This is a genomic window from Parafrankia sp. BMG5.11 (assembly GCF_004337455.1).
In genome coordinates, this window is the sequence record NZ_SJXI01000080.1 from 57,672 (window position 1) to 106,007 (window position 48,336).

The 48,336-nt window shown below is 68.7% G+C and carries 34 protein-coding genes and 1 tRNA gene (1 of these 35 cut by a window edge); 10 read left to right on the forward strand and 25 right to left on the reverse strand.

The features are described 5' to 3' along the window. On the forward strand, nt 1–3,466 hold the 3' end of the coding sequence (locus E0504_RS40140; RefSeq protein WP_131626944.1) for a type I polyketide synthase. 3,566 nt of this gene lie to the left of the window's left edge; only the last 3,466 of its 7,032 coding nucleotides appear in the window; its start codon lies off the left edge, out of view; its stop codon occupies nt 3,464–3,466. An 876-nt stretch (nt 3,467–4,342) separates the two neighbouring features. Here E0504_RS40140 and E0504_RS40150 read toward each other — a convergent pair. Genes E0504_RS40150 through E0504_RS40165 form a run of 4 tightly spaced genes read right to left on the reverse strand, consistent with a single transcriptional unit; the run spans nt 4,343 to nt 13,065 of the window. Further along, the gene (locus E0504_RS40150) at nt 4,343–7,054 is read right to left on the reverse strand and encodes a pPIWI_RE module domain-containing protein (protein ID WP_165938762.1); all 2,712 of its coding nucleotides are present in this window, start codon (nt 7,052–7,054) and stop codon (nt 4,343–4,345) included. Next, the gene (locus tag E0504_RS40155; RefSeq protein WP_131626946.1) at nt 7,042–10,509 is read right to left on the reverse strand and encodes a hypothetical protein; all 3,468 of its coding nucleotides are present in this window, start codon (nt 10,507–10,509) and stop codon (nt 7,042–7,044) included. The genes E0504_RS40150 and E0504_RS40155 overlap by 13 nt, the downstream gene beginning before the upstream one ends. Next, nucleotides 10,502–11,533 (reverse strand): hypothetical protein, encoded by a 1,032-nt coding sequence (locus tag E0504_RS40160; protein WP_306769316.1) that lies wholly within the window; start codon nt 11,531–11,533, stop codon nt 10,502–10,504. The genes E0504_RS40155 and E0504_RS40160 overlap by 8 nt, the downstream gene beginning before the upstream one ends. Before the next feature lie 44 nt (nt 11,534–11,577). After that, nucleotides 11,578–13,065 carry a PD-(D/E)XK nuclease family protein gene (locus tag E0504_RS40165; RefSeq protein ID WP_207974663.1) on the reverse strand — a complete coding sequence of 496 codons (1,488 nt, stop codon included), beginning with the start codon at nt 13,063–13,065 and terminating at the stop codon, nt 11,578–11,580. Nucleotides 13,066–13,240: 175 nt separating this feature from the next. On the opposite strand from E0504_RS40165, the gene E0504_RS40170 reads away from it, so the two are divergent. After that, nucleotides 13,241–14,128: a serine/threonine-protein kinase gene (locus E0504_RS40170; RefSeq protein WP_165938763.1), complete on the forward strand. Its 888-nt coding sequence runs from the start codon at nt 13,241–13,243 to the stop codon at nt 14,126–14,128. A 65-nt stretch (nt 14,129–14,193) separates the two neighbouring features. Here the strand turns inward: E0504_RS40170 and E0504_RS40175 are convergent, their stop codons facing one another. From E0504_RS40175 to E0504_RS51555, 3 genes are all read right to left on the reverse strand, one after another. Beyond that, complete coding sequence (locus E0504_RS40175; protein ID WP_131626950.1) at nt 14,194–16,926, reverse strand: tetratricopeptide repeat protein; 2,733 nt, start codon at nt 16,924–16,926, stop codon at nt 14,194–14,196. Nucleotides 16,927–18,260: 1,334 nt separating this feature from the next. Beyond that, nucleotides 18,261–19,136, reverse strand: coding sequence for a hypothetical protein (locus E0504_RS40185; RefSeq protein WP_131626951.1), 876 nt, complete (start codon nt 19,134–19,136; stop codon nt 18,261–18,263). A 4-nt stretch (nt 19,137–19,140) separates the two neighbouring features. Next, nucleotides 19,141–19,407 (reverse strand): hypothetical protein, encoded by a 267-nt coding sequence (locus tag E0504_RS51555; protein WP_131626952.1) that lies wholly within the window; start codon nt 19,405–19,407, stop codon nt 19,141–19,143. 161 nt (nt 19,408–19,568) lie between these two features. Here E0504_RS51555 and E0504_RS40195 point away from each other — a divergent pair, with 161 nt between their 5' ends. Further along, on the forward strand, nt 19,569–19,820 hold the full coding sequence (locus E0504_RS40195; protein WP_131626953.1) for a hypothetical protein: 252 nt from the start codon (nt 19,569–19,571) through the stop codon (nt 19,818–19,820). A gap of 79 nt (nt 19,821–19,899) precedes the next feature. Further along, nucleotides 19,900–19,961: transfer RNA gene (locus E0504_RS50820), tRNA-Phe, on the forward strand. A 1,243-nt stretch (nt 19,962–21,204) separates the two neighbouring features. Here E0504_RS50820 and E0504_RS40215 read toward each other — a convergent pair. The 3 genes from E0504_RS40215 to E0504_RS40225 all read right to left on the reverse strand — a co-directional run bounded on the left by E0504_RS40215 (nt 21,205) and on the right by E0504_RS40225 (nt 23,563). Continuing rightward, the gene (locus E0504_RS40215) at nt 21,205–21,633 is read right to left on the reverse strand and encodes a cupin domain-containing protein (RefSeq protein WP_071084237.1); all 429 of its coding nucleotides are present in this window, start codon (nt 21,631–21,633) and stop codon (nt 21,205–21,207) included. Nucleotides 21,634–21,646: 13 nt separating this feature from the next. Beyond that, nucleotides 21,647–22,822, reverse strand: a complete 1,176-nt coding sequence (locus tag E0504_RS40220; protein ID WP_071084236.1) for an amidohydrolase family protein — start codon at nt 22,820–22,822, stop codon at nt 21,647–21,649. A 99-nt stretch (nt 22,823–22,921) separates the two neighbouring features. Further along, the gene (locus E0504_RS40225) at nt 22,922–23,563 is read right to left on the reverse strand and encodes a TetR family transcriptional regulator (RefSeq protein ID WP_071084235.1); all 642 of its coding nucleotides are present in this window, start codon (nt 23,561–23,563) and stop codon (nt 22,922–22,924) included. A gap of 256 nt (nt 23,564–23,819) precedes the next feature. Here E0504_RS40225 and E0504_RS40230 point away from each other — a divergent pair, with 256 nt between their 5' ends. The 3 genes from E0504_RS40230 (at nt 23,820) to E0504_RS40240 (ending at nt 26,973) form a co-directional block, all read left to right on the forward strand. Beyond that, nucleotides 23,820–24,881: a dihydrodipicolinate reductase gene (locus E0504_RS40230; protein ID WP_131626954.1), complete on the forward strand. Its 1,062-nt coding sequence runs from the start codon at nt 23,820–23,822 to the stop codon at nt 24,879–24,881. 68 nt (nt 24,882–24,949) lie between these two features. Next, nucleotides 24,950–26,224: a cytochrome P450 gene (locus E0504_RS40235; RefSeq protein ID WP_131626955.1), complete on the forward strand. Its 1,275-nt coding sequence runs from the start codon at nt 24,950–24,952 to the stop codon at nt 26,222–26,224. Beyond that, nucleotides 26,221–26,973 carry an SDR family NAD(P)-dependent oxidoreductase gene (locus tag E0504_RS40240; protein ID WP_071084232.1) on the forward strand — a complete coding sequence of 251 codons (753 nt, stop codon included), beginning with the start codon at nt 26,221–26,223 and terminating at the stop codon, nt 26,971–26,973. The genes E0504_RS40235 and E0504_RS40240 overlap by 4 nt, the downstream gene beginning before the upstream one ends. Before the next feature lie 79 nt (nt 26,974–27,052). Here E0504_RS40240 and E0504_RS40245 read toward each other — a convergent pair whose 3' ends face one another. The 8 genes from E0504_RS40245 to E0504_RS40280 all read right to left on the reverse strand — a co-directional run bounded on the left by E0504_RS40245 (nt 27,053) and on the right by E0504_RS40280 (nt 34,423). Continuing rightward, entirely contained in the window at nt 27,053–27,880 is an 828-nt protein-coding gene (locus E0504_RS40245; protein ID WP_306769314.1) for an alpha/beta hydrolase, read from the reverse strand. A gap of 625 nt (nt 27,881–28,505) precedes the next feature. Further along, the gene (locus tag E0504_RS40250) at nt 28,506–28,973 is read right to left on the reverse strand and encodes a nuclear transport factor 2 family protein (protein WP_071084230.1); all 468 of its coding nucleotides are present in this window, start codon (nt 28,971–28,973) and stop codon (nt 28,506–28,508) included. Between the two features lie 286 nt (nt 28,974–29,259). Beyond that, nucleotides 29,260–30,057, reverse strand: coding sequence for an SDR family oxidoreductase (locus tag E0504_RS40255; protein ID WP_084132059.1), 798 nt, complete (start codon nt 30,055–30,057; stop codon nt 29,260–29,262). Nucleotides 30,058–30,065: 8 nt separating this feature from the next. Continuing rightward, nucleotides 30,066–30,938, reverse strand: a complete 873-nt coding sequence (locus tag E0504_RS40260; protein ID WP_071084228.1) for a sugar phosphate isomerase/epimerase — start codon at nt 30,936–30,938, stop codon at nt 30,066–30,068. Beyond that, on the reverse strand, nt 30,939–31,748 hold the full coding sequence (locus E0504_RS40265) for an NAD(P)-dependent oxidoreductase (RefSeq protein WP_071084227.1): 810 nt from the start codon (nt 31,746–31,748) through the stop codon (nt 30,939–30,941). It lies immediately after the preceding gene. 124 nt (nt 31,749–31,872) lie between these two features. Next, on the reverse strand, nt 31,873–32,718 hold the full coding sequence (locus E0504_RS40270; RefSeq protein ID WP_131626958.1) for an NAD(P)-dependent oxidoreductase: 846 nt from the start codon (nt 32,716–32,718) through the stop codon (nt 31,873–31,875). 43 nt (nt 32,719–32,761) lie between these two features. Continuing rightward, nucleotides 32,762–33,280, reverse strand: a complete 519-nt coding sequence (locus E0504_RS40275; protein WP_131626960.1) for a nuclear transport factor 2 family protein — start codon at nt 33,278–33,280, stop codon at nt 32,762–32,764. An 87-nt stretch (nt 33,281–33,367) separates the two neighbouring features. Then, nucleotides 33,368–34,423 (reverse strand): zinc-binding dehydrogenase, encoded by a 1,056-nt coding sequence (locus E0504_RS40280; RefSeq protein WP_071084225.1) that lies wholly within the window; start codon nt 34,421–34,423, stop codon nt 33,368–33,370. Between the two features lie 163 nt (nt 34,424–34,586). Between E0504_RS40280 and E0504_RS40285 the strand changes: the two genes are divergently transcribed. Next, a complete protein-coding gene (locus E0504_RS40285; protein WP_071084224.1) occupies nt 34,587–35,195 on the forward strand; it encodes a TetR/AcrR family transcriptional regulator in 609 nt (202 codons plus the stop codon). Nucleotides 35,196–35,585: 390 nt separating this feature from the next. Here E0504_RS40285 and E0504_RS40290 read toward each other — a convergent pair whose 3' ends face one another. The 5 genes from E0504_RS40290 to E0504_RS40320 all read right to left on the reverse strand — a co-directional run bounded on the left by E0504_RS40290 (nt 35,586) and on the right by E0504_RS40320 (nt 43,287). After that, on the reverse strand, nt 35,586–36,413 hold the full coding sequence (locus tag E0504_RS40290; RefSeq protein WP_243657843.1) for a hypothetical protein: 828 nt from the start codon (nt 36,411–36,413) through the stop codon (nt 35,586–35,588). A 572-nt stretch (nt 36,414–36,985) separates the two neighbouring features. Further along, complete coding sequence (locus E0504_RS40295; RefSeq protein ID WP_112106803.1) at nt 36,986–37,471, reverse strand: hypothetical protein; 486 nt, start codon at nt 37,469–37,471, stop codon at nt 36,986–36,988. After that, a complete protein-coding gene (locus E0504_RS40300) occupies nt 37,468–37,779 on the reverse strand; it encodes a hypothetical protein (RefSeq protein ID WP_235014090.1) in 312 nt (103 codons plus the stop codon). Before E0504_RS40300 ends, E0504_RS40295 begins: the two co-directional genes overlap by 4 nt. Nucleotides 37,780–38,245: 466 nt before the next feature. Beyond that, the gene (locus tag E0504_RS40305; RefSeq protein WP_131626962.1) at nt 38,246–40,672 is read right to left on the reverse strand and encodes a helicase C-terminal domain-containing protein; all 2,427 of its coding nucleotides are present in this window, start codon (nt 40,670–40,672) and stop codon (nt 38,246–38,248) included. Nucleotides 40,673–41,856: 1,184 nt separating this feature from the next. Next, on the reverse strand, nt 41,857–43,287 hold the full coding sequence (locus tag E0504_RS40320; protein WP_235014091.1) for an ATP-binding protein: 1,431 nt from the start codon (nt 43,285–43,287) through the stop codon (nt 41,857–41,859). A gap of 828 nt (nt 43,288–44,115) precedes the next feature. Between E0504_RS40320 and E0504_RS40325 the strand changes: the two genes are divergently transcribed. Beyond that, nucleotides 44,116–44,382, forward strand: coding sequence for a hypothetical protein (locus E0504_RS40325; protein WP_131626964.1), 267 nt, complete (start codon nt 44,116–44,118; stop codon nt 44,380–44,382). Nucleotides 44,383–44,598: 216 nt separating this feature from the next. Beyond that, complete coding sequence (locus tag E0504_RS40330; RefSeq protein WP_112106809.1) at nt 44,599–44,952, forward strand: hypothetical protein; 354 nt, start codon at nt 44,599–44,601, stop codon at nt 44,950–44,952. Nucleotides 44,953–45,004: 52 nt separating this feature from the next. Here E0504_RS40330 and E0504_RS40335 read toward each other — a convergent pair whose 3' ends face one another. Together E0504_RS40335 and E0504_RS40345 are read right to left on the reverse strand one after the other, a co-directional pair. Further along, a complete protein-coding gene (locus E0504_RS40335) occupies nt 45,005–47,731 on the reverse strand; it encodes a pPIWI_RE module domain-containing protein (protein ID WP_165938765.1) in 2,727 nt (908 codons plus the stop codon). Then, complete coding sequence (locus E0504_RS40345) at nt 47,719–48,282, reverse strand: hypothetical protein (RefSeq protein ID WP_112105321.1); 564 nt, start codon at nt 48,280–48,282, stop codon at nt 47,719–47,721. The genes E0504_RS40335 and E0504_RS40345 overlap by 13 nt, the downstream gene beginning before the upstream one ends. Nucleotides 48,283–48,336: the final 54 nt, after the last annotated feature.

Below are 48,336 nucleotides of genomic sequence, written 5' to 3' on the forward strand. Positions count from 1 at the left end.
TCCGGTGCCGGCCTGGTCGGCCGATCCGGCCGAGCCGGCCCCGCTTCGGCTGGCCGCCGGGTGGCCGGGAGCGGTAGAGCAGACCCACCGGCAGACCGCCGCGGCCCACACCGCCTACCAGCAGCTCATGACCGAGGCGCACCTGGAGTTCCTGCGCATGACAGGCGCGGTGTGCTCCTGGCTCACCGGCGCACCCGCCGCTGACGGCCCCGGCAGCCGCCCGCGGGTCGTGGACGGCGTGAGCTTCGGACCAGCCGAGTCGTCCGCGCCGCACGCTGTCGCACCGGCCGCTGTCGCACCGCCCACTGCCGCACCGCGCGGCCCGGCCACGGCCGCCGCCTCCGCCGTCACGGCACCGCCCCCACCGCCAGCACCGGCCACGCCGCCGCCGGCGGCGACAGGGGCCTGGGCCACGGCCGCACCGCCGGTCCCGACCGCCGCCGGGTCGGCGCCTGCAGCGGAGCCGGTACCTGCCACCCCGCCCGCGCCGCCTACCGGGCCCGCGCCTGGACCGACCGCCGGGGCCGCGCCGGCCGGCGGGAGCGTGCCGGCTGGTGGATCCGAGCCGGAACCCGCGAGCGGGCCGGCGTCGGCCGGGATGACCCCGGAGGAGGTGACGGACCTCCTGTTCGACGTGGTCTCGGAGCGCACGGGCTACCCGAAGGAAGTCCTCAACATCGACATGGAGCTCGAGGGCGATCTCGGCATCGACTCGCTCAAGAAGGTCGAGATCCTCTCCGCGCTGCGTCAGCAGGTCGGCGACGTCGCGGTCGACGTCAGCGAGACCGACGCGATCGCCGAACTCGCCTCGCTGCGCACCCTCGGCGAGGTCGTGGAGCTGATCCGGCAGCGCCTGGGCTCACCGGGCGGCGGCGACACACCCGGCGCCGACCCGGAGTCACCCGGCACCGGCCCCGCCTCGCCGGGCGCCGATCCCGGCTCGCCCGGCGCGGGCCCGGACTCATCTGGCGCCGGCCCCAAGCTGGCCACCGCCGCCCCCGGGACGGCCGGTGGTGCCCCCTTTCGCCTGAGCAGGTTCGTCGCCGGCCTCGAGAAGACGTCGGCACCCGGCCTGGCCATGCGCGGGCTGCGCGGGCGTCCACTGACGGTCGTCGACGGCGGCAGCGGGGTCGGCGCGGCCCTGGTGGACGAGCTCACCCACGCGGGCGTCGCCGCGGAGCTCGCGGTCGGCAGGCGGCCCACGGCCGTTCTCACCCGCGACCGCGGCGGCGTGGTCCTGCTCGGCGGTCTGGCCGGCCCGGACACCGCCGCCACCGACGGATCTCCCACCGGCGCCATGCTTGAGGTCCAGCGGGACGCCTTCAACTGGGCCCGCGCCGTCGCGGGCTCCGGCCTCACCGAGGACGCCAACCCGGGCGGCCGGGGCGCGGCCGTGTTCGTCACAGTGCAGGACACCGGCGGTGATCTCGGGCTCGGCGGGGCGTGTGGCGAGCGGGCGTGGCTGGGCGGCCTGGCCGCGCTCGCCACCACCGCGGCCGCGGAGTGGCCCTCGGTCGCGGTGAAGGCCCTCGACTGCGAGCGTGCGGGGCGGTCGCCGGCGGCGGTCGCCGCCGTCGTCGTCGCCGAACTGCTCCGCGGCGGCGACACGCCCGTCGTGGCACTGCGCGGCGACGGGACGCGCCTGGTACCGGTCATGCTCCCCGCGGACGCGGACGCGGCCCGGCCGGCCGGCCGGGCCGGCCCGCGGACCGGATCGGCCACCGCGTCGCGGCCCGCGGACGTCGCGCACACGGAGCTGGAGATCGGCCCGGAGACGGTGATCGCCGTGACCGGTGGGGCCCGGGGGGTGACGGCTGCCGGCGTCGTCGAACTGGCGCGCCGGCACCGGCCCAGGTTCGTTCTGCTGGGCCGGACGGCGCTGGCCGACGAGCCGCCGGGGCTGGCGGGGGCGCGCGACGAACGGGCACTCGTCCGCGAGCTGGCCCGGGTGTCGGGCACCGCGGGCGGCCCGGCGCGGCTGCGGGCGCGGGCCCGCGAGATCCTCGCGGTCCGGGAGGTCCGGGCCACGCTCGCGGCGCTGGCCGAGATCGGCGCGCCCGTCCGCTACCACTGCCTGGATGTCCGCGACGAGCGTGCCGTCGCGGCCGCGTTCGACGAGGTGCGGCGCGAGTGGGGGCCCGTGCACGGGCTCGTCCATGGTGCCGGGGCGCTCGCGGACAGGCTGATCGCAGACAAGACGGACGACGACTTCGCCCGGGTCTTCGACACCAAGGTCGGTGGGCTGCGCGTCCTGCTCTCGGAGCTCGCCGGCGACCCGCTGCGGCTGCTCTGCCTGTTCACCTCGGTCGCCGGCTGGTTCGGCAACCCGGGCCAGAGCGACTACGCGATGGCCAACGCGACCCTCGACCACGTGGCCTCGGCGTACCAGGCGGCTTATCCCGACTGCCTGGTGCGGTCGATCGCCTGGGGACCGTGGGCCGGCGGCATGGTCGGCTCCCTGCTCGCCGAGGCGTTCACCCGGCGCGGCATCCCGCCGATCCCGTTGCCCCGCGGGGCACAGGCGTTCGCCGACGAGCTGACGGGCGCACCGGACGGCGCTCCCGCCACGGCCGCCGGGTCGACTCGCGTCATGATCGCCAGCTGTGACGCGAGCGTGATCGGCGGGGCCGGGCGGGGCCCGGCCGCAGGCGTCCTCGGCGAGCTCGCGGTGCACGCCGGCGCGCAGCCCTGGCTCGTCGACCACAGCCCGGCCGGCACGGCCGTCCTCCCGCTGGCGATGGCGCTCGACTGGCTGGCCCGCGGCGCGCTCGCGCTGAGTCCCGCCGCCGCCGGCGGCGTGACACTGCGGGACCTGCGGGTCCTGCGCAAGATCGCACTGCCCGAGCTGGCCCGCGGCGGCCACCGGTTCGCCGTCGTCGCGGCGCCCGGCCGCCAGCCGGGGGAAACCCTGCTCCGAGTGGACGGCGAGGGCGGCGTCCCGCACTACTCGGCGAGGTTCGGGCCCGACCGGTCGCCGCCGACGTCCGGCGAGCGGTGGCCGACGCCCGCCGGCCTGGTGGACCACCCCGAGGAGTCGGCGCGCCACCGCGACCGCATCTACGGCCAGGGCGCGCTCTTCCACGGCCCGCGTTTCCACGCGATCACCTGGCTGATGGGGATGTCGCCCGACGGCGCGGAGGGGACCGTGGTCGGCGTCGACGAGCTGGCATGGGGCGGCGACGGCTGGTACTTCGACGTCGCCGCGCTCGACGGCGGGATGCAGCTCGCCGGCCTCTGGGCGTGGCGGGCGCTCGGCGGCGCCATTCCCATCGCCGTGCGCGAGTGCCGGATCCACCGGCCCGGCCTGCTGTGCGAGCCGGCGCGCGGGGTGGTGCACGCCCGCGGGATCGATGGCGTCCACACCCACTGCGACGTCGCGGTCCTCGACGGCGACGGCGCCCCGCGCATCGAGCTGCTCGGCGTCGAGCTGGTCCTGCGCCCCGACCGCATGTCCCGCTCACGCTGACCCCCGACGCCGGCCCGGATCCCGCGCCAGCACAGGCCCCGGGCCGGCGTGCCCACCGAGCCGATGCGAGTGTCGCAGCCACTCCATGCGCTGGTGTCGCAACTTGCTTCGGCGTGGGCTTGAGCACGTAGTTGGTCCGTCGTTCCTTGGGAGGTGGCAAGGTCCGGCGGATCGGCGGCTGGCCGATGTTGCCGTCGTCGCCGTGAGCCGCTCGTGGCGGGCCTGTACTGGCTGTCCCGCTGCGGCGCGCGCCGGCCACCCGCACGACCGGCCGCCTGAAAAGCGGAAGGTCGGCGGTTCGACCCCGCCCCTGCCCACCGCCTCTGGCCTGGGGTTTTGTCTCTCCGTTGAGCACCTTGAAGATCGTTATGTAGCAACGGGTGTAGCAACGCGAGACGGTGGACCTTTACCGCGTAACCCCTCTGACCTGCATAAATGCTCAAACCTGACTGTCCGCCGCGATATTTCAGGTCGTTGCTACACCCGTCGCTACAGCGCAGGGCGCGGACTCGCGGTTGCGGAGCCAGCGCACGCATCTGACCTGGACCGATGAGCGGCACCGTGGCGGGCGACCATCCGTTGCAGCGGCGGACGGTCCCAATCCGCGCCATCGCTGATCTCGCGGGGTCCTGGCGACCGGGCGGGCACCGTAGTCGACTGAGGTGACCGCCGTCGGAGCGGATAACCAGGCAACTACTGGTGGCGGCGGCGTACGCCTTGCTGGCGGCGTCGACGATGCGCCTCTCGGCCAGCGCGGTACGCCGGCCGAGAGGCGCCACGACCGCCTGATGTCGAGCGGCCTACGAAACCAGGTAATGCGGGGCTTCCGCAGCTGATCATGTCGCGGCATCACGCGGCATCACGGTACGGCGCGTTCTACCCGTCGCGCGCGACCGACTCAGTGGGGAGCACGTATTCCTCAGCCAGCTTTGCCAGATGCAGGGGCAACGGCCGAGAGAGCGGCTCGTGATCGTCGTGGAAGCGCAGCTGGTGAGCCAACGCGGCCCACGCCGCGGGCTGGTCCGGGCGGACATCGTCTCGCCCGGCGTCCGCAAGCGCCTTCTCGGACAGACAGCCGACGACAGTCAGCTCCAAGTACCGGGGGTTCCAGGCGGTCTTCGCTGGCCCAGTCGGCCAGTCCGGATGCGGGCCCAGCTTCAGCAGGCCGCGTTTGATGGTCTTCGCGCTGCTCGACGAGTCCGCCGTGCTTACGAACACGCGGTTGTCCGTGTCTCGACCTGGCGCTGCCCACAGCCCGGCGGCGAAACCGACCCGGTCGTCGCCGGGTGCGTACCACTGCGGCACCTCGTCACGGCCGTTGCTGTCGCGGGTCAACACGAACCGCAGATCAGGTCCGTAGACAGTGAGTCGTTGAACGTCCGTCCCACCAAAACCGAGCATGTCACGGACCAGCGAGTCGTTTCTGAGCCACGGCCAAGAGCGGCGCAGATTTCCGGCGTTCGCGAGCAGCAACGTGGGCCGATCGCGGGCCTGATAGAGCACGGATCTGACGAGCCGCTCGGTTTCTTCGCGGTCATATGCGGTGACCGTGGGTCGAGTGCCGACAACGTCGCTGCAATCCGCCGATGCCTCGAAAGGTCCTGTGACCAGGTCGGCGTCCCGTCCGAGGTCGAGCAGCAGCTCAGGGTAGGGTACCCATTCCTTGCGGGTGTCGTGCCATCCACGCACTGGGTGTGCGATGTCGCCTGGACGAACGCGAAGGGCGATCAGCTGGTTCCTGGAACGCCTGGTCGGCCCGTCGGCACGGCGACGCACCACCCAGATAGCCAGGTACTGGAGATCGCCGGGGAGAGCGTCACCAATTCGGTGTTGGGGAATGGTGATCGCTCCGAGCTGGCGGAACCCGTCGAGCCATGCCGATCTCGCCCGGGTGTTGATCCCGACCGCTGTGTCGTCCGGTATCTGGATGAACTGAGTGAGCCGAGCCGTGTCGGCGAGACCGAGGCGCAGCGCGAACTTCGGGTCCGAGTCAGGCTCGCTGCTGAATCGGCCCTCGCCGGCCAGCTCGACGATTGCGAGGCCGACCCGTCCTGTCAGTGCGTCGAAGCGGGTGGCCACCGCGGAGCGGCGAGCCCGAATCGCCTCGCCCAGCGCGGTGGCACGGGACTGCTTGTCACGACGTGAGATCTCAAGAGCCGAGCCGATCGCCCCGAGCTCCGCTGTCCGGAGGTGAACCCGCAGCTCGCCGACCTGCCAGTGCTGCGCGGGGCCCTCGGTGACGACATCCGCGGGCAAGCCCAGCAGGTCGCGCAGACTGTTGATCAGTCCGTCCCGGGTTTCTGGGTACTGCCAGGCGATGTCGACATCCAACGGTTGACCATCGAGGCTGGCGAGCAGTGCCTCTCGACGTGCCTGGGTCTCCTGCTGCTTGCGCGCGTTCTCCTTCGGCGCGTTCCCGGCGAGGCCGCGCGGCAGCAGCGCCGGCTTGTTGCCGTTGAATCCCCGCGTCAGAGCGGGTACTGGCCGAAACAGCGGCCGCAAGCCCTCCTCGACCCAGGCATCAAGCCGGGCTCGCTCCGCCGGCATGAGACCGGGGCCGACCGCGTGTGTGCCCATCGCCGTGCTGTGGATGATCCCGGCGCTGATCCGGCCCTGACCATGAATCCAGCGCAGCGGCGCCTCCCGCACCTCCGCTGCCCGGGGATAGGTCTGGACGATGTCGAGTTCGGACAGCACGTCGATCGAGGCGCGCCCGCGCCAGTCGACCTGGCCAAGGCGAGAGCTGAACGCCATCGTGTTGGCGATCAGCCGCGGCGTCGATGCGCCGACATCCTGCATCCAGGGCAGCTCGGCCTTGAAGAGCACGGTTGCCTGCCGTCCCTGCGGAAGGAAGACGGGCGTGCCGGTTGCCCAACGCCGGATTCCGGTCGTGAAATGGAGGCGGAAGTTCGGTGCGAAAGGAACCGTGCGCAGGGCGATGGTGACGACCGCGGAGTAGAACCAGGACCGGCCGGACCGTTTGTAGGCGAAAGGTGGCCAGGAGACCAGCTCGGCGGACTGGTTGCCGACGACGACACGGAAGTCGATCTTCCGTCCGAGCCCGTCGGAGTGGAAGGGGCGCGCGGCGAGGCGAGCCGCGATGACCTCGGGGAGGAGGGCGTAGAGCCGTGGCGACGGCCGTGCGGTTCCGCCGGCGGAAACCTCCGACGTGGTCAGATCCACCGCCTCGACGGTCCACTCCGGGATGGCTTCGTGCACAGACGTCAGCACCCGCGCCATCGCCTCGTCGTGTTCAGGCTCCGGCCGTAGGGTCATCGCCCACGAGGTGACCAGCGGGGTGAGGACATCCAGCGGCGTTCCCTCCCGGGCATAAACCCAGGGCACGCTCTCGTCAGAAGCCGCGCCGCGGCCGGTAGCGACGACCCCGGGAGCTGCCGCGCGCAGGAGCTCGTTGAGCTTCCTGACAGGAAGGTTCGCGGGCGCGTCACGGTTCGGCCGGCCAGCCTGATAAATCTCCGTGAGTTCGGTCCGCCACGCTGCGGCGAAGGTGAGGACCTGATAGTCCTCGACCCAGGGACCGGCGGCGGGATCGGGTTCATAGGCGGTCGGCCGGATCAACGGGTACACGTGGACTCCCTCGCAGCAGCCTGGTGAAGGCATCGGTCAAGCGCGTCCCACAGGGGCTTGTACATCGCCTGAACGATGTGACGATCGTGGGCGGGCACGTCGGTGTCGGTATCGGTGGAGAAGTAGGGCCGCAGGACGTGGCGCATGCTGTGCAGCAGGGACGTCTCAGGTGTGTCCTGGTCCGCTGCTCCGGCCGCCAGGCGCGGGGCGAAAGCCGCGTCGACGAAGATCACCCGCGCCGGTACCCCGCCGCGCAGCAGCCTGCCGATGACCTGCCAGACCAGCACGAGGATGTCCCAGGTCACGGTGTCGCGGTCGGCGCCGAGCCGGCTCCAGGCGGTGCTGCGCTCCAGCAGCCTGTACCACTGGGACCGTGCCTGACGTCGTACCTCGCGCGCGCCGGCGTCCAGACTGGGGGCGTCGCGCACCCAGATGTCGAACTCCCCGCCGTCGATCGCCCGGACGATCCAGTCGTTGATCGCGTGGACGGCCAGCCCGAGATCGTCGGGGTGCGGATTTGGTCGGACGAGGAAGTAGACCGACCCGATGGCGGCCACCTTCCGGTCCACGTCGAGGATGTTGTGCCCACGCTCGACGGCCAGCAGCGGCGCCACCAGCACCTGCGACGGTGTCTGCGCGAGCCGGTCGACATCGCCGCGGCGCAGGACCGCCGCGCGCTGCGCATCCTCCGGGTCCGACAGCGCCTCGACGCCGTCGTCATCCGATATCAGGCGGGTGACGCCGCGTTTCCAACGGTCGCTCAGTTCATAGAGGGTGTCAGCGACGAGAGCCGCTTCCTCGTAGCTACCGACCAACAGCAGGATGTGGCGTCTCTCCTGGGGTAGCGCCAGAAGCTCCTCCTCCAGCAGGCTCGGCTGCTCGTCCCGTGACCCGCCCAGCCCTACCGCGATCTCCCGCAGAATCGACGCGCGCCGATCGTCCCCGGCTCCGGACACCTGCGCCGGCTGGCTGCCGGTCCTGACGAACTCCACCCGCATGTCACTTTTCTCGGCGATACGAGCTATCTCTTCAGACGGCGGCTCGATGATGACGCCGACCGGAAACGCCAGGTGGTAGCGGCTGGACAAGCCTGCCCAGCTGCTGCCCGACATCAACAGGACGTTGGTGTTCGGGTGCCCGTCCACCTCGGCCAGGCCGGGCATCGCCCGGAGAAGCTCCCGGCCCACTCCGCTGCACCTGAAGTATCTGAGCTCACCGCTGTGAACGCCGCCGTTGTCGTGGCCGCGGACGATGAACTGAAATCCGAGTACGTTGCCCATCGGGGCCTCCGGTACCACCGGGCCGTAGTCGGGCGGACGCTGGTACATCTCGTTGAACCCGAGGTTGAGCGCGGCCTCGACCCTCGGCCACATCGTGTTCATGAGGGACAACGTTGGCTCGAGCGCGGCGAGGAGAAGCATGAACTCGAACTGGCGCGCGCGTTCGGCCAGCCATTCGTCCGGGTCCTGCGGCCGACATCGCCCTTTCGCTCCTTTACCGGCTGTCGCCGTCTTGGCGTGCTCCTGCCGGCGCTGCTCCAGCTCGGGGGCCAGGTCGAACAGCTGCGTCACCATGGCCAGGAGGCGGGCTCGGGTGCGCCTCTGCCGGTTGGTGTGCAGCAGCTCGAGGAGGAGGCCGACCAGGTCGTCGACGCGGTTTCCCGGGCGGTCGCCGAAGGGGTTGTCCCGAAATTCGTCGAGCCGGTCGGTCAGCGCGTGTCGTGCCGCGGCGGCCGCAGGATCGACGTCTTCGGCCAGATCGCTGGTCCTGGCCGGGTAGCGTTTCTCGATCAGGCGGAGCTGGAGGGCCCAGGCGTTGAAGTGCCCGGTCTTCACCCATTGCCGCAGCTGATGGTCGCTGACCAGCATCGCGTACAGGCGGTCGGTCGCAGCGGTGGCGGTATTGATCGCTGCCGTCCAGTTCTCGACGTCGCGATCGGACAGCTGGGTGCGCTCGCCGCGAACCAGCTCACGGATCTTGCGCGTATTGACCTCGTCAAGCAGCGAGGTGCCACCGGCTCCGCCGACGAGCGTGACCGCCGGTGCGAACATGTCGTCCAGCGCCAGCTGGACCCGGTCCGCCTCGTCGATGATGATCAGATCGCTGCGTCGGCACACCAGTTCCAGATAGCGAACCCGCTCGCCGTTCTGCGACCACGGGACACGGCTGTCGACGAGGCTCGCCGGGCTGGCGACCCAGATGCGAGCCTCCACCAGGTCCCGGGCTCCCTGATGCCGCGGGCACGCGGACCAGTACGGGCAGCCTCGGCGCCGTTCGCTCCACCGTGGCTCATCCCCGGGCTGGCCGTCGCGTGGGCCGGATCCCCGGTACGGGAGACGCAGCCGGTCACACGGCGCATCGGAGAAGTCCGGAACATCCTCGTCGTCAGGACGCAGCGCGTTGAGGGCGCAGCACGTGCTCAGGTACCGGAAGCCGGGGTCGTCGTGGGCGAGCAGGTTGTGGTTTCGCCGGCCGGCCAGCCTGCGGTGCAGCCGTTGCGCATGCTGCTGCCGGCTGGAGATGCCCAGAATCGGGGCGGCAGCACCGTCGATGTAGCTGTTGTAGAGCTGGACCAGTTTGAGGATCTCGGCGACGTCCCCCACCACGACCGTCACACGTCGCTCCCGCTTGCCGGCCAGTTGGACCGTCATCACGTCGCGCAGCGTGCTCTTGCCGGCCCCGACGATGCCGAGAAGGTGTTGGACTCGCGCGACCGTGAACTCCTCCGCGCGGGCGAAACCGTCGCCGACGCTGGTGAACAGCTGGATGCGCTTCAGCCGCCCGACCCAGTCCTGGGTCTTCCCGTCACCCCGGTCGGCGTCGCGTTTGTCCATCATCGCCGCGGTGTCCAGCAGACTCGCCCAGGTGAATGTCAGCGCCGCCCCACCGCCGGCGGGGTGGAGATCCAGGTCATAACCGGTCGGGGCCGGGAGCCCGGACGTGTCCGGCAGCCGGACGGTGGTGAAGGTACGCCCGACGGGAAAGCCGTGCGTCCCTGCGGCCGCGGTGGGCAGTGGCTTCCCCTCGAACGGCGGCGCCTGCCGCAACAGCCGGTCGTAGTTGTCCCATCGCCACGGCGCCATCGAGAGGTCGCGCCGGAGCGCGGGGTGGTCGGGATCGGGCACATCGAAGGCCCGCGCCACGCGATCGAACTGCTGGTAGGTCTCCAGAGCATCGCGCCAGGTGGTGCGTCGACGTAGTGTCCACAGCGTGTGGCGGGCGACCCGCGTCATGAGTTCGTCCGCGTCGCCGGTCACGGCGCCCCGCGCCCGTGCGAATGGGTACCCGCTGAACAGCGCCCAGGCCTCGCCCGCGTTCGCGCTCGGCATCAGCCTGGCCTGTAGGTACAGGCCGATCTCGACGTCGCACAGCAGCTTGATCTGTGTGTTCGTCAGTGTCGTCGAGGCGCCGAGGAGGTCGGTCAGGTGCCTGAGCACCGCTGAGGTGCTACGCATCGTGTTTCCTTTCCGGCCAGGCGGCGGCACCGCTCGCCATGGCGATCAGCTCCACGTCGGTCACGAGGGATACCTGGAGTCCAGGGGGAAGCGCCTGCTCGAAGGCGTTCCGGTAGTCAGAGCGCGCCCGCGTGACGTACTCGGGCACGACCGCCAGGGACGTGGGCCCCGCACTGACGCGTGCGGCCAGGAGCGCGGGCTCGACGCGGTCATGCACCCGCAGCGTCCACAGCCGACCGCCCGGGAGGCGGAGCTGTAGCGAGCCCTGCGTGCCTTCCAGCAGGGCGGTGTCGGCGCCCAGCTGCCCCAGCCGCGCGCGCACGTCCCGTTCCGTCCGGCCGGGCAGCGCCAGAAAGCGCCGCAATGACGGGATCAGGAGCTGGGCACCAGCGGCGGGGTGACGCTCCAGGGCTACGTCGCGTGGGCAGAGTTCGCCCTCACACCAGACGTCGCCCTGTCCCAGCCGCCGCGCGGGAAGCCGGCAGATCGGGCAGACGAAGAACTCGCCGTCTTCGACGTATACCTGCGGGATCGGGCCGTACAGGTGACGAACTCGGCGCCAGGCCAACGCTGCGGCCGGATCCGTCGCTCGCATTCTGATGGCCGCCGCGCTCGTCACGAGAACCCGCTGGATGAGGAATTCCCGGCAGGTCTCGAAGAACGTCAAGGAGGGCACCGCGGTCTCCAGGTTGGCCAGCAGCGCGAGGGCGTGTTGCTCCACGACGCCAGCGGGCCCGTCCGAGGCAACCTCGGCACACATCCGCGTGGTCATCCGCGCCCGCGCGTCGACCAGCGACGCGCCGAGACCGACGAATCCTGCCGGCAGGCCGAAAGGCCAGTCCGCGCAGACTCGCTTCGTACACCATCGGACAAGGTCTGGCACGCCTGACGGAGGTGCTTCTCCCTGGTTCAGACAGCGCAGCACGACCTGGTCCAACGCGCGCTGCACGCCGCTCGGATAGGGCAGCGCGAAGGACTCCAGCCGGTCAGCCGCCGCCAGCTCGATCATGGCACGAGCGAGCATGCGAAACAGCTCGACGTCGTCTGGACGAGCGGTGCCGTCCGCGGTCACGCGACATTCCCGGCGATGGGCACGCGGGCGGAACACCAGCGCGCGACCTCACAGCTCCCGCATTCCACCCCGGGGGACGCGGCGAACTCGTCGTCGGTATGCCAGCGTTGCAGCTGCCGCGCAAGCACCTGCCGTGCCGCGGCCCGGGTGCCTGCCGTGAACGGGTCGAACGTCATGAGATCGACTCCGCTGGGCCGGAGGACCTCCAGCTCGACGCGCCCTCGCCCGCCGCCGAGCGCGCCCCGGCCGACCAGCTCCACGGCCAAAGCCAGCTGCGGGTAGTCGGTCAGCGGGTCGCTGGACCAACTGCGGTCGCGGGCCGACGTCTTGGTCTCCCGCCACACCCACACCCCGTGGTCGCGATAGAGCAGGTCGGGCTTGGCGAGCACGACCACATCCGCGGCGGGATCGTCGAAGACGAGGTCGGGCTCGACCTGAAGGTCGTCGTCACCGTGCGTCTGCCGTAACGGACACACCTCGGCGTGGTGACGCAGGAGCCGGGCGCCGAGGTCCCGGTCCGCCATGGGCAGCTTGTACTGGTCGGCCGTCCAGTTCCCTGGTATGTGGGGAACGCAGGGTGTGTGCGGCCGCGCCTCATGGCGGCGCTCCAGGTAGCTGTGCACGGCACGGCCACGCTCCGCTGCCGCCGAGCGTTCGACCGTGAGGTCCACGGGCAGGTGGTGGCGCCGCAGGTGTTCTCGGGCCGGGCAAGCGCGATAGGCGCGGCCATTGGTCGCCGACCAGGTCCGGCGTGGGCGGCTTCGGTCGTCGAGGCCGAGGAGACCGGGCTGCCTGGGTAGCGCCGGGCAGACCGGGGCATACGAGCAGTCCGCGCAGGCCGACCCCGGTCGGAACTCCTGGCCTTCGACGAGGTCACCCAGGGCCTCCTGGCCGTGGTGGCGGTACAGCTCGACCGCGGCCTCCCTGGTCCCGTCGAACAGCGTCTCCGCCCGTCCTTCGAGCAGGCCGCAGCGCACGACCCGGACCCGCTGGGGGACTGGTCCTGGACCGCCCGCGGCGAGGACGAACGCGGCCACCGCGACCTCGGTATCCGTTCGCGCTCGGCCACGCAGGTGATTGGCGACCAAGCGCAGCTCGCGGGTGGCCCCGTCGGCGGACCTGTAGCACCGGCCCCACACGGTGATCTCATAGGTGGTCGCGCCGCGCTTGTCCGGGGCGGCCAGGCGGCTGCGGTAGGTCCAGCGTCGCCGCACCGCGAGCATGGGCTGGCCCCCGTCGTCGGAGAACGCCTGGCCGTACATGGCGAGGGCGTGCGCCGTCCACTGCCGGAGCCCGTCGTGAAAGGGCCGGGCGGTGTTACATGCCACCCGGGCGTCAAGCTCGCACAGCGCGTCCTGCACCGAGCGGTCCGCATGCTCGATCAGGTCCATCGCCGCCATGAACGGCCCGTTGGTGAACTGTTCCAGAACCTCCCGCTTGCGGGGGGCCGCTACCGTTGGCGAGAGGTTCCGGCGAGCGGACATGGCATCCCGCGCCGGACACCGGTACCGCGCCGGCCCCAGCATGCCTACGGATACTTTGATGACCTCGGAATCTCCAGCCACCCCTTCGGGTGGACGCCACGCTGCCATACCAGCTCACTTTCTAAACGTCGCGACATGTCGAGGTACGGGTCGAGGACCTGAACGGGGAGAGAACTTGATTCGAGTCGGAACAAAGATCGGTGGCCGCTTCATCGTCGACGGAATTCTGGGCGACGGCATGAGTGGCGAGACCTACTCGGCGCGGGACTTGGACCTCGAGCGGCCGGTGGCCGTGAAGATGCAAGGCTCTCGCACCTTCGAGAACACGACCTGGTACAGCCAATCCGCCGCGGACATCGGAAATGAATTTCAGCGCGGACTTTCGCTGTCCGGGCTGCGTGGAATACCAGAGTTCTATACATCAGGTACGCATGCCGGCCGGAGCTATGTGGTCATGCAGCTGATCGACGGGGTCACGCTTGAGGGCTTGATGCGACAGTGCAGGCCCGCCGGCCGTGAAACGGTCACCGCCGTCATCTGCCAGCTCTGCGAGATCCTGGAGCCGGTACATGAAAGGAGGATCGTGCATCGTGACATCAAGCTCGAGAATGTGATGGTAGAGCCCGAGGGTGCTGTGTGGCTTCTGGACTTTGGCACCGCCGTCCCGGCCGATGAGGAGATTGAGGATCCGACTGGAACAGCCGGTTATGCCCCACCCGAGCAGTATGAGGGACAGCCGCTGACGACCAGGGCTGACATCTATGCGCTGGGAGCACTGCTGTTCAGGATGAGCGTCATGCTGCCGCCGTACGCCGAGTCGGGCGGCCGGCCGGACCGGCGGGTGGAGCCGTTCGACCCCGATCGGCTCACGACCATTGATCCCCGCCTGCGTGCCGTCGGCCTGTCGATGATCTCCTGGGACCCCGCGGACCGGCCGGCGACGGTGCGCGAGGTGCGCGAGGCGCTGCATCCACTGCTGCCCGCCGCCGGTTCGCCGCCCAACCCAAAGGCTCCCAGGCCTGATCCGGCCCGGTGGTACCGCGAGCGTGCGCCAATCAGCTGAGAGCGTGAGGCACGGCGCCCTGCCGCCCCTGCTGGGCGCCGAGCGATTCACCGGGCCGAATCGGTTCATCCAAGGTCCGCAAGGCGGGCGGCGGCCTCGTCCGCGGTGGGGTCATCGAGCTCGCGCAGCAGCTGCTCGGCGCGCAGGTAGGCATCCCGTGCCTCTCCGATTCGGCCGGTCCCGACCAGGAGCTCGCCAAGATCGACGAGAGTTCTGGCCTCCCGTGATCTGTAGGTCAGGCTCCGATACCGGTCCGCCGCGTTTCCCAGGTTTGTGATGGCCAGCGCGTGCTCACCCTTCGCCGCATGGGCCTTGCCGAGGCTGGCCAGCGCGTTCGCGGTTCCGTTGAGGTCCGAGGTTGCCTCGAAGAGCTGCACGGCCTCGCCACAGTGGCGCAGCGCCCCGTCGTAGTCACCGAGGTCGTGGCGGGCGCATCCCAACCCGTTGCGGGCACCGGCCTCGCCGACGACATTGCCTGTGTTCTGGAATCCCGCCAGAGCCTGCTCGAATAGCTCTATCGCTGCCTGGGGCTTGCCGCTGTCGTGGTGGAGCACGGCAAGGCCGTGCCGGGCGCGGGCGACACCGAGAGCGTCGCCCGCCAGTTCGCTCAGCATGACCGCGCGATGGAGATTTCCCTTGGCTTTCTCGATCTTCCCCAGCCCACGCCGCGAACCCGCGATCATCCGGTTGACCATCGCCTGCTCCGTCGGTCCGGCCACTTTCTCAGCCGCGCTGGCGGAGTATCCGAGATACCGCTCGGCGTCGGTGTACCGGCCGCGACGCCACTGGTAGGTGACCAGAGCCATGGACAGCTGCCAGGTGTAGTGGTGGTCGTCCATGTCCTTCGCCTGCAGGACGGCAGCCGTGACGGTGGAGTACTCGTCGTCCAACCACTCCATGGCCTCGGCAAGGGTGGTGGGGCCTGAACCGTCGCCGCTGTCGGCGGCCGTCGGCCGGCCGCCGACAGCGGTGCGCTCCGGGTCGAGAACCCGGTCACAGGCCCGGGTCCAGCGCAGGAGATAACCGAACGCGAGCTCGACGGTGCGCATCCGTTCCGCCGGGTCCATCTCCTCCGCGAGCTCGGTTGCGTAATCGCGGATGAGGTCGTGATAAGCGAACCGGCCAAACTCGGGTTCCTGCAGGAGATGCGCGGCGAGGAGCTCTTCGATGACGCCTCTCGTCACCTCGACCCGGTCATCGGCAAGCACCTCCACAGCGTCCTGGCTGATCGTTGGTCCCGGATGTATCGCCAAGCGCTGGAACATTCGCTTCGCCCCCGGCGACAGCACCTCATAGGACATTCCGAAAGCCGCTCGGACGCTGAGGATGTCGCGGTGCTGAAGAGAGTTCAGGCGTGCCGTCTTGGAACGCAGCTCGCGAAGAAGCACGCCCAGATAGCTCGGCTCGGGTGGGCGGGCCCGAGCCCTTGCCGCGACGATGGTCAGTGCCAGCGGCAGCCCGCCGCACACCTCAGCGATCTCGTTGAGATAGGGACCACCCGGCCGTGCCTGCCGCTTGTCGAGGTCGGCTGCCAGAAAGGCCGTGGCAGCACTCGGCGTGAGCGGACCGACAGTCATGACCCGCGCTCCCTCATGTGCCTCGAGGCTGTCTAGGCGGCCTCGGCTGATGACGATCGCGGCGCATGTCCCGGCGCCGGGCAACAGCGGGCGGACGTGGTTCGCGTCCCGCGCGTTGTCCAGAACGACCAAGATCGCACGGTCGGCGACGCTGGAGCGATACGTCGCGATCATCCCGTCCAGGGTCGGCGTCGCGGGACGTACCCCGAGATCGCCGAGGAAACGTGCCAGGGTCTGCTCCGGGTTCTCCGGCCCGACCGACCCGAAGCCGTTGAGGTCGGCATAGAGAACCCCGTCTGGGAAGGCGTCCTTCAGAGACGTCGCGCAGGACAGGGCCAGCTGCGTCTTCCCCACGCCGGGCATTCCGGTGAGTACTGCCAGCCGCGCGGTACCCGTTCCTGGCGCAAGCAGGATCTCGGACAGTTCCGCCAGCTGCGCCTCTCGGCCGACGATGCGCGGGTGGTGTGCCGGCAGCTGCCGGGGAAGGAGCCGTCGGCCGGATCCGGCGGCGGGCACCTCAAAGAGACCGCGCTCGTCGATCCCCCGTTGGCAGATCGACAGCAGCTCGTCGCTCCGCTGGCCGTGCTCCCGCTCCCACCGCTCGTAGAAGATCCCGGCGAGCCGTGTCTCACCCCGCCCGCCCAAGCCGCGGCAGACAGTCTCGAACAGTTCGTCGTCCCCCGGCCAGCGCATTTCGGCCCGGCGGGCCTCCCGAAGGACTTCATCGAGGTCGCAGACATCGAACATCGAACGGAGGTACTCAAGGTATGCCTCTTTTAGCTCCTTGGTCAGCCTTGCCTTCTCGACGCTCAGGTCAATGCCCGGAAAATCCTCGAGGAGGCCGTCCCCCCATTCATCCAGAGCCGCGCGCAGACTCTCGACTCGCGTTCTCCCGGACTGCTCTCGTGCCGCCGACAACCCGTCGACGAAGCGAAGATAGTCCACACTGTTCCGAGCTATCTTGATCTCGCACAGGCTCCTCTTGTTACGGTCCGGCATGACGCCGGGCAGGATCTTGCGTAGCTTCGAACAGCAGAATCTGATGTTTTCCGAATTCCATTGACGCTGCGGCCAGAGGCGGCTGGCCACGTACGCGTGTGACCCACGCTGATTCGGGGCCAGTAGCAGCACGGCGAGCAGCGCCCGGACCTGTACCGACTCGATCTCGACTGGCTCGTCGTCCCGATAGACGCTGAACTCCCCCAGCACGCGGAATCTCATCTTCCCCCTTCGGTAGCCAGTGGATCTGGCCCGCCTCGGCCGGCCAACACAATCCTGCCATTCGCGTCCAGAGGGCGGCTCACGTTTCGCTCACGTTCGCGTGCGAACCCGCGCTGACCACGTGGCTAGACTCTGCGATGTCCCGGTTGGTCGCCTTCTTGGCGCAGCTTGAGAAGGCTCTAAACACAGCCAGTAATTTTCGAGATAGTTCGATTACGGGGAGTAGCTGATGTCGAGGCGTCGCAAGACCACCACGTTCCCTCCGCACCGGAAGCGCGGAGGCCGCAGGACCACGGAGACGCAGCCGATTTCCCCGGCCCAGCCCACCCGCGAACGCCCTGTGCAGGACCGGCCGGTCCCCGCGAAGGGACGCGTCTAGTGGTCGTCTAGTGGCTAGCGCCGCTCGACGCCCGTCGCCACTCAGGCATACGGCGTAGCAGGCCTCGGCTAGGAGCCGGTGCTCGGCAGCTAATTGCAAACGCAGAGTATGCTCCCCGCCGTGCCGCGGGGAGCATACTCGCATCCGGCGATTCCAGTCAGGTCACCATAGGTAGCCCGCTGTTGACTGGCCCGGAGTTCTCTTCGATCTGGCTATGGGTTCCGCTGCGGAGTTGCGCGACGAGTCGGCGGGTGGCGGAAGCACCGGCTGCCGCGTCACGTCCGGAGGTGTAACGGAACGAGGGCTCTGGGGACGGCTCGCCCGACCGGGATGCGACCGGATTGGCCCTGGCGGGCACGGCGCGGAGTTTCGTGATGTCCCACGACCAGACGGTGTTCGGTTGTTCGGCGACGAGTTCGGGTTTGCCGTGGGCGGGATGGTGGCCTGGCGGCGGCGTTCCCCGGTCTCGCCGCGCTCGGCGAGAATCCGGTGCATCGTGCGGGAGACGCCAGATGGATCCCCTCGTCCAGCAGCGACGCCCAGACCTGGTCCGGGGAGGCATCCACGAACCGCTCCGAGTGCAGCACCTCCAACACCCGGGCCCGCTCCTCGGCGATCAGGGCCGCGGGCTGGCGGCGCTGCTTGTGTGGGATGGGTTCCGGCCGCGGAGGCGCCGGGCTTTTCCGGTGGATCCTTAACCTTGTTGCCCTGATCGACATCGTGCGGGTGTTCCCGCGAGATCCGCCACGGCCACTACGACGAGCAGGGGCTGGAACCATGGAGCGACGACTCGACTCCCGCGGCTTCATGAACCGGTTCCTGGATGGCCCGAAGAAGACGGTAATTAGACCCTGGAAAATCCACCCCATCGGGGTGCTGTTCAACCCGTAGCCGCCGCGAGGAAGCAGCAAATACCGGCGATATCGACATCACGTCAATGATGCGTCGCGGAGATTCAAACATCAAGCGAAACAACCGCACGATGGTCGTTTTGCTCAGTATCTCCTCTGTTGGGAGCTACACCTACTCTGACAGAGTTGCTATTCAAGAAATCCGAACGCCGGTAGTGACCGTCAGGATTGGGTTCGAGAATCACCAGGGGCCCGACATCTCCCTGCGTTCCTGCCGCGCCGTCCAGAAGCCCCCTGAGTTGCTGGCGAGTGTAGAGCTCTCGACCGCCGAAAAGCTCCCGACCGTCGCGGATGTCAAGGACGACGGCGGGCAGGCGAATCAACTGCGGCCAGTGATCCCGACCGCACCGGTCGAGAGTCGACCAGAAGTTTCGCCAGCGGATCACCTCCGGATCGGCTGCTTCACGTCCCCATCTCGGTTCGGATGTGCCGGCGAAACGTACCAGCGGCCGCCGCTCACCTCGTTTCTCCGAACCGTGCAGTGCAAGCTCCTTACTCAGAACGTTAGCCACCTGCTCGGTGGTCATCACGACCATCCAGTTGGCGAACCACAATTCCTTACTCCTGCTGTATCCGAGTTCGGAGACGGCAAGGCCTGCCATGGCGGCAGCCTCGCCGAGATCTCCGGGCCAATCGGCACCCGGCCGGGGGAAGGCGTAGAACGGTTGCTTTCCCAGCGGTAGACGCTGATACTCCCAGAGCTGTCCGAGGTCGACCTCCACCTCGTGGACGCCGCGACGGACGACTTCAGTGGTCTTCAGCTCGATCTGTACGATCTTGCCGGCTCTTGACGGTAGCCGACCGAACTGGATGTCCTCCCCCCTCGCGGGCCACCAGAGGGCGGCCTTCGATCTGTACCGGTATGTGATGTACTGGCTCGCCCAGTGTTCCAGCGTCTTTTCCGGTACAGATCGGGTCACATACTCACGATATAGGCAGATCGATGGGTCCACCTCGGTCGATGAGGTCAACTGCTTTTGGACAGGGCGCCTGGCGGGCGGCGGCGATGATCGCCATGCCAGTCGGGGTGAGCCGCTCGAAGGCGAGATCCCGGGAGGACGGGATACCGCTCCGGCGTTGGAACTGGTCGGGCCGGCGACAGCCGCTGACGGGCACGCCGGGTTCGTCGACCTGGGGGTTATTCCCGATCCACTCGGCCAGCGCGGCGTGAGATTGGGCGGTGCTCGTCACGAGACCTCAAGATAGTCGCCGTCACATGCGGGTAGCGCCTCAGCCAGACGCGGACCGGGCGGCCGTGATCTACAGGAAGTGACGATCAATCGCGGCGGACGCCTTGCCGCCGCTTACCTGGCAGGCGTACGAGTGGGCCGTCGAAGAGGCCAGGAAACTGGGTGCTCCCACCTGTGATCCGCTGCAAACTGGCAGACATACAGCGGTTGGAGCGCCTCGTCGTCCACGTTGACGAGGCGATGCGTCTTGGTCCGATGGGCGACGAGGCGCATCTACGACTCGCGCTGCTGATGCTCGACAGCGCCGCGGAGCTGATCCTCCATCAAGTGGACCACTTGGTCGCTGCACCTGGCGTGCGCGAAAGCGCTGCCGGCTGTTGGGAACGGCCCGTTCGCGGCCTCATCGAGGTGTAGCAACGGGTGTAGCAACGTCGGCGAACCGGCACACACGTCAGCGGCCTTCCACGGCCGAAAACGTATGTCCGCAGACGTTGGAATGACGGTCAGTTCGGCCTGAAAAGCGGAAGGTTGGCGGTTCGACCCCGCCCCTGCCCACCGTTTTGACCTGCGGAAATAGCGGGATTTTTCGATCACTTCTTGATCGTTATATGGCAACGGGTGTGGCAACGGAGCCGCAGGATCCCAGTGACGGTCTGTCTCGGACCCCGGTTGACCTGCGAGAACGGTGGAATTGACCATCCGCTTTCCGGGTGGGAGGTCACGAGGCCTGTGTCCACGGACGTTGCCACAAGCTATGGGTCTTGTATGGCAACGAAGCTCGTCTGGCCCGGTCGCGTCGGCGCCATGACCTGCGACGGTGCGCAAGATCGAGTCTGGTAGACCGTCCGCTTGTGCGGCGGCTAGGTCAGGTCGGAAGCGGAAATCAAGGACGCCTATGCGACCGTGCAGGAACGCTTGACGGAGGTCATCCCGGCGATCTTCGCCGTGCGGGCGGCACCCAGCACCATCTCGAGCCCCAACGTGGGCGGCATCGTTAAGTACGGCTTTGGTTCGCTGCTCCCCGTGGGTTTCAATGTTCGGCCGGGCCTTCGGGGCGGCGTGCTTCGGTGGCGCGGGATGAGATCCGGGCCTGGCAGATCATCTGCTGCCCGGAGTATCGACCAGGCGAGCCGGGAGACCGCCGGCCCTGTGATGACTGCGATGTAGCCCCACCCGCTCGGGGGACCAGCGGGTGGGGCTACATCGGACCCAGCACCGGACGAGCGCAGAGTAGCGGGTCCGGTGGCGCGGAGGGTGTTACCGCGGTGCGCGTCGCCGGGAAGGTTCCGATCGATAAGGGAAGGCCCGGTCACCAGCAGGTGGTGACCGGACCTTGATCGCCGGTTCGAAGCGCAGGGAGCCTATGAGTCGGCAGGCGGGGTGAAGCCGACCTGGGGCGCGGCGCTTGGCTCCCGCCCGACGCGGACGCCTCGGTCGCCTCCCGCACCGAAGGTGCGCCTTTCAGTCCATCAGTCCTCCGTGGAGCGCCTGTCGGAAATCACGATTCTCGTGAGCGGGGGGTAGAATTCGCGCCCGGCCAGTCGGTGTGGTGACGTGACCGGTGGCGTAGGGGTCGGGATTGTCGCAGCCTGTCACGAGTCCGCCGGTATCTGTCCGGCCTGTCCGATGCCGAGTGGGCGGTAGTGGACCGGTTGCTGGCCGGTGGCGAAAAAGGACGTCAGGCCGGAGAAGCGCCCTCGGCGGGACAGGGCGGACGAGATTCTTTACGTGACGCACAACGGCTGCGTGTGGCGGGCGCTGCCGACGGAATTCCCACAATGACGGACAGAAAACGATGTTAGTCGAGCGGAGGCGTGGCAATGACGACCACGCTCATGCGACAGGCGGACTCCTCGGTCTGCCACCCGTGGTCGACACCGTTGAGCACCACCGCGTCACCGGGACCGAGCCGGTGCGGCCCGTCGCCCAGGATCAGGTCGACGCTGCCCTCGAGGATCACGTTGAAGTCGAGGCTGTCGGTGTGGTGAAGCCCGGTCGTGGTCCGCGGAGGAAACTTGATGAAATTCCAGCCAGCGGTGCCGGGTGTGGCCTCGACCTTGACCAGGTGGCCCTGCCCCGGCGGACGCGGGGGAGGCGGAGACGACGTGGTCCTGGCCGCCTGCACGACGATGATCCCGCCCTCCTCGAAGGGCACCTCGCTCGGAGTTCGGTTCTCGACCACGCAGGAGCTGCCGTCGTCGCTTACTCCAGTGATAAGTAGTCGCACGTGGATCCTCGAATCACAGGTTGTAGACGTGGGCGGCATTCTCGTGCAGCACCTTCCGCACGAGATCCGCGGGCAGATCGCCCAGATTCTTGCTGATCGTCTCTCGCGGTCCGGTCGCACTGGAGTTCGGCGCCGGCGCGAGGCAGGTGGAGTGCGGGAAGTCGGTCTCGAACATGAAGTTGTCCGGGTACAGCGCCGCCGGCGCACCCACATGAGGGTCGAACCAGAACGTGGCGTAGATCTGTCGCCGGAAGTACTCCGACGGCAGCAGCATGTCCGGGTAGTCGAGGTGGGTGGAAAGGGTGCTCCACTGCCAGTCGAGCGAATCGAGCAGGAACGGGATGTAGCCGATTCCGCTCTCCACCGAGACGAACTTCAGCGTCGGGTAACGCTCACAAAGGCGGCCAAGGATCAGTTCTGAGATGCAGTTGGCGTTCGCGAGCATGGACTGAGCGGAGATCTTGGCCAGGTCCAGCGTGCTGAACGACTCCGCGTTGGCCACGAGGCCCTGGTCCTCTTCGAAAGACTCGTTGAAGGCCGTGTGGAAGTTCACGGGCACGTTCATCTCCTGGCACATCTTCAGCAGCGGCTCCCAGTGATCTGAGCGCAGTGGCGGCAGGCCGGCCCGCTCGAACTGCCAGCCGAAGTTGAGGCCCCTGTGCCCGAGGGCGTAGCAACGCTCGAGCTCGGCGAGGCTCTGCTCGAGATCCCACCATGGAAGGTTGGTGAGCGCGATGAGCCGATCCGGAGCTGCCGAGCAGAAGTCGCTCAGGAAGTCGTTGTACGCCTGGACGATCTCGAGGCGGAGTTGTGGGTCCAACGTCAGCAGTCGGGCGGTGTGGAAGGAGATCATGTTCGGGTACAGCACCTGTGAGTGGATGCCGTTCTCATCCATCCAGGCGAGGCGCTCGTCGGCCTTCCACGCGCCGGGATGCGCGTCCTCGTAGTAGAGAGGTGTGTTGGGGTAGGGCGCCTTCCACCCCGCCTGCGCCTGGCCACCGACCGCGGTGCCTACGCGGGTGTCGCCGATGTACCAGGTGTCCCTGTTGTTGATCCGCACGATGTGCGGCACCTGGTCGCCCCACTTCTTCGACATCCGGGACGTCCAGAGGTCCGGTGGCTCGAGTACGTGGGCATCAACGTCGCAGATCTTGAGTTGGTCGACATAGGCGTCGTTGGTCAGGGTCACGTCGCATCCCCTCGGGAGTTCCGCGCATGCGGTGGATGACGACGAAGACTGAAGGAAATGTCAGTGGCTGTCAAGGTCTCCGAGCTTGAGATCCGACCGTCATGGTGTGTCCAGCCGGTCACCTGGACGAGACGGGCCCCGGTCGAGGCCCGCGTAGAGCGGCCTCAGTCGGTCCATCCCGTCGTCGACGAGCGCGGTGATGTAGCTGGCCATGCCCAGTGCGACCACCGCACGGAGCGCCGCCCGGAACACCCCGACCGTCGCGTACGCCGCCAGCCGCACCTCGAAGTCCTCGGAGGACCGGCCGGCGCGCCGGGCGAGCTCCTTGGTCAGGTCGTGCTCCACCGCCAGAAGCACCTCCAGCACTGCGGACGAGGCCTCCCGCTCATTGAGGACACGGAGCACGCTGTCGCGCCCGGCCTCGATGCTTGCGCGCAGGTGGTCGGTGAACGCGCGCATGGCCGCGCGTGCCACCTCGAGCAGCTCGGGCGCGTCCGAGGTGGCGAGCACGTCTTTCAGCAGCTTGCGCCGGACCCGCCAATCGTCGACGAGCACGTCGGATTTGGCGGGGAAGTAACGAAAAAATGTGCGCTCGGTCACGCCGGCGTCCTCGGCGATCGCCGCGGCGGTGGTCGCGACGTAGCCGTGGGTGCGGAACCGGTGGTGCGCGGCGACGAGCAGTCGCTGACGGGTCATCTCGCTCTTGCGCCCGCCAGCCTCTACGTGGGTTTCGCCCTCCACCGGATGCCCTTTCTCTCCTTCGACCCTGGAACATCATCCTATGACACTGCGGAACTGTCCTGGCAGCCATGATGCGGCCCGCGCGTGAGCGGGGATCTCCCATGTCACTGGGCGTTCTTGGCGTCTCAGGTGCACCGATCTGCCGTCCCTGGACGTGGAAGTTTTTTGTCTGCTACTGTCATTTTCAACATCAACGGGCCCGCGGGTTCGGTCGCGGAGTGGCGACCGGGCAACCGGGCCAGGCGAGAGGACCTTGATGACCAAGGGGCAGTCGGACAAGACGTACCGCGTCGTCCAGTGGGCGGCGGGGCGGATGGGGAAGAAGGCCATCCGAGGCGTCGTCGAGCACCCGTTCTTAGAGCTGGTGGGGCTCTACGTCTACTCGGACAGCAAGGTGGGTCAGGACGCCGGCGTCCTGGCGGGGATCGACCCGGTCGGCATCCTCGCCACTCAGAAGATCGACGACGTTGTGGCGCTCCAGCCCGACTGCGTGCTGTACATGCAGGAGGGCTTCGACCTCGACGACCTGACGCGGCTACTCAGCTCCGGCATCAACGTCATCACGACGCGTAGCGAGTTCTTCTACGCCTCGACGATGGACCCGACCATCCGGGCCCGCATCGAGGAGGCGTGCCAGCAGGGCGGAACATCGATCCACGCCACGGGCAGCAGCCCGGGCTACAGCACCACCACGATGCCACTGACGCTCATCTACCCCATGCGGCGCTTCGACGAGCTGACCATCGACGAGTACGCCGACATCCCGGCCTCAGTGGGGCCCGACATGATCAAACTGATGGGCTTCGGCGCGCCGGTCGCCACCAGCGAGTTGCCCGCCGCGCGGATAGGAACCGCCTTCGTGGGCTACCAGCAGTCGCTCGCCGCTCTCGCGGACGCGATCGGACTCCCGCTCGACGGCTGGGAGGTGCGTGCGGAGGCCGCCCGCGCCACCGAGCCCCACACGCTCTCGGACGGCTACGTCATCGAGAAGGGCACCATGGCCGCCCAGCGAATCACCGTCGCGGGCCTGCGCAACGGCAGACCGTTCATGATCTTCCGGGCACACTGGTTCTGCACCCAGCATCTCGACCAGGACTGGAACATGGGCGGCGAGGGCTGGCTGTTCACCACCAGGGGCGACGCGCCGATGCAGGTCCGGGTCACCTACGGGACGACCGACGAGGGGTATTCCGAGCACCTGGCCGGCTACACCGCGACCCCGGCCGTGAACACGATCCCGTACCTCGTCGAGGCCGAACCCGGCATCCGCACGATCTTCGACCTGCCGCCGATCATCCCCACCTTCGGGGCGAAGTAGACCAACATTCAGGTCGACAGGCCGGGGCCGACGCGCCTCGCCGCTGAAGGAAGCTTGTTGAATCGGAGATGCGTGTGGTCGACATCGATGGAGTGGACTTCTTCACCAGTAAAGAGCTGGTGGCAGACCCCTACCCCTACTACGACGCGCTGCGGGCGCGGTGTCCCGTGTCACGGGAGCCGCACCAGGGCGTGGTGATGGTCACCGGCTTCGACGAGGCGCTCGCGATCTACCACGACAGCGACCGGTTCTCCTCGTGCACGGCGGTGACGGGCCCGTTCCCCGGCTTCCCGGTTCCGCTCGACGGTGACGACATCTCCGAACTCATCGAGGCGCACCGGGACGAACTTCCCTACAGCGACCAGCTGCCGACCTTCGACCCGCCCAAGCACACCCAGCACCGCGCCCTGCTCATGCGCCTGCTGTCTCCCGGACGGTTGAAGCAGAACGAGGAGGCCATGTGGCGGCTGGCCGACCGGTACCTCGAGGAGTTTCTCGGCGACGCCCGGTGCGAGTTCATCGCCGACTTCGCCGGGCCCTTCTCCATGGTGGTCATCGCCGACCTGCTCGGCGTGCCCGAGGAGGACCATGACCTGTTCCGACGCGGTACGGGCCAGGCCAAGGGCGGGTTCGGCAGCACCGACGGTGAGCAGCTGGCCGACACGCCCCTGGAGTTCCTGTACGAGGCGTTCACCGCCTACGTCGAGGATCGTCGCCGGTCTCCGCGTGACGACGTCCTGACCCGGCTGGCGCAGGCCACCTACCGGGACGGCACGACACCCGAGGTCATCGACGTGGTGCGCCTGGCCGCCAACCTGTTCGCGGCAGGCCAGGAGACGACGGTGCGCATGCTGGCCGCCGCCGTGCAGGTCCTGGCCGAGGACGCCGAGCTCCAGCAACGGCTGCGGCACCAGCGAAACCTGATCCCCGGGTTCATCGACGAGATCCTGCGGTTCGAAAGCCCGATCAAAGGCGACTTCCGGCTCACCAAGGTGCCCGTCACCGTGGGCGGCGTGGACCTACCAGCCGGCACCACGCTGATGGTCCTCAACGGCGCCGCGAACCGCGACCCGCGCAAGTTCGATCATCCCAACGAACTGCTCCCAGAACGGGACAACGCCCGCGAGCACCTCGCCTTCGGCCACGGGGCCCACTACTGCCCCGGCGCGCCGCTGGCCCGCGCCGAGGGCCGGATCACCCTCGAACGCCTCCTGGACCGCACGACCGACATCCGGATCTCCGAGGCCGAGCACGGCCCCCCAGGAGCGCGGCGCTTCCGTTACCACCCGACCTACATCCTGCGCGGCCTGCGGAAGCTGCACATCGAGTTCACGCCAGTATGACGGCCACCGGAGACCTCGAAGGCAAGGTCGCGATCGTGACCGGTGCCGCCAACGGGATCGGCCGCGCGATCGCCACGCGGTTCGTCGCCGAAGGCGCCAAGGTCGTCGTCGCCGACATCGACACCGGCGGTCAGGGCGTCGCCGCGAAGCTTGGCGGGCGCGCCGCCTTCTTCACGACTGACGTCTCCGACCCCGCCCAGGCGCACGCACTCGTCGACTTCACCATCGAGCACTTCGGCGGACTGCACGTACTGTGCAACAACGCCGGTGTGTCCGGTGGACTACGGCGCTTCCTCGACGACGACCTGCGCGACTTCGAACGTGTAGTGGCCGTCGACCTCTACGGGGTCATGGCCTGCAGCCGCAGCGCCGCCCGGCACATGGTCGATCACGGTGGCGGTGCCATCGTCAACATCGCCTCAGGTGCCGGGGTCACCCCCGGAATCGGGATGCTGCCCTACCGGGCGGCGAAGGCCGGCGTCGTCCAGTTCACCCGCTGCCTCGCGGTGGAGGTGGGCGAGCACGGCATCAGGGCCAACTGCATCGCCCCCGCCAACATTTCCACAGACATCAACGCCGCCTTCGACAAAACCACCGTCACCCGCCTGCAGCCGCTGCCGCACCAGGGCAGAACCCGCGACATCGCCGAGGCCGCGCTGTACCTCGCCAGCGACCGCGCCGCCCACGTCACCGGCCTGGTCCTCACCGTCGACGGTGGCATGTCCCTTGGCACACCACCACGTCGCTGACAGAACTCGACACCATTGGACGCGCCTGCGTCCTTCCCACCGGAGCGATCGCTGGCAGTAGGAGCATGAACCCCAAGGCTTACAGGCTCAGCGCCCACTGTGTGTGGATAAACCGGCGGACCTCACGTTCGAGTTCACGATCCTCGGGGGCGCTTCCGAAGAACCCGCCGTGCGGCGCCGCTTCCAGGACGTGCAACTCAGCAGAGCCCCCAACCGCTCGCAGCGCCCGATGCATGCGAACGGTGTTGGACAGGAAGATGTCCCGCGTACCGGTCGCGAGCAACGTGGGTGGGAAGCCTGCTGAGAAGTCGCCGAACAACGGGGACAGGTACGGGTCCGAAAGATCGTGACCGGCAGCGTAGAGCAGGTTGGCGGGCATCAGACTATCTGTCTGGACAGTGTCAACGCCGAGGTTGGTCTGGAAGGAGTCGCCTGACTCGGTGAGATCGAGTTCCGGGGTGAGTAGGACGACGGCGGCGGGCATAGGGAGGCCTTCGTCACGCGCTCGCAGGACAAGTGCAGCCGCCAGGTTGCCTCCAGCGGAACCTCCGCCCACGACGATGCTCTCGGGGCGGTGATCCCGTAGCAGGGCGCGGTAGGCGGCGAGGCAGTCGTCGAGGGGCGTCGGGTAGGGATGGTCCGGCGGCATCCGGTAATCGATAGCCCAGGTTCGCGCGTGGACGCGGGCGGCCGTGGAGACGCCCATGGCCCGGCAGAGGTCGCCGCCACCCATGATCAGACCACCGCCGTGGATATCGAGAAAGACGCGCTCGTTGTCCGGAGCGCCGCGCGGTGTGATGACGAAGGTACCGACGCCGCCGAGGTCGATCTCCTCCACGTCGGCGGCGATGCGGGAGGCCCGGTCGACCAGGCGTGGCCGGATCGCCGCGTCCCTCGCTGCGATCATGGTTCGCCACGCCGCAATGTCGTCCAGTGGAGGGTAGTCCGGTAGTTCTATCGGGGCCATCGCCAGTACCGCCTGAGCCTCAGCGCTCACTGACCCAGGAACCGGGATGTCACGCGCTGGTACATGGACCGACGGCTGGATGTCCGTGGCGGTCATGCGAAACCTCCTCGTCGTGCCTCAATGGAGAGCTCACGTGGTGGACGCAGGCCACATCCCTGTCACGGGGCTGTAGCGACGCGTGGGGATTTATAGAAGGTCACGTCCTAATAGAAGGGGCTCGTGCCGACCCGAGGTGACGTCCCGCAGCGTGACGCCACCGGCTTGGCCGGGCCTCTCGACTGGTCGTCGTGCTTCCACTTGCATCCTCCGGCAGCGGCTGCTCGGCCACCGGACGAATCCCGCCGACGATGCTCAGTGGTTCCTGCGGTCAGCCGTGGATCTGGTCGTCAGCCGTGCATGGTCCTGCCGCTGGCGGCGCACTGCTCGGCCGCATCGAGGAGGCGAATCAGGAAGCTCGGTCAGCGCGGGGAGACGCTGTCGAAGGCGGGCGTAGGAGACTCGCGGACGCCGCCGACGATCACGCCAACAGGCAGTGGCCGTTGAGCGGACACTCCCCCGCACAGGCTCATGGCGCTGCCCTTCGGCTTCCATCAAGTCCGCTGCCGGTGCGGAGCGCGGTGCTGGCGGTCAGCGTCCGGGCGGTGCGGGCGATACGGCGGCTGATGCGCCAGCCCTCCGTGGTTCGGATGAGGACGTCCTCGTAGCTGCCGATCACATCGACCCAGTTGCCCGGATCGTCGGGAGTCACCATCAGAACGCCGTGGACGTAAGAGCGGACGGACGCCTGGTCTCCGTCGATCTCGATGACGATGTTTGAGATGCGGTGGAAGGTCGGGCCCATGTTCTCGTGGGTCCGTGCCATGGTTTCGGTGAGCGCGTCTGCGCTGGTGAACTGTCCGAAAGCGCCATAGTCGGCCTCGACCTCGGGCGTCCAGCAGGTTCGTAAGAGATTCCAGTCTCGTTGGTCGATTCCTGTGGCGTAGCGGAGCACTACATCGCAGATCCGTTCGCGGTCCTCTCGGATGTCGGACATGGCTGTCTTTCTGCCTTTCTCGGGACAGTGGGCCGTGAGCGTTCCTGGCGGGCGATGCAGCGGCTGGCTCCTACCTCACTGGCGGCGTGACGTCGGATCGAGGAATTCCGGGCGGCGGACGTCGAGGTAGCCCTCCACCGTCGTGGCGCACGCGACACGCACTATGGTCAATCTCGCCGACGAGCTGGTCCGGATTCGGATTCGGGTTCGACGGCAGGCTGACCAGGCGGGAGTGATGCGCGCCAAGCTGGCCGGACCGCGGCGTCGCACGGACGCAACCGGCCGGTCACGACCCGGTGCTGGCGCGGCTCGTGTGTGAGTGTCGGCTCATCGCGAGTACGGCGTCGCGGCGGCTGGTGGCGCCGAAGGGTGAGCCGCCGGTGGGGTTCTGGCTGCCGAAGATCCAGGTGGGCCCGTCGGCGAGATGGTCGAGTGCCTGTTTCGCGACGTCGGCTGGGTCAGCGGCGTCGCCGTAGGGTTCGCCTTTCGCGTCGAACACGCGGCGCATGGACGGGGTGTCGGTCTTGCCGAGCACGAGAGCGAGGACGTCGACTCCGCTCGTGCGCCATTCGGCCCAGAGTGCTTCGGCGAGCAGGAGATCGAAGGCTTTGGTGGCGCCGTAGGTGGCGAGGGTCGCGCCGCCGGCCCAAGCCGCGCCGGAGGTGACCAGTATGACGCCGCCGCGCTGTCGGGCGACCATCGGGGCGCCGAAGCGGTAGGCGGCTTCGACGACGCTGTCGCAGTTGCGGTGAATCAGCTTCAGGTGGGTGTCGAGGTCCTTGTCGAGAAAGGGGGTGCTGTAGTCGTCACCGCCGGCGTTGTAGACGAAGAGTCCGATTTCGAGGTCGGAGGTCGCGTCCGCGAGCCTTGCGAGAGCGTCCGGTGTGCTGAGGTCGAGCGCGACCGTACGGACCTCGACGCCGTACTCGGCTCGTATCTCCTCGGCGAAGGCTTCCAGGACTGTGACCCGCCGGGCGACCAGGACGACGTTGAGGTTCCGAGCTGCCATTTCGTGCGCGAATGCGGCGCCGACTCCGTCGGACCCGCCGGCGACAATGCCCCACGGTCCGTATTGTCCTGTCACAGCTGTCGTCACCTCTCGGTTCTGGGCGCCTGGTCGACGGCGCCCGTGGCGGTCAGGAGGTCGCGCGCCGCCTGCACGCAGCGGCGGGCTCGTTCTTCGGTCGGTTCGCCGGCCTGTGCCGCGGAGAGCATGGGAACTTCGAGGCCGATCACGATGTCCGGAGGGAGTACGGCGAGAATGTCCCGCAGCGGGAGCTCCCCCTCACCTGGCACCATCCGGTCGATCGAGTCCTCGCGGTAGACCGTGCCGCGCTGCCGGATCGTGTTGTCGCTGAGCTGTGCGTAGGCGATCAGGGTGGGATCGACCGCGGCCAGGTCCGCCGGGGTGTGGCCGGACCGCACCAGGTGCATGGTGTCGATGAGCAGCCGGAAGTCGGGGCGGGCGACATGACGGACCGCCGCCAGCGCCGAGTCGAGATCCCCGATGGTCAACGAGGGCGCGAACTCGATCGTCGTCTGCATCCCACGTTCGCCCGCCATCTCGGCGAGCGTCCCGAACTCGTCGTGGCTGCGGCCGAGGTCCGGGTCCATGGTGACGGTGTTGATGACCGCGGCACCGAGTCCGGCCATCACGTCCAGATCGGCGGCATACCCGCGCACGTCGCCGCCTGGACGAACGACGAACCCTTCGGCAAGGGAGATCGACACCTCCCGTTCGCGCATCGCGGCGATCGTCCGGTGGCGCAGCGCGGCGTCGTCGCGCAGCGAGAACGGCTCGTAGCCGTGTGGGTTCACCGGGTTGCCGACAAGCACGGCTGCTATGTACCGGCAGCCGAGGTCCGCGGCGAGGTGCACGAACTCCACCGGCGGCAGCCCGAGAACAGTCTGGTGCTCAAGGGCGAGCCGTCCCGCTGCGATCGGCACCGTGGTGTGCGTCGGCATTCAGTCTGACCGCATGCCGGCGACGAAACGTTGCGCCACGGCGACCAGTTCGCGCCCGGGGGCATCGCCGAGAACGTCGGTCATCAGCGTGACATCCTTGGTGAGCGTCAGATTCGCCGGTGAGTCGGCGAGGCCGGCGAAGGAAAGGGCACGCAACCGCACCCTGGAGGCTATGCAGACCGAGCTGCTGGTCGTGAGGACCGCCGCGAGGCCGCCGGGGTCGACGCCGAGCGACTCACCAGCCTTCATCGCGTCGTCCGCGAGCGCGATCTGCGCGGCGAACATCGTGTTGTTGATGAGCTTCGCGTATGATCCCGCCCCGACCTCGCCGAGGTGCACGACATGGTTGGACAGCGCTGTGAGGAACTCGGTGACGTCAGCGAGCGTCTCGGCGTCCCCACCGATCATGATTGTCAGCTCGCCGTTCAGAGCCCGTGGTTCCCCTCCGCTCACCGGTGCGTCGAGGACACGCAGACCGTGCGTCGCCGCCCGCTCGGCGATCGTCCGGATCTGCGTGGGGGCCACCGTGCTGTGGACGAGCACGACCGCGCCGGGCCTGAGGGTGCTGGCGAGGCCGTCCGGCCCGAACAGGACTTCTTCCACCCCTGCCGCGTCGAAGACGCAGATACCGACTGCGTCGACCGACGCGCCCATCTCCGCCGGGGTGGCCGCGGTGGTCACGCTGGTGCCCGCGAATGGTTCGAGCGAGGCCGCCCGGCGGGCGTAGACAGTCAGGTCGTGGCCCTGCGCTGCCAGGCGCTGGGCCATCGGCAGTCCCATGCTGCCGAGTCCGATGAATCCAACCTTCACGGTGTCCTCCCTGTGGTGGTGCCCGGCTTTCCGCGGCCTGCGGCCGAGGGCCGCCCGAAGGCGCGAAGCGCGTGGTCCGGGACCGGTCGGCCGGCTCGCCCTGCCCCGCCCGCGGTACCGGTGGTCATGGTGTCCGGGCGGACACACCGCTCGTCTGGCGGAGCACCTTCGTCTCGACCGCGTCGGAGGCCAGCACCGTCCCGATGATTCCCAGGTCCGCGCCCGTACTGCGGGCGACCTCGCGGACCACCGTGACGTCCTTGAGCATGAGGTCGCCGATGCGGCCGGGAATCGTGTCGACCGACGCGCCGCTGGAGACGACCGCGAGGGCGCGGCTCGCGCCGCTGCCGTGCTGGACGGCGGCCAGGATCGCCTTCTCCTCGATGCCGAGCGAACCCGCCAGGCGCACCGCGTCGATCGCGAGACCGACCTGCGCGACGAACAGCGCGTTGTTCACGAGCTTGACCCGCTGGCCGTCGCCCAGTCGCCCCACGAACATGATCGGTGACGCGTACGCCCCGAGAACCGGCCGCATCTCGTCCACCAGGGCTTCGTCGCCGCCGACCCACAGGGTGAGGCGGCCGGCGGCGATGTCGTGCGGGCCACCGGAGAGCGCCGCGTCGAGGACCCGTATGTGTCGGGCCGCCCCCTGTTCGGCGAGCAGGCTCGCGGTCGCGGGATCCGAGGTGGTGTGCTGGACGAGCGTCGCACCGGGCCGCATGGCGGCGAGGGCGCCGTCGGGGCCGAGGCAGACCTGCCGGACCTGCTCGTCCCTGAGCACCACGACGAACACCGCGTCGGCATCCCGGACGGTCTCCGCTGTCGTGGCCGCCCAGCGCAGGCCATCGGCCTCCGCCGCCGCTCTGGCCTCCGGGCGACGTACGAGCACCGTGACGTCGTGGCCGGCGGCCCTCAGCCGGTCGAGGATCGGCCGGCCCATCCGGCCCGGTCCGATGAACCCGATCTTCACTGATCCTCCAGACGGCGTGCGGTCTCGACGGGGCCGCCGCCCGTCACTGCGCCGGCGTGCCGTCGGCGGCACGCCGGGGTGGGGCGAGCATGGCGCGGTGTTCGGGGGTGCCGTCGAGGTTGGCGTTCACCCGCTCGCTGATCCGCCAGCCCTGCGGGGTGCGCGTCCAGCGCCAGGTGTTCGCCGACACCCGGGCCACCCAGAACCGGTCGGCGTCGGTATCCCAACGGATGTTCAGCGCGTAGCTGCGCCCCGTCGCCTCGTCCCCGTCGACCACGATGTGCGGCACGGTCAGGACGTGCCCGCAGCCGCCCTGGATCAGGCGCTGGTGACCACCGTTGACCATGGCGACGATGTCGTCGCGGCCCCGCATGCGCAGCTGGGGAACAGCGTCGAAGGTGCCGTCCTCGGTCCACAGCTCCGCCGCGGCGTCAGCCGACCCGCTGTCGACGGCGGGTCCGTACTGAGCGACGAGCTGCATGATCTCAACCTGGTCCTCGAGCCGCGCGATCCTCGTTGCCAGCGTCTCGACTGTGGCCCGCAGGTCCTCGATCTCACTCATGGATGACAGCCCTTCTGCAGATGCGCGGCCCGGACCTCGCCGGTCGCGCCGGTCGCGCTGATTGCGCCGGGCGGGGCGGTCGCGACACTAGGGCACGACGACGATGCGGACCGGCCCGTTGGCGTCGCGGGCGGCGTCCAGCGCCTCGGCGACACCGTCGAGCCCGACGGTCCGGCCGAGCATCGGTGTGACATCGAGGCTGCCCGAGCAGACCGCCTCGAAGGCCTCGTCCCAGTGCTGCATCGACGGGCCGCCACCGAACTGGATGTTGATGCCCTTCCGCTTCGCGGTGAGGGTGTGGAGGTGGTCGCCCTCCGGCGGACCACCGACCGAGAAGATCCTGGTGCCGCGCTCGCAACCCTTGATGATCGAGTCGAGGACTCCCGGAATGCCCACGCACTCGAACACGACGCATCCCGGCAGCCCGGCCACCGCCATCAGCTGCCGCATCGCCTCGGGCGGCCCGTAGGCCACATCACGCCAGGCCTGGTACGGCGAGACCTCGGCAGGATCGATGACCACATCCGCTCCCATCGCCAACGCGGTCTGCCGGCGCGAGGCGACGAAGTCCACCGCCAGGATCGGGCCGACCCCCAGCCGCTTCAGCTGCGCGATCGCGGACAGCGCGATCGCGCCGCAGCCGATGACCAGCGGCACTTCCCTCGCCGTCACCTGTGCCCGGGAGGCGGCCGACCAGCCGACCGAGATCGCGTCGGCGATGCACACGATCTCACTCGGCAGCTCGGAGGCCGCGACGCGGGTGATCGCCTCGTCGAGCAGGAGGTATTCACCGAACCCGCCGGGCGACTCCGGATTCTGCCCGACGATCCTGCGCCCGGTGCTCGTGGACAGCACCGGCAGCGAGCTCACCCGAGTACCGACGGCGATCCGGCGTTCGGTGCCGGGGCCGTAGTCGACGACCTCGGCGCAGTACTCGTGGCCCATCACGATGTCGACGTCACGGTCGTAGGTCGACATGCCGCTGTCATCGTCGACGCCCGCTTCCAGGTGGTCCATGAAGTGGATGTCCGACGCGCAGATCCCACACGCGAGCGACCGGACCAGCAGCTGGCCCGGACCCGGTACCGGGTCGTCGATGACGCGCGCCTCGACAACCCCCTCGCGCAGCACAGCGGCTCTCATCAGCTCTCCCCACGCTCGCGCCCAGCCTGTTCCCGTCACGGCACTGTAGCCGCACCGAAGCCAGTTACAGAAGACCCAGTCCTAAAAATATCCGGGAGACGGTGTCCTGGAAGTCGCGGGGGAGTGGGGCACGTCCGAACGCTCGGACCATACGATCGGTGGCATGGCAGAGCCAGCGCGCCGCCCAGGACGCCCCCGCGACACGAGCATCGACGAGCGCGCGCTGGCGGCCACCCGTGAGCTCCTCGTGGAGCGCGGCTTCGATGCCACCACGATCCAGGCCGTCGCGGCGCACTCCGGCGTGCACGCGTCGGCCATCTACCGTCGCTGGGGGTCACGCATCGAGCTGATCGAGGAAGCCACGTTCCCCGGGCTCAGCCCTCCCAGCGTCCAGCCGACCGGAAACCTGCACCGCGACCTCCGACGGTTCATCCGCGCCTACCTCGCGGCCTTCGATGCCCCCGCGTCCCGCGCGGCCGCGGCCGGCCTCCTCGCGTACCACCAGGCCTCCAGCCGCCCCCGACCGCCGGACCTCTACCTACGGGTCTCCGCGCGACCACAATTCCAGGACATCCTCCGCGCCGCACCACCCGGCACGATCGACCTGAACATCGACCCGGACGATGTCTTCGACATGCTCCTCGGCGCCATCCTCACCCGGACCCTGCTGGCCAGGATCACAGCACGACATCGCCCCATCGAGCGCACCGTCGAAATGATCATCAGACTGCTGCAGCCCCAGCCCAGCCGAACCGTCAATCAGGACACCTGAGGCGCCCCAGGGCGGGCAGCACGCGCAGCCCAGAAGTCCCGCCGCGTGGCGGCCTGCCTCGGCTGCGTCGCCCCGGTGAGCAGGTGGGCAGGTGGGCAGCTCCGTCGATGTGCCTGGCCGGGCACGTGGTCTGGTGCCGCTTCCGGAAGCGGCAGACCCGCGTCTCGATACCGGACGATAGACCGCATTCCACCGGCAAGCCTCACCGGGGACCACACTCCGTCACCACGTTGATCGGACACTCCCGCCCCGGCCTGCTGCCGACGGGCGCGGTCATCGAATGCCAGAAACGGATTTCGCGCCGTTCTGAACATTCCTGAGATTGTTCGGCGGCAGACAAACGAAGGCGTCGGTGGATGGACCGTGGCATCCATCCACCGACAATAAACGTTACGGTTCCGATGGCCCATCGTCTTGACCGGAGGAAAGATCGTCATCGATTTTGGTGTCGAGTCGGGCGTGGGTTGCGGTCCGTAGCTGCGTGACGAGGTGACGTGCGGTGGGCGCCCCGGCGTGGAGGCGCTTGCGGAGGGTTTCGGCTGAGATTGGCCGGTGATGTTGCTTCCAGTGCAGGGTGTCTTCGGCGCGGGCCCGGTGTATGAGGTCTTGGTCCGATGCGCGCTCATGGTGGCTGGAAGGCCGTGGCTCGACCGATTTACGTTGCCCCGGAGGCTGTGATTGTGATGCTGACTGGACAGGTAGATCAATGATGGGTGCTGTCTGCGTGGCGGGTGGAAAAGGAAACGTATCGGCCGGAAATGTTTCTGTCGTCTGCATTGCTTGAATGAGCCGCGGTCCGACTTCCGCCCATCCTATGAGCAGGAGTGGGCCGACTGCGTCGAAGGCGGCTTTGCCGTAGTGGCCGGTGATCAGCGGCTCGGAGACGTTCAGCGCGAGAGTGACGATGCTGGCAAAGATGAGGAGGCGCCGCGCGGAGCGCTGTAGGTCGGTGGGTCCGCCGTGAAGAGCGAGGTGGCGGATGCCGATGAGGAGCCCGACGACGGAGAGGTCGACGGCGGGTGCGACGAGGGGAGCGACCCAGAGGGAGACGCCGAGCCGAAGCCCGAGGGCGAGGATGTTGCCGAAGCTGAACAGGAACGTCAGCCCGACGACGGTCACGATCACCGCAGTGACGATCTTCACAGTCGCGGGGGATGATCCTGCACCCCGGGATGAGGTCGGCGTCGAAGTCGCGGCTGCTGCCGCTTCGGCGTTCATCGGGTGCCCCACGCGGCCGTGGTGGGTTGCCAGGTGCCGGCGGACCTCTTGGGCGGGGCTGCTGCCACACCGGTTGCCACACAGGGGTGCAGCGAAGGCTCGGCCGCGTTGCTGGTCCTCTCGGGGCCGAGCGACGTGTGGCAGTGCATGTGGCAACGCGGGCCGCCAGAGGGGTACTCCAGCGGCCAAAAGCGGACGTCAGTGTACGTGTGCGGACGTTCCTGGACGGTATGGGCCGGCCTGAAAAGCGGAAGGTCGGCGGTTCGACCCCGCCCCTGCCCACTGGTCACCTTGACTATTGGTGTGACCTGGGATTTTGATGAACTCTTTGCCGAGCGTAAAGCTCGCACAATGCGAACCGCTGTTTGAGCTGGCAAGCTCGCCAGGTTCATGATCGTGTCAGCCTGGAGGCGGGTGCGGCCAGCTCGGAAGCCGGTCTTGATTCGTCCGCGAGGCAATCGTCCGGATGGCCTGGCTCGAAGCCTGCGCGGGCAGGACATTGCCGGACCTGCAGGATGTGCTCACCCCGCACCATCAGGCAGATAATCGACGGGTGACGGCGCCGGCGAGAGTCAGATCGGCTCGACGAGGATGTCGGCGCGGTCGAGTGTGGCGGTGTAGGCGGTCAGGTCGTCTGGGTGGCTGGTGAGGATCTGGGCGGGGGCGTGCAGTGCGGCGGTGATGATGACCAGGGCGTCGACGACGTCCGGCCGTTTCCTCGTGGGGAGTTTGGCGTCGGCGAGCATGGCGCCTGCCCGTTTGTATGAGTCAAGGGTGAAGGTTTTCGCGCAGGCGACGCAGCCGGCGGAGATGTTCGCCGCCCCGCGGATGGGTGGCGTGCTTTCCCGGGTTTGTGGAACGGTGCAGTCCTTCAGGTATTGACTGAAGGCGTGGACCGTTTTCGGGTCCGGTCGCCACGCTTGGGCGAGGACCGGGCCGATGAGAACCGGCCGGTGTGACGCAGCGCGTAGGCCGTGGTGGAGTAGTCGTGCCGTGGGGTTCTCGCGCAGGAGCGCTACGAGCATCCCGGTGTCGTAGACGACGGTACGGGTGATCACGCGACGCTCGCGGTATCCGTTCCGAGTGCGCTGGCCAGGACCCGGTGGACGAGGGCCTGCTCGTCCGTGGTCAGGGCGTCGAACGATGGCGGGTCCGCCTCGGGGAGGTCGGCGGCCTGCTCGAAGGCGGCCTGGTTGCGTGCGTCCAGTGCCGCGAAGGCCGCCATGGCGGCGTCGTCACGTGCCATCTGGGCGACGGCCGCCGCGATCATGTAGGCGGACACGTCCATGCCCGCCGCCTCCGCGTGCGTCCTGATCGCGGCCTGGACATCTGAGGCTGTCGAGATCGTGAACCGGACGTTCGGCATGCCGCTAACGTAACACGACGTATTACGTCGCCGTTGTCATGTACCCGGCCGGGGTCCGGGCGGCCTACTTGAGTTCCAGCCGGCCTGGCGACGATAGCTGATCCGGGCATCGGTGCGCCGCGGGCCCCGCGCGTCGGGCCGGGCCGGGCACGGTGTCCCGGCCCGACGGGTGTCATCCGGCGGTGGCAGCCGATGCGTCGGTTGTTGACGTACGACGGCCGCCCACCCCGCCGTCGCGACGAACCGCGGCAGCGCCGCCTCGCGCAGGCCGTGGATTCTGGTCGCGTAGTCCCAGACGGCGCGGTATCCGCCGGAATGGCTACGAGCCGGGCTCTCGCCCGCGCGACCAACATGCGTGCCATCAGCGGCCGCTGACCGGCCGCCGTCTCGGCGAGGGCGGTCGCGTTGTCACCGCGGCCGAGGCGGTCGTGGTTGATCGACAGACGACGCATAGGCGGTCGCGGGGTCAGCCGACCGGGGCGACCGACTCGATATTGGCCACGGTGAAGTCTCGTTGTGCGTCCCGCAGGTGACACCACGCGTCGAGCCATCGGCCGTACAGCTGGCGCGGCTGGATCTCCCGGACAGTCCGGTTTCCGGCCTTGTTCCGGTAGCTGATCAACACGTCGCGCTGGGCCTCGATCGCGTCGGCCAGCAGGATGATCTCAGTATCGGTCAGGCCGGGGTTCAGCTGCGCCAGCCGCGCGGACGTCTCCGAGGTATCCGCGCCACCGTTTCCCGCCCCGCCGCTGGCCGCTCCGCCACTGTTCGTGCCAACCGGGTCCGCGAGCAGCTGCGCGGCCAGCGTCTCCGCGTCCATCCGGGGCCGGGCCCGGGACGTGGCCCGCGCCGGCGACCGGGGCGCGGCCGCGCGGTGCTCCCGCTGCTGCTCGACGATCACTGTGCCCGTCGCATCCTCGGCGACGGGGGACAACCCGGCCGCGCGCAGCCGTGCCAGCACCTCGTGCGGCTCGTGCGGGCTGGACAGCACCGTGGGCGCCACCCGCGCCAAGGACAGTTTCGCCAACGACCGGGTATGCAGAATCTCGCTGATCAAAGCCTCTTCGGCCACGACGCATGAGCGCATCCCCCGCACCCGGATCTTCCCGTGGAGACGGGCCACATCCTTGACCAGGTATTCCAACGGCTGAGGCACCGCCCGCTCCGACACCGCCGCCATATCGGCCAGCAATCCTGCGGCGGTCCAGCCCGCGTCGAACGCCGCGCGGACGCTGGCCGGGCTGAACCGCCACACTCCCGCCGTGCCCCGGGACTCGCTCACCGCCGCTGTCCCCAACAGCCGCGAGACCGCCGTCGTCGGCTGGCCGGACACCACCGCGGTGAGGTCCGACTGGAGTATCACCGTGCACGGCCTTTCCGTCAGTACCCCGGCCACCCGCGCGGCCAACGCGTCCATCGCGTCCATCGCGGTCACCGTGTCCATCGCGCCCACCGCGTCCGCCGGCTCGGCGGTGGCCAGGTCTCCGTCGAGAAGAGCCGCGAGCTGTTCGCCGCAGTCGGTCAGCACGTCGGCAACGGCGACACCCAGCAGCTCCGCCTCCCGGATCGCGGCGGCCGCCTTGTCCCGCAGCTGGCCTGGCTCATATCCATGCAGTGGGAAGAACCAGTCGATGTGTTCGCCGGCCGCCCGCAACGACAGCCCACCGCGCGCCGCGCGCAGCATGGCGCGTCGCAGCCCACCGGCGGCCGAGGCCAGGGGCAGCGGCGGGGCCAGCTCCTTGCCCCCACCGATCTCCCGGCTGGTCGGGGCATGTGCCAACACCAACCATGCGGTCGCCAGCGCGGACCACTGATGGGCCGGCGGCGCCTCCCGCCACGCCGCATACCGATCGGTCGGCGCGTAGCCCGTGTCCGCCCGGCCGAGTAGCCCGGCCGCGTAGGCCAGGTCGATACCGAGCAGCAGTATCTCGACCGGCAGCGCCAGCCGCGCGGCCAGCCGGGACCGTTCCCGCGGGCCGACGCCGCCCTTCTTCAGCGCGACGATCGAATGCGCGCGCGCCTCGTCCAACAGGGCCGTGATCCCACGGAGCAGATCCGCCGCGGCGGCCTGGGCGGCGGCCAGCGTCGACTCGCTCGAGGCCGCGGCTGAAGGGACCCGCGGCTGTCCGGTCAACAGCAGGTCACGCTGCGCCAACCAGGACGCCACCTCGATCTCGCGGGACACCTCCAACCGCCCGTTGACCCGTAGCGCCAAGCCCGCGGCGGCCAACGCGCGTTCGGCACCCGTGGCCGCCGGCTCGGCGTAGCCCAGGTAGATCTGGTTGTAGCGATGGCGCATCTGCTTCAGGCGATCCCGCGCGGGCTTGGGTAGCCGGCGCACTACGTCGGCCATCGCGCGGGCGTCGGAAGCGACGTCCACCAGGCGGGCGATCAGCTCCGGTTTGCGTAGCCCGTCCACCTCGACCCCCAGCGCGTCAGCCGCCGTACGCACGTCGTCCACCAGCGCCGACTTCGCGAGCAGGGCCAACGGTCGACCATCGCCGATCTCGGCCGCCCAGTGCTCGGCCAGCCGTTCCGGCAGGCAGATCGTCCCGGACTCCAACCAGGCCAACCCGCGGCCGCGCAACTCGCCGATCGCGTCCGACACGGCCTTTTCCGGCGCGTCCTGGTCCGGTGCCGAGACCAGACCGGCCACGGTCTCAACCGTGGCCAGCGGTCCCAGGGCCGCCACCGCCTGACCGACGAGCACCGCGTCCCGATCGATCGAGCGCAGCGCGGCAACCAGCGAGTCCGGCCCGCACAGCCGCTGAGCCAGCTGCTCGAACCCACGCGGGATCGGCTCGGCCCGGACGTCCGGCCGTGCCCGCAGCAACCCCGTCAGCGCTGCCTCGTCCAACCCGGCCAGGTATTCGGCAAACGATCCGGAAACCATGGTGGCATTCTGCCGAACCCTCGCGATGCCGCGGTTGGTGACGCGGGCTCACATGACGACCTTGCCGAGGAGTGGTTCCGTCGCTGCCCGCCGCGGTCGATCTCGCCGCCTACCGCATCGTGCAGGAGTCGCTGACCAACGCCGCCAGGCACAGCGGCGCCCGGCAGGTCGTCATCCGAGTCCAACACGCCGACCGGCGACTGTGCTCAGCATCGAGGACGACGGCCGGGGTCCGGTGCCCGTGGGCAACCAGGGCGGCGCCGGTATCGCCGGCATGACGGAGCGGGCCCGCGCGCTGGCGGAAGCCTGAACGCCGGGCCGGGTCGTGCGGGCGGGTTCGTCGAAACTCGACAGCGGCATCCGGAGAGCGCTGAGCGAAGTCCGGGAACCGCGCCAGACCGCCAACTGATGCGCCCTGATGTGCCCCGTTGAATCCGGACAGGTCCAATGAAGCTGATGGACGCGGCGGCCTGCTTTTTCAGGTATTCGGCGTAGGCCCGTCGTGGGGTGCGATAGTGGAGTCCCAAGTGGCGGCGTGTGGCGTTACAGTGAAGTTCTATGTACCGGGCGATGACGGCTTTGGTGTAGCAGTCGATGACGGTCGCGAGGTACAGCTAGCCTTCCCAGGTGGGGATGTAGGTGATGTCGCCGACCGCCTTTGAGGTGCTGCCCGTTTCTCGGACACCGACGTAGCGGGACTATACCAGCTTTATGCTGCTTCCTTGATTGAGTTCTGGGTTGCCTGGTATGCGCGCTCGACGTGTTCTGGTGTGCGGTAGCCGAGAGTGGGGTGGAGCCTCTGCCGGTTGTAGAGAACCTCGATGTAGGGCCGACCGACGGCTGACGGATGCGTCCACCCGGCGGGGCCGGAGTGCGTCGCAACCACCTCACGGAGCCGGCTGACCAGCGCGGTATCCACGCGTATGTCTCGGACTCGCCGGTCGCCCCAGATGAGCGCTGCGTCGGCGGGGTGGCCTGGGTGGGGACGAGTGGCTCTCAGGCTTCGCGGCAGGCGGTGCCGGCGTTGCTGCGAGGGTCTCGACGAAGACGATGGTGTCGCAGGCCGCGTGCCCGCGCCAGGTCGGGCAGCGTGGAGTCCATCTCCTCGTGTCCGTGGGGGCCCGGGCGGCGTACTCCAGCCAAGTCTCGATGAGAGAGCTCATGCGCGGCTCGGATGGATATCGCTAATCGAAGATGTCGGCGGCGGTGACAGTGAGACATCCCGGCGGCGCGTCACGGATCTCCTCGCGAGCGCACAGCGCGAGGCGTGCCCGGACAGCGCCTTCGGTCCCGGCACTGTCAGGGCCGGCAGCTCCGTCGTCTGCCTGGCGGTCCGAGGCTGCTGGAACGGCCGACGTAATAGCGCGAGCCTTTTCCAGGAGCCGGCTGGAGATCCGTCGACCGTCAATAGAGCGCGCCCACTTCGCCTCGCCGAACAGAATTGGGTGTCGGTCCCTGCCCGCGAGCACGACCGCATCGATCTCGTTCTGCCCGCCCGCGTTCCAGTAAGGCCCGACCGCGACGATGTCCCTGCCCAGCGCGCCGGCGACCGCGAGTCGGCGTAGGTGCTCGCGAAACGCTTCCTCCCACGGTTTGCCGAGATGGTCGTCCAGACTCTCGATCAGTACTGGCAGCAGTGCTTTCCCCAGTCCACGCTCGATCTCCGCGCGGTACCGAGACAGCACGCCGAGATAGAAAGCAAGGAAATTGTCTGCGATCCGGTAGACGCGCCGACGGCTGCGCGCTGTCTCGGTGACGGGCATCAGCCGTTCGACCAGCCGTAGCTCGACGAGCCGATCCAGAGTACGGGCCGGTTCAGCCCGAATATAGTCCTTGATCTCGTTGTACTGGGTGCGACCCTCGGCGATCGCGTGGAGGACGGCCGCCGGGTATTCACCGTGCTCCACCTCGGTGGCAAGCACGAGTTGTCCCTCGGTGAGCAGCGGCGCCCCGGGCCGGCAGGCCAGCCGTAGCAGGTTGTCAGCGAGGTCAGCGCCCTGGTCCCACCACGACAGATACAACGGAACTCCGCCAACCAGCCCGTAGACGAGCGCCCGGTCGGACGGCGTCAGCCCGGGCAGCATGAGTGCGGCCTCGTGCGGACGGAACGGATGCAGCGACAGCGACAGATCGAATCTGCCGTACAGGGGCGCCCGCTGCTCCTGTAGCGCGGTCATGTGCCGCACGGCCGATCCGCACACGAGCATCCGTAGCCTGGTCCGGCCGGCTGTCCGGTCGAGGAAGGCCCGCAGGACGCCGGGCAGCTCGGGTGAGGTGGCGACGATCTCGGGAAACTCGTCCAGGATGACGAGGAGAGGCTCCTGCTCAGCCGCCGCGGCGAGGTCGTCGAGCGCGTCGTCCCAGTCGAGGTAGGGACGAGTAGCGAGATCACGAATTCGCCCCGGTAGCGCGATGGCCGCCTGACGGGATAGTTGCGCCAGTTCCCCAGCTGCCGCCCGACCGGCTCCGGTGTGGGACACCGACCGACGGCCCTCCGCGAAGCGCTGCAACAGCGCGGTCTTGCCGACCCGTCGCCGTCCCCACACCACCGCGGGTCGGGGGTCGGTCGAGTGCCACCACGCCTCCAGAGCGGCGAGTTCGTCGGTGCGATTCACAAAGGCCACCGGCTCCCCGCCTCCCCCAGTAACTCACACCACCTGTAACTTACTTGCTATGTAAGTTACACCCCGCGCCATCCGTACGCGGCTCGCGCCATCCGTGGTTCTGTGATCTTGCCGCCTACCCGGCCGACAACCCGGACCGGATCGTGCTCGGCTGGGCAGTCCGACGGCGGGATCGACCAGCGCGGCTGCGCCCCCGGCTGTACGGGTGTCATCCTGCGGCGGCGGCCGATGCGTCGGTGGTGGGGGTACGACGCTGGCGTCGCCGTGCATTGCCGCTGGTAGATGGCCTGTTCGTGTGATCGGGGATGCCGATCGTGGGGCCAGGGATCGTGGGGTGGCGGTTCGGGTTGTGCCCGGTTCTGTCCACCACCCGTGACCTGGCCTTTTACCTCTCCGTTGAGATCAATTTAGCCGTTTGAAGATCGTTATGTAGCAACGGGTGCGACCCCATTAGCAACCTAAAGCAGCAGACGTTCCAGGGTATACCCCGCTGACCTGCGTAAATGCTTACGTCTGACCGTCCGCCGCGACATTTCGGGTCGTTGCTACACCGAGCGGCCCCGGCGGAACGTGGACTTATGACAGCGGGGCAGGGTGCGCCTCTGATCTGCGGCGATGAGCAGCATCGCGGCGGACGACCGTCCGCTGCAACGGCGGATGGTCGCAGGGAGCGCTCGCAGTGGTGCGCCAGCGATGGCCGACGTCGGCGACGTACTCGAGGACCCCGGTCACGACCCATCACTTGCGCCACGACCGATGCGCTGAGTAGGCGGATGCTCCCGCCGACCTCCGTCCACAGCGTTCTGGCACAGTGATGTTATGGCTGAGCAGGCTCCGGCTGCTTCAGATAGCCCGATGTCCAGTCGGCGGGAACAGGCACTCGTAGAGGTGATTTTGCGCCATCAGGTGCAGATCGATCCCGATGACCTCGGCGCTGTCCTCGATTTATCTGCAGTCGGAATCGTCAACGGCGCCTGGCGCAACAGCCCTGTCGAGGACTGGCACAGCCAGAGCCGGCTACATGACGGCGACATGCTGCGGATCAACGCCCACACCAGCTGGCGGGTGCGTGAGATTGTCCGGTGATGGCGCGGCGATCTGGGACTCGGACCGCAGTCACTGCAGCAGGCATGCGATGGTCTAGACAGCGATGCGACCGACTGGCTCGCCGAGCGGATCTGGCGATGGCTGGTTAACCCTGCCAGACGCCTGCCGACCGGAGCGACGCTGGTCGAACTCGCCGGGAGCGACCTGAACGACTACCGCGACCACGCCGACGAGGCGTTAGGTGGATTCGCGGCGATGGCAGAAGAGCGCGGGATGCTCTACGCGTTCTGGAGGGCGGCGGCTCACGGCGGGCTGGCCTGCCGGCATTGGTGGGGAACCCCGGCATGGCCCGCGCTGGTCGACCGCTTCATGCATGCTCTCGACACACCTGATCACCCGCACTGGTCGTCCGGTGGGGGATGGCAGGTGACGGTGGAGACAGCGCCACACCAGGCCACCGGGCGTGCCGGTCTCCGTCGGCTGCTGATGAGCCGGCCATGGGCTCTCGATTCCGATACGGCGCAATGGGTCGTCGGTGCTGGCATCGGATTTCTCCTCGACCGCGTTCCTCAGCTGCCCGACGACGTCCACGAGGCGCTCCCGCATTAGCTTCCTCTCGAACCTACGCACAGCCGCCGTTCCTGACCGGGCCGGCAGCGCTCTACTCGGCGGGCGCGGTCGACTCGGTTGGGAGCACGTACTCCTCAGCCAGCTTCGCCAGGTGCAGGGGCAGCGGCCGGGAGAGCGGTTCGTAGTCGTCGTGGAAGCGCAGTTGGTGGGCCAACGCGGCCCACGCCGCGGGCTGGTCCGGGCCGACATCGTCCCGCCCGGCGTCCGCGAGAGCCTTTTCGGACAGGCAACCGACGACCGTCAGCTCCAAGTACCGCGGGTTCCAGGCCGTCTTCGCTGGCCCGGTCGGCCAGTCGGGATGCGGGCCCAGTTTCAGCAGTCCTCGTTTGATGGCCTTCGCGCTGCTTGATGAGTCCGCGGTGCTCACGAAGACGCGGTTGTCCGTGTCCGCGCCCGGCGCCGCCCACAACCCGGCGGCGAAACCGACCCGGTCGTCGCCGGGTGCGTACCACTGCGGCACCTCCTCGCGGCCATTGCCGTCCCGGGTCAGCACGAACCGCAAGTCGGGGCCGTAGACAGCGAGTCGTTGGACGTCCGACCCGCCGAACCCGAGCATGTCGCGGACCAGCGTCTCGTTGCCGATCCACGGCCAGGAACGGCGAAGGTTCCCAGCGTTCGCGAGCAGCAGCGTCGGCCGGTCGCGTGCCTGGTACAGCACTGATCTGACGAGCCGTTCGATCTCTTCGCGCTCAACCGCGGTGACCGACGGCGTGGGTCGCGTGCCGACAGCGGCGCCGCCGTCCAGGCGGTCTGCCGACGCCTCGATTGCCCCGGCGACCATGTCAGCGTCCCGTGCGAGGTCAAGCAGCAGCACAGGGTAGGGTACCCATTCCTTGCGGGTGTCGTGCCACCCCCGCACTGGGTGTGCGGCGTCGCCAGGACGAACGCGAAGTGCGATCAGCCGGTTCCCGGCGCGCCGTGTCGGCCCGTCGGCGCGGCGACGCGCCACCCAGATGGCCAGGTACTGGAGGTCGCCGGGGACAGCGTCGCCGACTCGGTGCCGAGGAATGATGACGGCTCCGACTTGGCGGAACCCGTCGAGCCAGGCCGATTTCGCCCGGGTGTTGATCCCGACCTCCGTGTCGTCCGGGATCTGGATGAACTGACTGAGCCGGCCCGTATCCGCGAGGCCGAGTCGCAGGGCGAACTTCGGATCCGAGTCCGGCTCACCGTTGAATCGGCCCTCGCCTGCCAGCTCGACGATCGCGAGGCCGACCCGCCCCGTCAGCTGGTCGAAGCGGGTGGCCACCGCTGTGCGGCGGGCCCGGATCGCCTCACCCAGCGCCGTGGCGCGGGCCTGCTTCTCGCGACGTGAGATCTCGAGAGCGGAACCGATCGCCCCGAGTTCCGCGGTCCGGATGTGGACCCGCAACTCGCCGAGCTGCCACCGCTGGTCGGGGCCTTCGGTGACGACGTCGGCGGGGAACCCCAGCAGGTCGCGCAGGGTGTTCACCAGACCGTCCCGGGTTTCCGGGTACTGCCAGGCAATGTCGACGTCCAACGGTTGCCCGTCGAGGCTGGCGAGCAGCGCCTCTCGACGTGCCCGGGTCTCCTGCTGCCTCCGTGCGATCTCTTTCAGCGCGTTCCCGGCCTGGCCCCGGGGGAGCAACGCTGGCTTGTTGCCGGTGAATCCCCTCGCGAGAGCGGGTACGGGCCGGAACATCGGACGCAGGCCCTCCTCGACCCAGGCGTCAAGCCGGGCCCGCTCGGCCGGCATGAGCCCGGCGCCGACCGCGTGCGTGCCCATCGCTGTGCTGTGGATGATCCCGGCCGTGATCCTGCCCTGACCGCGGATCCAGTTCACCGGCGCCTCCCGCAGATCCGCTGCCCGGGGATAGGCCTGGACGATGTCAAGCTCGGGCAGGAGATCGACCGGGGCTCGCCCCTGCCAGTCGACCTGGCCGAGGCGAGGACTGAACGCCATCGTGTTGGCGATCAGCCGTGGCGTCGGGGCCGCGGCGTCCTGCATCCAGGGCAACTCGGCCTTGAAGAGCACGGTCGCCTGCCGTCCCTGGGGAAGGAAGACGGGCGCGCCGGTCGCCCAACGCCGTATTCCGGTCGAGACGTGGAGACGGAAGCTCGGTGCGAAAGGGACGGTTCGCAGGGTGATGGTGACGACCGCGGAATAGAACCAGGATCGGCCGGCCCGCATGTATTCGAAGGGTGGCCAGGAGACCAGCTCAGCGAGCTGGTTACCGACCACGACGCGGAAGTCGACATCCTGTGCGACCCCGTCGGAATGGAATGGCCGTGCAGCGAGGTGGGCCGCGACGACCTCGGGCAAGAGGGCGTAGAGCCGCGGCGATGGCCGCGCGGTGCCGCCGCCGGTCACCAGGGACGCGGTCAGGTCCACGGACTCGACGGTCCACTCCGGCATGGCATCGTGCATTGAGGTGAGGACACGCAACATCGCCTCGTCGTGTTCGGGCTCCGGCCGTAGGGCCATCACCCACGATGTGAACAGTGGGGTGAAAACGGCCATCGGCGTTCCTTCTCTGGCGTAGACCCAGGGAACGCTCGCGTCGGAAGCTGCGCCACGGCCCGTCGCGACGACCCCGGGAGCAGCCGCGCGTAGCAACGCGTTGAGCTGCCTGACGGGAAGGTGCGCCGGCACATCACGGTTTGGCCGGCCGGCCTGGTACAGCTCCGTGAGTTCGGTTCGCCACTGCTCGGTGAATGAGATGACCTGGTAATCCTCGACCCAGGGCCCGGCGGCCGGATCGGGTTCGTAGGCGGTCGGCCGAATCAAGGGGTACACGTGGACGTCCTTTCAGGAGTCTGCTGGAGGCACCGGTTCAGCGCGGCCCACAGGGGTTCGTACATCGCCTGGACGATGTGACGGTCGCGGGCGGGCTTGTCGGATTCGGCCGAGAAGTAGGGCCACAGGACGTGGCGGATGTTGTGGAGCAGGGACGTCTCGGGGGTGTCGGGCTCCGCTGCTCCGGCTGCCAGGAGCGGGGCGAAGGCCGCGTCGACGAAGATCACTCGCGCTGGCACCCCGCCGCGCAGAAGCCTGCCGATGACCTGCCAAACCAGCACGAGGATGTCCCAGGTCACGGTGTCGCGATCGGCGCCGAGCTGGCTCCAGGCGGTGCTTCTCGCCAGCAGCCTGTACCACTCCGACCGGGCCTGCCGCCGCACCTCGCTGGCACCGGCGTCCAGACTGGCCGCGTGGCGCACCCACTCGTTGAACTCGCCGTTGTCGATCGCTCGGACGATCCAGTCGTTGATCGCGTGGACGGCCAGCCTGAGATCGTCGGGGTGCGGGTTCGGCCGGGCGAGGAAGTAGACCGATCCGATGGCGGCCACCTGCCTGTCCTCGTCGAGGATGTTGTGCCCGCGCTCGACGGCCTAGTGCGCTGG

Coding starts and splice junctions, on each gene's coding strand:
- E0504_RS40260 (WP_071084228.1), bottom strand. CDS start 30,938: ATGCCGACGCACACCACGGTGCCGATCGCAGCGGGACGGCTCGCCCTT.
- E0504_RS40305 (WP_131626962.1), bottom strand. CDS start 40,672: ATGGTTTCCGGATCGTTTGCCGAATACCTGGCCGGGTTGGACGAGGCA.
- E0504_RS40275 (WP_131626960.1), bottom strand. CDS start 33,280: ATGAGTGAGATCGAGGACCTGCGGGCCACAGTCGAGACGCTGGCAACG.
- E0504_RS40300 (WP_235014090.1), bottom strand. CDS start 37,779: ATGCCGAACGTCCGGTTCACGATCTCGACAGCCTCAGATGTCCAGGCC.
- E0504_RS40230 (WP_131626954.1), top strand. CDS start 23,820: ATGACCAAGGGGCAGTCGGACAAGACGTACCGCGTCGTCCAGTGGGCG.
- E0504_RS40290 (WP_243657843.1), bottom strand. CDS start 36,413: ATGAACGCCGAAGCGGCAGCAGCCGCGACTTCGACGCCGACCTCATCC.
- E0504_RS40175 (WP_131626950.1), bottom strand. CDS start 16,926: ATGAGATTCCGCGTGCTGGGGGAGTTCAGCGTCTATCGGGACGACGAG.
- E0504_RS40235 (WP_131626955.1), top strand. CDS start 24,950: ATGCGTGTGGTCGACATCGATGGAGTGGACTTCTTCACCAGTAAAGAG.
- E0504_RS40325 (WP_131626964.1), top strand. CDS start 44,116: ATGGCTGAGCAGGCTCCGGCTGCTTCAGATAGCCCGATGTCCAGTCGG.
- E0504_RS40330 (WP_112106809.1), top strand. CDS start 44,599: ATGGCAGAAGAGCGCGGGATGCTCTACGCGTTCTGGAGGGCGGCGGCT.
- E0504_RS40240 (WP_071084232.1), top strand. CDS start 26,221: ATGACGGCCACCGGAGACCTCGAAGGCAAGGTCGCGATCGTGACCGGT.
- E0504_RS40160 (WP_306769316.1), bottom strand. CDS start 11,533: ATGCTCGCTCGTGCCATGATCGAGCTGGCGGCGGCTGACCGGCTGGAG.
- E0504_RS40155 (WP_131626946.1), bottom strand. CDS start 10,509: ATGCGTAGCACCTCAGCGGTGCTCAGGCACCTGACCGACCTCCTCGGC.
- E0504_RS40280 (WP_071084225.1), bottom strand. CDS start 34,423: ATGAGAGCCGCTGTGCTGCGCGAGGGGGTTGTCGAGGCGCGCGTCATC.
- E0504_RS40250 (WP_071084230.1), bottom strand. CDS start 28,973: ATGTCCGACATCCGAGAGGACCGCGAACGGATCTGCGATGTAGTGCTC.
- E0504_RS40245 (WP_306769314.1), bottom strand. CDS start 27,880: ATGATCGCAGCGAGGGACGCGGCGATCCGGCCACGCCTGGTCGACCGG.
- E0504_RS40165 (WP_207974663.1), bottom strand. CDS start 13,065: ATGTCCGCTCGCCGGAACCTCTCGCCAACGGTAGCGGCCCCCCGCAAG.
- E0504_RS40285 (WP_071084224.1), top strand. CDS start 34,587: ATGGCAGAGCCAGCGCGCCGCCCAGGACGCCCCCGCGACACGAGCATC.